At 71.1% G+C, this 57,028-nt stretch carries 49 protein-coding genes, 2 tRNA genes and 1 riboswitch (2 of these 52 running past the window's edge); of the genes, 22 read left to right on the top strand and 29 right to left on the bottom strand.

The annotated features are described in order from the left end of the window. On the top strand, positions 1-1,776 hold the 3' portion of the coding sequence (locus ACWEV3_RS02600) for a CHAT domain-containing protein (protein WP_452612174.1). The gene continues 1,986 nt to the left of window position 1, outside the view; the window shows 1,776 of its 3,762 coding nt (coding positions 1,987-3,762); the start codon falls outside the window, past its left edge; it ends in the stop codon at positions 1,774-1,776. 27 nt (positions 1,777-1,803) lie between these two features. Continuing rightward, positions 1,804-3,408: an Hsp70 family protein gene (locus ACWEV3_RS02605; protein WP_452612175.1), complete on the top strand. Its 1,605-nt coding sequence runs from the start codon at positions 1,804-1,806 to the stop codon at positions 3,406-3,408. On the opposite strand, the gene ACWEV3_RS02610 is transcribed toward ACWEV3_RS02605, so the two are convergent. Next, positions 3,405-4,193 carry a serine hydrolase gene (locus ACWEV3_RS02610; protein WP_452612176.1) on the bottom strand — a complete coding sequence of 263 codons (789 nt, stop codon included), beginning with the start codon at positions 4,191-4,193 and terminating at the stop codon, positions 3,405-3,407. The genes ACWEV3_RS02605 and ACWEV3_RS02610 overlap by 4 nt on opposite strands. Before the next feature lie 68 nt (positions 4,194-4,261). Between ACWEV3_RS02610 and ACWEV3_RS02615 the strand changes: the two genes are divergently transcribed. The 6 genes from ACWEV3_RS02615 (at position 4,262) to ACWEV3_RS02640 (ending at position 8,885) form a co-directional block, all read left to right on the top strand. Beyond that, positions 4,262-4,966 (top strand): response regulator, encoded by a 705-nt coding sequence (locus ACWEV3_RS02615; RefSeq protein WP_452612242.1) that lies wholly within the window; start codon positions 4,262-4,264, stop codon positions 4,964-4,966. 41 nt (positions 4,967-5,007) lie between these two features. Continuing rightward, on the top strand, positions 5,008-6,378 hold the full coding sequence (locus ACWEV3_RS02620; protein WP_452612243.1) for an ATP-binding protein: 1,371 nt from the start codon (positions 5,008-5,010) through the stop codon (positions 6,376-6,378). Continuing rightward, positions 6,375-6,860: a GerMN domain-containing protein gene (locus tag ACWEV3_RS02625; protein ID WP_452612177.1), complete on the top strand. Its 486-nt coding sequence runs from the start codon at positions 6,375-6,377 to the stop codon at positions 6,858-6,860. The genes ACWEV3_RS02620 and ACWEV3_RS02625 overlap by 4 nt, the downstream gene beginning before the upstream one ends. 178 nt (positions 6,861-7,038) lie before the next feature. Beyond that, positions 7,039-7,548, top strand: a complete 510-nt coding sequence (locus tag ACWEV3_RS02630; protein WP_452612178.1) for a GNAT family N-acetyltransferase — start codon at positions 7,039-7,041, stop codon at positions 7,546-7,548. A gap of 39 nt (positions 7,549-7,587) precedes the next feature. Beyond that, positions 7,588-8,223: a hypothetical protein gene (locus tag ACWEV3_RS02635; RefSeq protein ID WP_452612179.1), complete on the top strand. Its 636-nt coding sequence runs from the start codon at positions 7,588-7,590 to the stop codon at positions 8,221-8,223. Between the two features lie 8 nt (positions 8,224-8,231). Beyond that, positions 8,232-8,885 (top strand): RES family NAD+ phosphorylase, encoded by a 654-nt coding sequence (locus ACWEV3_RS02640; RefSeq protein ID WP_452612180.1) that lies wholly within the window; start codon positions 8,232-8,234, stop codon positions 8,883-8,885. A gap of 108 nt (positions 8,886-8,993) precedes the next feature. On the opposite strand, the gene ACWEV3_RS02645 is transcribed toward ACWEV3_RS02640, so the two are convergent. The 13 genes from ACWEV3_RS02645 to ACWEV3_RS02705 all read right to left on the bottom strand — a co-directional run bounded on the left by ACWEV3_RS02645 (position 8,994) and on the right by ACWEV3_RS02705 (position 25,847). Next, on the bottom strand, positions 8,994-10,106 hold the full coding sequence (locus ACWEV3_RS02645; RefSeq protein WP_452612181.1) for an oxygenase MpaB family protein: 1,113 nt from the start codon (positions 10,104-10,106) through the stop codon (positions 8,994-8,996). 144 nt (positions 10,107-10,250) lie between these two features. Further along, positions 10,251-10,862: an Rv1733c family protein gene (locus tag ACWEV3_RS02650; protein WP_452612182.1), complete on the bottom strand. Its 612-nt coding sequence runs from the start codon at positions 10,860-10,862 to the stop codon at positions 10,251-10,253. 290 nt (positions 10,863-11,152) lie between these two features. Continuing rightward, entirely contained in the window at positions 11,153-12,307 is a 1,155-nt protein-coding gene (locus ACWEV3_RS02655; protein ID WP_452612183.1) for an epoxide hydrolase family protein, read from the bottom strand. A 171-nt stretch (positions 12,308-12,478) separates the two neighbouring features. Further along, complete coding sequence (locus ACWEV3_RS02660) at positions 12,479-13,099, bottom strand: vWA domain-containing protein (protein ID WP_452612184.1); 621 nt, start codon at positions 13,097-13,099, stop codon at positions 12,479-12,481. 13 nt (positions 13,100-13,112) lie between these two features. Continuing rightward, complete coding sequence (locus ACWEV3_RS02665; protein ID WP_452612185.1) at positions 13,113-14,615, bottom strand: Hsp70 family protein; 1,503 nt, start codon at positions 14,613-14,615, stop codon at positions 13,113-13,115. Continuing rightward, positions 14,608-14,748 carry a hypothetical protein gene (locus tag ACWEV3_RS02670; RefSeq protein WP_452612186.1) on the bottom strand — a complete coding sequence of 47 codons (141 nt, stop codon included), beginning with the start codon at positions 14,746-14,748 and terminating at the stop codon, positions 14,608-14,610. The genes ACWEV3_RS02665 and ACWEV3_RS02670 overlap by 8 nt, the downstream gene beginning before the upstream one ends. Beyond that, positions 14,745-16,328 (bottom strand): TRAFAC clade GTPase domain-containing protein, encoded by a 1,584-nt coding sequence (locus tag ACWEV3_RS02675; RefSeq protein ID WP_452612187.1) that lies wholly within the window; start codon positions 16,326-16,328, stop codon positions 14,745-14,747. The genes ACWEV3_RS02670 and ACWEV3_RS02675 overlap by 4 nt, the downstream gene beginning before the upstream one ends. Beyond that, positions 16,328-18,730 carry a GTPase-associated protein 1-related protein gene (locus tag ACWEV3_RS02680; protein WP_452612188.1) on the bottom strand — a complete coding sequence of 801 codons (2,403 nt, stop codon included), beginning with the start codon at positions 18,728-18,730 and terminating at the stop codon, positions 16,328-16,330. The genes ACWEV3_RS02675 and ACWEV3_RS02680 overlap by 1 nt, the downstream gene beginning before the upstream one ends. Then, positions 18,727-19,917 carry a zinc ribbon domain-containing protein gene (locus ACWEV3_RS02685; RefSeq protein ID WP_452612189.1) on the bottom strand — a complete coding sequence of 397 codons (1,191 nt, stop codon included), beginning with the start codon at positions 19,915-19,917 and terminating at the stop codon, positions 18,727-18,729. Before ACWEV3_RS02685 ends, ACWEV3_RS02680 begins: the two co-directional genes overlap by 4 nt. Before the next feature lie 202 nt (positions 19,918-20,119). Next, on the bottom strand, positions 20,120-22,480 hold the full coding sequence (locus tag ACWEV3_RS02690) for a hypothetical protein (protein WP_452612190.1): 2,361 nt from the start codon (positions 22,478-22,480) through the stop codon (positions 20,120-20,122). Positions 22,481-22,673: 193 nt separating this feature from the next. After that, the gene (locus ACWEV3_RS02695) at positions 22,674-24,329 is read right to left on the bottom strand and encodes an Hsp70 family protein (protein WP_452612191.1); all 1,656 of its coding nucleotides are present in this window, start codon (positions 24,327-24,329) and stop codon (positions 22,674-22,676) included. Continuing rightward, the gene (grpE, locus tag ACWEV3_RS02700; protein WP_452612192.1) at positions 24,322-25,047 is read right to left on the bottom strand and encodes a nucleotide exchange factor GrpE; all 726 of its coding nucleotides are present in this window, start codon (positions 25,045-25,047) and stop codon (positions 24,322-24,324) included. Before grpE ends, ACWEV3_RS02695 begins: the two co-directional genes overlap by 8 nt. A 248-nt stretch (positions 25,048-25,295) precedes the next feature. Further along, complete coding sequence (locus ACWEV3_RS02705) at positions 25,296-25,847, bottom strand: snapalysin family zinc-dependent metalloprotease (RefSeq protein WP_452612193.1); 552 nt, start codon at positions 25,845-25,847, stop codon at positions 25,296-25,298. Positions 25,848-26,064: 217 nt separating this feature from the next. Here ACWEV3_RS02705 and ACWEV3_RS02710 point away from each other — a divergent pair, with 217 nt between their 5' ends. The 3 genes from ACWEV3_RS02710 (at position 26,065) to ACWEV3_RS02720 (ending at position 27,510) form a co-directional block, all read left to right on the top strand. After that, the gene (locus ACWEV3_RS02710; protein WP_452612244.1) at positions 26,065-26,799 is read left to right on the top strand and encodes a PIG-L deacetylase family protein; all 735 of its coding nucleotides are present in this window, start codon (positions 26,065-26,067) and stop codon (positions 26,797-26,799) included. 146 nt (positions 26,800-26,945) lie between these two features. Next, positions 26,946-27,176 (top strand): antitoxin, encoded by a 231-nt coding sequence (locus ACWEV3_RS02715; protein ID WP_452612194.1) that lies wholly within the window; start codon positions 26,946-26,948, stop codon positions 27,174-27,176. Then, a complete protein-coding gene (locus ACWEV3_RS02720) occupies positions 27,163-27,510 on the top strand; it encodes a type II toxin-antitoxin system PemK/MazF family toxin (RefSeq protein WP_452612195.1) in 348 nt (115 codons plus the stop codon). Before ACWEV3_RS02715 ends, ACWEV3_RS02720 begins: the two co-directional genes overlap by 14 nt. 57 nt (positions 27,511-27,567) lie before the next feature. Here ACWEV3_RS02720 and ACWEV3_RS02725 read toward each other — a convergent pair whose 3' ends face one another. From ACWEV3_RS02725 to ACWEV3_RS02765, 9 genes are all read right to left on the bottom strand, one after another. Next, a complete protein-coding gene (locus ACWEV3_RS02725) occupies positions 27,568-28,503 on the bottom strand; it encodes a heme o synthase (protein WP_452612196.1) in 936 nt (311 codons plus the stop codon). Continuing rightward, complete coding sequence (locus tag ACWEV3_RS02730) at positions 28,500-28,889, bottom strand: DUF3817 domain-containing protein (RefSeq protein WP_452612197.1); 390 nt, start codon at positions 28,887-28,889, stop codon at positions 28,500-28,502. Before ACWEV3_RS02730 ends, ACWEV3_RS02725 begins: the two co-directional genes overlap by 4 nt. A gap of 211 nt (positions 28,890-29,100) precedes the next feature. Beyond that, the gene (locus ACWEV3_RS02735; RefSeq protein WP_452612198.1) at positions 29,101-30,192 is read right to left on the bottom strand and encodes an LLM class flavin-dependent oxidoreductase; all 1,092 of its coding nucleotides are present in this window, start codon (positions 30,190-30,192) and stop codon (positions 29,101-29,103) included. 267 nt (positions 30,193-30,459) lie between these two features. Continuing rightward, on the bottom strand, positions 30,460-31,764 hold the full coding sequence (locus ACWEV3_RS02740; RefSeq protein ID WP_452612199.1) for a lysine N(6)-hydroxylase/L-ornithine N(5)-oxygenase family protein: 1,305 nt from the start codon (positions 31,762-31,764) through the stop codon (positions 30,460-30,462). A 91-nt stretch (positions 31,765-31,855) separates the two neighbouring features. After that, on the bottom strand, positions 31,856-32,683 hold the full coding sequence (locus tag ACWEV3_RS02745) for a siderophore-interacting protein (protein ID WP_452612200.1): 828 nt from the start codon (positions 32,681-32,683) through the stop codon (positions 31,856-31,858). A gap of 96 nt (positions 32,684-32,779) precedes the next feature. Beyond that, positions 32,780-34,162: a DHA2 family efflux MFS transporter permease subunit gene (locus ACWEV3_RS02750; protein WP_452612201.1), complete on the bottom strand. Its 1,383-nt coding sequence runs from the start codon at positions 34,160-34,162 to the stop codon at positions 32,780-32,782. An 8-nt stretch (positions 34,163-34,170) separates the two neighbouring features. Further along, on the bottom strand, positions 34,171-34,359 hold the full coding sequence (locus ACWEV3_RS02755; protein ID WP_452612202.1) for an MbtH family protein: 189 nt from the start codon (positions 34,357-34,359) through the stop codon (positions 34,171-34,173). A gap of 148 nt (positions 34,360-34,507) precedes the next feature. Then, on the bottom strand, positions 34,508-41,641 hold the full coding sequence (locus ACWEV3_RS02760) for an amino acid adenylation domain-containing protein (protein ID WP_452612203.1): 7,134 nt from the start codon (positions 41,639-41,641) through the stop codon (positions 34,508-34,510). Between the two features lie 92 nt (positions 41,642-41,733). After that, a complete protein-coding gene (locus ACWEV3_RS02765) occupies positions 41,734-43,089 on the bottom strand; it encodes a GNAT family N-acetyltransferase (protein ID WP_452612204.1) in 1,356 nt (451 codons plus the stop codon). Positions 43,090-43,404: 315 nt separating this feature from the next. Between ACWEV3_RS02765 and ACWEV3_RS02770 the strand changes: the two genes are divergently transcribed. Together ACWEV3_RS02770 and ACWEV3_RS02775 are read left to right on the top strand one after the other, a co-directional pair. Further along, positions 43,405-44,358 (top strand): hypothetical protein, encoded by a 954-nt coding sequence (locus ACWEV3_RS02770; protein WP_452612205.1) that lies wholly within the window; start codon positions 43,405-43,407, stop codon positions 44,356-44,358. Between the two features lie 12 nt (positions 44,359-44,370). Then, complete coding sequence (locus ACWEV3_RS02775) at positions 44,371-44,775, top strand: hypothetical protein (protein WP_452612206.1); 405 nt, start codon at positions 44,371-44,373, stop codon at positions 44,773-44,775. 19 nt (positions 44,776-44,794) lie between these two features. Here ACWEV3_RS02775 and ACWEV3_RS02780 read toward each other — a convergent pair whose 3' ends face one another. Beyond that, entirely contained in the window at positions 44,795-45,094 is a 300-nt protein-coding gene (locus ACWEV3_RS02780) for a DUF2218 domain-containing protein (RefSeq protein ID WP_452612207.1), read from the bottom strand. Positions 45,095-45,236: 142 nt separating this feature from the next. On the opposite strand from ACWEV3_RS02780, the gene ACWEV3_RS02785 reads away from it, so the two are divergent. Beyond that, entirely contained in the window at positions 45,237-46,352 is a 1,116-nt protein-coding gene (locus ACWEV3_RS02785; protein ID WP_452612208.1) for a polysaccharide pyruvyl transferase family protein, read from the top strand. 346 nt (positions 46,353-46,698) lie between these two features. On the opposite strand, the gene tenA is transcribed toward ACWEV3_RS02785, so the two are convergent. The 3 genes from tenA to ACWEV3_RS02800 form a co-directional block, all read right to left on the bottom strand. After that, on the bottom strand, positions 46,699-47,409 hold the full coding sequence (gene tenA, locus ACWEV3_RS02790) for a thiaminase II (RefSeq protein ID WP_452612209.1): 711 nt from the start codon (positions 47,407-47,409) through the stop codon (positions 46,699-46,701). A gap of 286 nt (positions 47,410-47,695) precedes the next feature. Then, entirely contained in the window at positions 47,696-48,493 is a 798-nt protein-coding gene (gene thiD, locus ACWEV3_RS02795; protein WP_358576195.1) for a bifunctional hydroxymethylpyrimidine kinase/phosphomethylpyrimidine kinase, read from the bottom strand. Beyond that, positions 48,481-48,575, bottom strand: a riboswitch (TPP riboswitch). Its footprint overlaps the gene before it by 13 nt. Positions 48,576-48,691: 116 nt before the next feature. Continuing rightward, on the bottom strand, positions 48,692-48,949 hold the full coding sequence (locus ACWEV3_RS02800; protein ID WP_452612210.1) for a hypothetical protein: 258 nt from the start codon (positions 48,947-48,949) through the stop codon (positions 48,692-48,694). Between the two features lie 211 nt (positions 48,950-49,160). Between ACWEV3_RS02800 and ACWEV3_RS02805 the strand changes: the two genes are divergently transcribed. From ACWEV3_RS02805 to ACWEV3_RS02825, 5 genes are all read left to right on the top strand, one after another. Further along, complete coding sequence (locus ACWEV3_RS02805) at positions 49,161-49,901, top strand: hypothetical protein (protein WP_358576191.1); 741 nt, start codon at positions 49,161-49,163, stop codon at positions 49,899-49,901. Positions 49,902-50,145: 244 nt separating this feature from the next. Beyond that, the gene (locus tag ACWEV3_RS02810; protein WP_093277877.1) at positions 50,146-50,343 is read left to right on the top strand and encodes a hypothetical protein; all 198 of its coding nucleotides are present in this window, start codon (positions 50,146-50,148) and stop codon (positions 50,341-50,343) included. Positions 50,344-50,465: 122 nt separating this feature from the next. Further along, the gene (locus ACWEV3_RS02815; protein ID WP_452612211.1) at positions 50,466-52,103 is read left to right on the top strand and encodes an AMP-binding protein; all 1,638 of its coding nucleotides are present in this window, start codon (positions 50,466-50,468) and stop codon (positions 52,101-52,103) included. Between the two features lie 48 nt (positions 52,104-52,151). Continuing rightward, positions 52,152-52,793, top strand: coding sequence for an oligoribonuclease (gene orn / locus ACWEV3_RS02820; RefSeq protein WP_358576187.1), 642 nt, complete (start codon positions 52,152-52,154; stop codon positions 52,791-52,793). 109 nt (positions 52,794-52,902) lie between these two features. Next, positions 52,903-52,978 (top strand) — tRNA-His (locus ACWEV3_RS02825). 104 nt (positions 52,979-53,082) lie between these two features. Here the strand turns inward: ACWEV3_RS02825 and ACWEV3_RS02830 are convergent. Further along, positions 53,083-54,225, bottom strand: a complete 1,143-nt coding sequence (locus tag ACWEV3_RS02830; RefSeq protein ID WP_452612212.1) for a L,D-transpeptidase — start codon at positions 54,223-54,225, stop codon at positions 53,083-53,085. Between the two features lie 368 nt (positions 54,226-54,593). Here ACWEV3_RS02830 and ACWEV3_RS02835 point away from each other — a divergent pair. Both ACWEV3_RS02835 and ACWEV3_RS02840 read left to right on the top strand, forming a co-directional pair. Continuing rightward, positions 54,594-54,666 (top strand) — tRNA-Lys (locus ACWEV3_RS02835). A 537-nt stretch (positions 54,667-55,203) separates the two neighbouring features. Beyond that, positions 55,204-55,728, top strand: coding sequence for a DUF5134 domain-containing protein (locus tag ACWEV3_RS02840; protein ID WP_452612213.1), 525 nt, complete (start codon positions 55,204-55,206; stop codon positions 55,726-55,728). Between the two features lie 46 nt (positions 55,729-55,774). Here the strand turns inward: ACWEV3_RS02840 and ACWEV3_RS02845 are convergent, their stop codons facing one another. Further along, entirely contained in the window at positions 55,775-56,422 is a 648-nt protein-coding gene (locus tag ACWEV3_RS02845) for an alpha-ketoglutarate-dependent dioxygenase AlkB family protein (RefSeq protein WP_452612214.1), read from the bottom strand. A gap of 136 nt (positions 56,423-56,558) precedes the next feature. On the opposite strand from ACWEV3_RS02845, the gene ACWEV3_RS02850 reads away from it, so the two are divergent. Beyond that, positions 56,559-57,028, top strand: the beginning of a protein-coding gene (locus tag ACWEV3_RS02850; RefSeq protein WP_452612215.1) for an ABC transporter substrate-binding protein. It continues 472 nt past the right edge of the window; only the first 470 of its 942 coding nucleotides appear in the window; it begins with the start codon at positions 56,559-56,561; its stop codon lies beyond the right edge, outside the window.

Raw genomic sequence — 57,028 nt, forward strand, 5'->3', positions numbered from 1 at the left:
CCGCGCGAGCGTCGGCACGCGCTGGACATGCTGGGGACCGCGTTGCGGGTCCGCTACGAGTTCACCCGCGATCCGCGCGATCTCAACAACGCCATCGACCGGTTCGAGCAGGTGCTCCGCGAGTTCGAGCTGGAGCCGGGCGCGTTCGAGACCGCGAACCTGTTGAACTCGCTGGCCGACTGCTACGCGACCCGCGGCGATGCGGTGCGCCGCGATCCGCAGCGCGCGGTGCAGAACGGGCTTGAGGCGTTGCGCGAGCGGGCGCGCAACGTGCTGCTGCAATCCAGCGCCCGCCGCGCGTTGGATACCGCGAACACCGCCTCCGGCGAGGCGGTGCAGGTGAGCCGGTGGTGCCTGGCGTCGGGCCGGCCGGAGGCCGCGGTGCAGGCGCTGGAGCTGGGGCGCGGCATGGTGCTGCACGCCGCGACGGTCGACGCGAACATGCCGGCCCTGTTGCGGGAGAACGGCCACGCGGACCTGGCCGAGCGGTGGGAATCCGAGGTGGGGCAACAACAACCGTGGGATGTCGGTGGTGCCGGCACGGCCAGCGTCGCCGATGCCGCGCTGCCCAGCGACCTGCGGTACCGGGTGCTGCGGGCCTTCGACGGCACCGCCGCCGAAGCGCACCTGCTCGCTCCGCCGCCGGTCGCGGAGATCGCCGCCGGGCTGCGCGCCGCGCGCACCCAGGCCCTCGTCTACCTGCTGCCCGGGGCCGCGGTGCTGGTCACCGCCGACGGGCGGGTCGAGCGGGTGGAGTCGCCGCAGCTCACCGAGGACGGCCCGGTCGCCCGGTTCGACCGGCTGCAGCGGGAGCGCGCCCGGGGCGACGACGTCGAGGAGCAGTGGCGCGCGGCGTTGGCGAGCGTGTGCGACTGGGCATGGACCGCGGTGCTGAACCCGGTGCTGGACCTGGTCGCCGCCGGTCCTCGCGAGCGACCGCTGCGAATCGTGCTGGTGCCGACCGGAAAGCTCGGCACCGTGCCGTGGCACGCGGCGCGGCGGTGGGTGCCCGGCGGCAAGGTCCGGCACGTCTGCCAGGACGCCGTCATCTGCTACGCCGCGTCGGCGCGGCAGTTCGTCGAGGCAGGTCGGCGCGAAACCCGTTCCTGGGCAAGCGAACCGGCGCTGGTGCGGACGCCGGACCTGCACTTCAGCCGGCACGAGCTCGGCCACATCCACGAGGCGCACTACGGGCACGGCACCTACCTGGGCAAGCCGCCAGACCCAAGACGCCGTCGGCAACGCCGCGAGGCGCCGAAGCCCGCCGAGGTGCTCGCGCTGCTGCCCACCGCCTCGCTGCTGCACCTGGCCTGCCACGCCACGCCCGCCGAGCTGCCGATCGAGTCCGCGCTGCTGCTCGGTTCCGGAGAAGTGCTGCCGGTGCAGGACATCCTGCGCCAGGCGCGGGACCGGCCGCGGGATGCCGCCGGGGCGCTCGTCGTGCTCGCGGCCTGCGCCAGCGACCTCACCGACCGGCAGCACGACGAGGTGCTGACGCTGTCCACCGCGTTCCTCGCCGCCGGTGCCGCCGGCGTCGTGGGCACGCGCTGGGAGGTCGAGGACCTGCCCACGGCCATGTTCATGATCGTGTTCCACCACTACCTCAACGCCGGCTACGCCGATCCGGCGAGCGCGCTGCGGGCCGCGCAGCTGTGGATGCTCGACCCGCGCCGCCGCCCACTGCCCGGCCTGCCCGAAGAACTCTCGCTCTTCTTCGCCGACATCGACCCCGCCGAGCTCGCGCACTGGGCAGGATTCACCTACCAAGGCCGGTAAAAACCGGCCCTGATCGAGAGGAGTCCCATGGCGTCGGCGACGTTCGGCATCGACCTCGGCACCACGCACTCGTGCATCGCGCACATCGACGAGGCCGCTCGCCCGGTGATCGCCAAGAGCGCGGTCGGCGAGGACACCACGCCCTCGGTGGTGTACTTCGAACGGCCCGGCACGGCGCTGGTGGGCACGGCGGCGAAGAACTCCGCGCTGCTCGCCCCGCACCTGGTGGCGCAGCTGGTCAAGCGCGACATGGGGCGCAAGAACACCGAGTTCATCTACCACGGGAACCGCTACACGCCGGAGAAGATCTCCGCGCTGATCCTGCGCGAACTCGCCCGCGCGGCCGAGGAGAACACCGGGCACACCGTGCGCGACGTGGTCATCACGGTGCCCGCCTACTTCGGCATCGCCGAACGCGACGCGACCCGCAAGGCCGGTGAGATCGCCGGGCTGAACGTGCTCGACGTGCTGGACGAGCCGGTCGCCGCCGCGCTGCACCACCACGCGCTGGACAACGCACCGCAGACCCGGCACGTGCTGGTCTACGACCTCGGCGGCGGCACCTTCGACACCACCGTCATCCGCGTTTCCGGCGACGACATCAAGGTGGTGTGCACCGACGGCGACGGCCGGCTCGGCGGCGCGGACTGGGACGAGCGGATCACCGACCACCTGCTGGCCGCGTTCCGGGACGCGCACCCGAACCTGGACCCGAGCGCGGACGAGCTGGCCATGCAGGAGTTCGCCGACCGCGCCGAAGAGGCCAAGAAGGCGTTGAGCGCCACCATGTCCCGCAACGTCGCGCTGCGGGCCGCGGGTGCCGCGGTGACGGTGCCCGTCACCCGGGAGCAGCTGGAGGAGCTCACCGCCGACCTGCTCGACCGGACGATGACGATCACCGAGCGGATCATCGAAACCGCGCGCGGCAAGGGCGTCGAGCGGTTCGACGAGGTCCTGCTGGCGGGCGGCATGACCCGGATGCCCGCCGTGGCGGCGGAGCTCAAGCGGCGGTTCGGGCTCGACGCGCGGCTCTCCGAACCGGACCTCGCCGTAGCCAAGGGCGCGGCGCTGTTCGCGCTGATCAGGCAGGCCAAGAAGGTCCGGGGCGCGCCGGCCGAACGGCAGCTGGGGATCAGCGCGGCCGACGTCGATGCGATGGCCAGGAAGCGGGTCGCGACGGTGGTGCCGCGGGCGTTCGGCGTCAAGGCGCTGGATCCGCGGGACCCGCTGGCGCTGACGGACCCGATGCGGGCGCGGCAGATGGTGGCGCACCTGCTGCACGCCAACACCGAGCTGCCCGCCGACACCGGCCCGTACCCGTTCCAGACGGCCATCGACAACCAGCGGATGGCCGAGATCGAGGTGTGGGAGCAGGCCGGGCCGACGCCGTCGGACGAGCTGGCCGACAACACCGAGGTGGGGCACGGCATGCTCACCGGCATTCCGGCCCGGCCGGCCGGGTGCCGGATCGAGATCACCTTCCACATGTCCGAAACCGGCGCGTTGACGGTGCACGCGAAGGAGTTGGAGAGCGGCAACGACGTGCGCTTCGAGCTCGAGATCGGCGGCATGGACCAGAAGGCGGTGGCCAAGGCCCGCACCGACATCGCAAGCCACCAGGTGAGCGGTTAGCCCAGCAGCGCGGACAGCTCCTCGACCTCGGCCGTCACGCGGCTTTCCGCCTTCTCCAGCGAATAGCCCTCCGGATGGTGCGTGAGCACCACGACGATGTACCGGTCGCCGCCGCCGACCAGCCCGCTGGTGTGCACGTCCACGCCGCCGCGCCCGGCCGCCCACGCCTGCTTGACCCCCCACTCCTCGCCGGGCAGCGCGCTGGGGATGCCGAAGTGCTGGTCGGTGCCGTCGGCCGCGATGCGCGCGGCATCGCGCAGCGGATCGAGCAGCAGCGCGCGCTTCTCCTCCGGCAGCTCCAGGACGTGCTGGTACACCTTGACCACGTCGTTCGCGGTGATCAGCGTGTCGCCCCAACGGCCCGGTGTGTCCGGGGGTTCGGTGTCCGACAGGCCGAGGTCGGCCGCGACGCGGGTGACGATCTGCGGCCCGCCACCGGAGGACCACAGTTCGCTGGCGATGCCGTCGTCGCTGTGCGAGAGCATCCGGGTCACCCGCGGGCTCGGCCGCTTCGGCGTGACGATCTCGCGCTCGACCAGGTCGAGCCCGATGAGCAGCTTCACCAGCGACGCCGACCGGAACTGCCGGTCCGCGTGGTCGGTGTGCAGCGTTTCCTGCTCGACGCGGTCGAAGACCACCGTGCTGGAGTCGGTATCCCCGGATGCCTGGCCGACGCCGAACGCGATGGCCAGGACCGCCACCGCGACCAGCGCTGCGACGACCGGCCAGTTGTTCCGCCGCCGGGGGCGCTGTGCCCGCAGCGGCCTGGTCTTCGCTTCCAACATGGTTCCAGCGTCGCGACGCGATGTCGGCGTCAGGCCTTGGTCATGTCATGGTTTCGCTACAGAACCACATGGGTGCCGCGGTGGAGATCCATAATCGGCCGGTGCCGAATGTGCTGCTGATAGAGGACGACCCGGCCGTCCGGGAGGGGCTGTGCCTGGGCCTTCGCCGGCACGGACACGTGGTGGAGCCGGCGCCGGACGGGGAAGGTGGCCTGCGGCTGCTGGGCGCCGCGGACATCGTGGTGCTGGACGTGATGCTGCCCGGGATCGACGGTTTCGAGGTGTGCCGCCGGATCCGGGCCGCCGGCAACCTGCCGATCATCATGCTCACCGCCCGCGGCGACGACATCGACGTGGTCAGCGGCCTGGAGGCGGGCGCCGACGACTACGTGGTGAAACCGGTGCAGGCGCGGGTGCTGGACGCGCGGATCAAGGCGGTGCTGCGCCGCAACGGCGGTGGCCCGGGCCAGGATCGGGAACGGCACGGCGATCTCGTGATCGACCGCGCCGCGCTGGTGGTGTCGAAGGCGGGCGAGCCGGTCCCGTTGACGCCGACCGAGCTGCGACTGCTGCTGGAGCTGTCGAAGGTGCCCGGCCACGTGCTCAGCCGCCAGCAGCTGCTGAACCTGGTGTGGGAGCACGAATTCCTGGGCGATTCGCGGCTGGTCGACGCCTGCGTGCAGCGGGTGCGCATGAAGATCGAGGACGTGCCGGGCTCCCCCGTCTACATCCGGACCGTGCGCGGTTTCGGCTACCGGTTCGGCCCCCTGTGATCGGGCGCTTGCTCGGCAGGACGCGGGGAATCCGGCCGCGGATGGTCCTGATCGTCACGTTCGTCGCGCTGCTGGCGACGGTCGCGGCGACCGGGGCGAACTACGTCTCGGCCCGCCGCACCGTGCTCGCCACGACGCAGGACCACTTCATGCAGCAGCTGCGCGACGACGTCGACCGGCTGGCCCCGGGCCTCCGGCTGCCCCTCGACCAGGCCGCCCTCGACGAGCTCCACGGCCGGCTCGGTAGGCACACCGTCGTCGTCTTCGGCGGCCTGACCGCGAAGGACGCCACCTATCCCGCAGCGGAGATCTCGGAAGGCCTGCGCGCGACGGTGCGCACCGGCACGCAGGTCGTGTTCCAGCGGGTCGAGAACCAGAGCACCGTCATGCTCGTCGTCGGCATGCCCGTGTTGACCACCGATGAGCACTTCCAGCGCCACCCGTCCGGGCTGGAGGTGTACGCCTCGTTCCCGCTCTACGACCAGGAGCGGCAGATCCAGGAGTTCGCGACGAACGGCTGGCTGACCGGCGCCGTCGCGGTGCCGCTCGCGGTGATCGTCGCCTGGCTCGCCGCCAGCGCGGTGCTCCGGCCGGTGCGCCGCCTGCGCGATGGCGCCCGCAGCCTCGCCCGCGGCGACCTGACGACGCGGCTGCCCACCCGCGGCTCCGACGAACTCGCCGAGCTGGCGCGGACTTTCAACGACAGCGCGGCCAGCCTGGAGGCTTCAGTCGGCGAGCTCCGGCGGATGGAGGCCGACTCCCGGAGGTTCGTCGCCGACGTGTCGCACGAGCTGCGCACCCCGCTGGCCGCGATGACGGCGGTCAACGAAGTGCTCGACGAGGAAGGCGCGGGGCTTCCCGGCGACGCCGGCACCGCCGCCCGGTTGATCAGCTCGGAGACGAAGAAGCTCGCGCGGCTGGTGGACGACCTGATCGAGATCTCCCGGTTCGATTCCGGCACCGCGCGGCTCGACCGGCAGGGAACCGACCTCGGGGAGCTGATCACCGGGACGCTGCGCACCCGCCAGTGGGGCGACCGGGTGGAGGCGGACCTGCCGCCGGGGATCGTCGCCGAGGTCGATGGCAGGCGGGTGGACGTGATCGTGGCGAACCTGGTGGGCAACGCGCTCCGACACGGCGAGCCGCCTGTGCGGGTGCGCCTGCGCAGCGCCGGCGGGCAGGCCGTCGTCGAGGTCACCGACAACGGCCCGGGGCTGCCGGAAGCCGTGCTGCCGCACGTTTTCGCGCGGTTCTACAAGGCCGACGCGGCGCGCACCCGGTCGGAGGGCAGCGGGCTCGGGCTGTCGATCGCGATGAAGAACGCGGCGTTGCACGGCGGCACCATCGAGGCGGGCAACCAGCCCGGCAGTGGTGCGAAGTTCACGCTGCGGTTGCCGCTGGAGGTCTCGTGAAACGCATCGCCTTGGCGGCCGTGCTGCTGGTGCTCGCCGGTTGCGGCGTGCAGCCGACGGACGTGGTGCTCGCCGGGAAAGGGCCGGACGGCATCGCACGGGGGCCGGTGCTGTACTTCGTGACCGGCGAGCCCGGCCAGGTCAGGCCCACGATCCGGGAGACCGGCCGGCTCGGCACCGTGACGGAGGCGCTCCGCCTGCTCGCCGCCGGGCCCAGCCCTGCCGAAGGCGCGGCCGGATTCCGCACGGAACTGCCGTTCCTAGCGACCGAGCAGGTGTGGGCCGGCGCCCCGGACGGCGGGATCGTGACCGTGCAGATCCCGGTGCCGCCGAGCACGTTGTCCGCTCTCGCATCGACGCAGCTGGTCTGCACGGCCGTCGGGGTCAGCGCGATGGCCGGGGCGAACGCCCAGAAGCTCATGGTGCAGCTCAGAGGTTCGGGCGAGGTCGGGAAACCGGTGCTCTGCCCGGCCAACGGCTAGGCCGCGCCCAAAAACCCGGCGGCAGGGCCCGGTCCGGAACTCGTTCCCCACACCGTTTTCGCGCGAAACCGCCGTTCCCCGTGCGGCCAGATGGCGATTTCGCGCGAAAGCGACGCCCCACTTCGGCGGCGCGGGCCTGCCCCGCCGCATCCGGAACAGCCTCTATAGCCTCGCGGTCATGGCGGATTGGGAGCTTCGGGACTCTTCGGCGACGGACGTCGGGGCGGTGGCCGAGCTGCGGGGCGTCGTGCTCCGAGCGGATCTCCAGCGGCTCGGCCGGTACGACGAGCAGCGCGTACGGCAGCGGCTGCGGGACGGGTTCGAGCCTGCGCACACCTGGGTGATCGAGGTGGGTGGTGCCTTCGCCGGCTGCGTGGCGCTGCGCCCGGCCGAAAACGCCTACTGGCTGGAGCACTTCTACCTGGCCCCGGACCTGCAGGGCAGGGGCATCGGATCTGCCGTGCTGGGCAGCCTGCTGGAGCGGTGCGACCGGGAGGACGCCTTGGTCCGGCTGAACGTGCTGCAGGGCAGCCCGGCCCGGAAACTGTACGAGCGGCACGGGTTTTCGGTCGAGACCGAGGACGCCGTGGACGTCTTCATGGTGCGCGCCCCGGCTTCGCGAGCGCCCGGCGATCGATCGGGCTTGCGCGATCCCGGCCCCGTCTCGTCGGATCTTGGTGTTGACTGAACCGCGGACACCGGACGCGCACCGGAGAGGAGGTCGACGTTGAGTCAGCAGCGGATGTTGGACGTGCTGGCGACCGAGTGGGACGACGTCGCCGACCGGCTCGACCCCGAGACGTTCACCAGGCTGGTGGCACTGGTCGCCGAGCTGCAGGACGCGGCGGATTCGGAGACTTCCGCGCTGATCGCCGAGGACATCGCCTCGCTGCTCGGGGACGTGCTGCCGGTGACGCACCCGGTGCGCCGGGCGCTCGCCGAACCCGTGTCGCGGTTCCGCCGACCGGAGGTGGACTGGCAGCGGCTGAGCACGGACCTGAGCGACCGGCTGGCGGATTCCGCGCCGCGCGCCGACCTGGACCGGCTGCGCGCGGCGGATTCGCTGGACGCGCACCAGGTTTCGGCGGGTGGCGGCGACCCGGCCGACCCGGACCTGATCCGGCTGCCGGGCGCCGACGGCCCCGCCCGGTGGCCCGCGTTCCAGTTCGACGCCGCGGGGGCGCCGCGCGAGCTGGTGCGCACCGTGAACCGGTACCTGCGCGCCGCCGACGACCCGTGGGGAGCGGCGGACTGGTGGCTCGGGATCAACGACTGGTTGGGCGGGGTGCCTGCCGAGCTGATCGGCCGGATCACCGACCAGGCGTTGATCGACGCCGCCCGCGAAGACTCGGCGGAGGTGTGACCATGCCGATGGCCACCCCACCCCTGGAGTTCGAGGCCGCCCCGACCCGGTACGTGCTGCCCGCCGACACCACGCTGTTCCGGCTGCACGACCGCAGGCGGCACGCGGCCGAGTTCAAGCCCGCCCAGGCCGGCAACGCGCCGGGCGGCCGGTTCGACGGCACACCGTCGGACCCGTTCCCCAGCTACTACGCCGGATTGCAGGTGACGACGGCGCTGGCGGAGGTGCTGCTGCGCAACCTGGGCTTCGGCGGCAACGGGCAGCGGCTGATCCGCCGGACGCAGATCGCCGAGCGGCGGCTCAGCGCCGTCCGCACCGCCCGCGAGCTGACCCTGGTCAGCCTGCTGACCGGACCCGATCTGGCCGCGGTCGCGCAGGATTCCTGGCTGGTCGACACCGAGGGCAAGGACGCCTACGAGCGGACCCGCGACTGGGCGGCGTGGATCCGGGCGCAGGCGGAGTGGGCGGACGGGCTGATCTGGCCGTCCAAACGGGACACCGGGAATCCGGCCCTGGTGCTGTTCGGCGACCGCTGCGGAGCGGACGGCCTGGACGGCGACGAGCCGGAACTGCAGATCGACCTGGACACCCCGATCGGCGAGGCCTGGCTGGCCAAGATGCTCGCCCCCTACCGCGCAGTGGTAGCCCCCAAGCCGAACTGACACCCGGCAACCACACCTGCGGGGCGCCGCCGAGGGGAACGAGCGAACGGCCTGTTCACCTCGTCCATCGAGGCGAACAGGCCGTTCGCGAAGTGGGTCTTCGGCAGGTCAGGAAGGTTCCGTCAGGCCTGTGGGGACCTGCCATTCGTAGCGGCGGCCCTTGTTCGTCATGCGCAGCCCTTCCTTGAGCGCCACCCGACCGAACTCGCTGGCGAGCTTTCCGGCCAATGGCACCTTGTCGCCGGTCTTGCCGTAGCCGAAGCTCAGGCCGGACTGCAGCTGGATCCCCAGGGACGTCCAGTCCGCGGGCGGCACCGCGAGGATGTCGGCGGTCCGGTCACCGGCCAGGTGGCGCATCAGGCTCGGCCCCACACCGGCGAAGGCCGGGCCCGGGAGCACTTCGCGGATGAAGTCCAGCAGGGCCTTGGTCATCTCCCTCCCGGCTTCGGAAGGGGCCTGCTGCCGTTCGAGGATCCGGTCCTTGAGCGCCACGGCCGAGTCGAAGTCGGACGGGTTGAGCCGCTCGTCGACGCCCAGGACGTGGCCGATGACGCGCCAGATGTGGAAGAAGTCGTCCCGGTCCCGGGCGGGCAGTTCCACGCCCAGCCGCTGCAGGCCGAGCGGGATCACGACGGCGAAGCTCAGCAACGTCCCGGCGAGGTCTTCCTGGTTGATCGGGATGCCGCCGTTGTCGTCCCAATCGCCGAGGCTGGAGACGTGGTAGCGCATGGTCGCGTGCAGCAGGCGGATCTTCTGCGCGGATCGCACGCCCCGGCCGTCGGCGCCGAGCCCGCCTTCGTCGAGCACGTCGACCACGAACTGCGAGGTCTCCACCAGTCGCCGGTAGACCTGCCCGGTGAGCCGCTGGGACCGGTGCAGGACCTGCACGCCGTTGGCGCAGGCGTAGCAGAGCGGGAGCGATCCGCACAGCAGGGTCGAGAGCACGTGCGGCTCGTAGCGGCCCAGCAGATCGTTGCCGCGCTCCATCCGGGCCGGATCCGCCCAGTCCGGCAGCACCGAGGACCGGTCGAGGTAGTCGCGCAGCTTCGGCGGCAGGCCGTCGGGCATCGCCTGCCCGTTCCGGCCGAACCCGAGCAGCGCCTGCCTGACCGGTTCCTCCTGCCCCGCCGCGTAAACCTCGGCGATGGCCTCGTCGGCTCCCGGGTCACCGGCACCGCGCATCCGGTCCAGCAGGTCATCGGTCCAACGGACATCCGGCATCTCGAACTCCCGTCACGTGCCGCCCGGCCCGACCCGCTGCCGGGCCGTTGCTCACACGCGGGTCCTACCGGCAACCCGAGGAGGGCGCGCCCCACAACACCTGATCCAGCGACCGGAAGCCACCGGAGGTGGGGACGCGGGAGTTCAGCGCTGGGACCAGGTTCCGCCGTGTTGGAGGAACGCCCATTCGCGTTCCCAGGCCCGCATGCACATGCGGCGGGCCAGGTGCTGGGTTCCCGTGATCAGGGCGATGCAGGCCAGCTCGACCACCAGCAGCATCAGCAGTGCCGCGAAGATCGCCGACGCCGTGATCGCTCCTCCGCTGGCCGGGGCCGGTACCCGGTTGCCCTCCTGGTCGACCCACACGGTCACGGTGTCGCCCGGCGTGCTGTCGGCCGGGACCTGCACCGTCGCGCTCTGCGTCCGGGCCAGCCCGGCGCGCCACTCGACGACCGCGGTCGAGTTCAGGGCGTCCTGGCTGTAGGCCTCGGAAACCGGGACGCTGAGCGCGGGGCGGGTGGTCAGCACCGCGTCCACCGGCCGCGTGGTCTCCGCCGCCGTCGCCGCACGCTGCGTGAGGTCGGCGTGCAGGGACGCGCCGAACAGGCCCGATGCGGGGATCGCGATCAGGGCGACCATGAGCAGCAGCACCGAGATGCCCGCCGCGAGCCGATCGATGGGCCTTCGCAACGGGTTCCGGTTCACCCCCAGTGCGTTGACCAACCACGCTGCGTGCGCTTTCAGCGCCGCGACCATCGCCGACCTCCAGACATCCGGTGCACCAAAGAGCCGCGAACGACCGTCGTCTTGTTTCGCCTCGATGGTTGTGCGCAGCATCCGCCAATACGAGTATCCTCCCCACCTGCCCCATCGTTATCACAACGTGACCAGACATACACCAACGGTGTAGCAGATCACGTTATTCACAATCTGCTGTCCCACCGACCGGAACGAGCGAGTCGGACCTTTGGTGCGCGGGAATTCAATTCCGGCAATTCGAACGATGGCCGGCAGGTCCCGCGACCGGCGACCGCGGGACCACCGGCTCAGCCCTGCGTCCTCAGTGGACGGAAGAAGGCGCGCAACTCCTCCGCCACCTGCGCCGGTTCCTCGTGCGGCATGAAGTGCCCGCCGCGCCCCGGCCTGCTCCAGTGGCGCAGGTCGCGGTAGATGCGCTCCGCGAGGCTCTTCGGGAAGTCCGCGAAGACCGGCTCCTGGCTCAGCGTCACCGCCCCGGGCACCTCGATCGGCGGGACCGGCGCGTTGCGGTGGTAGTCGTAGTACTGCCGGAACGACGTGCCGATGGTGCCGGTTGCCCAGTACAGGGTCGCGACGGTCAGCAGCGCGTCCTTGTCCCAGCGCCGCTCCAGGTCACCGCCGCAGTCGCTCCAGTCGCGGTACTTGTCGGCGATCCACGCGACGAGACCGGCCGGCGAGTCCACCAGCGCCGCCGCGACCGTGTCCGGCCGGGTCAGCATGATCTCGCTGTACCCGCCGTCCGACTCGTCGTAGGCGGCCACCGCGTCGAGGTAGGCCTGCTCCTCGGGCGTCGGCGGCCGTTCGCCGAAGTCGGTGGCGATCACCGCGGTGGTCACGTGGACCCCCGCCACCTCGCCCGGGTAGAGCGCGCCGAGCCACTGGGTGACTCCGCCGCCGATGTCGCCGCCGAAGGCGCCGAACCGCCGGTAACCCAGGGTGCCGGTCATCAGCTCGTGCCAGATCTCGGCGACGCCGCGGCGGGTGAACGGCCCCGCCGGCAGCTCGGAGAACAGGAAACCCGGCAGCGAGGGGATGATCACGTCGAAGGCGTCGGCCGGATCGCCGCCGTGCGCGGCGGGATCGGTCAGCGGCCCGGCGACCCGCAGCATCTCCACGAAGCTGCTGGGCCAGCCGTGGGTCAGGACCAGCGGCAGCGGCGCGGGCGCGCCTTCGGCCCGCTTGCCGCGCAGGCGCACGAAGTGCACCTGCCAGCCCGCGACCTCGGCGAGGTAGTGCGGGTAGGCGTTGAGCGCCGATTCGGCGGCGCGCCAGTCGAACCCGTCCGCCCAGTAGGCGACGAGCTCGCGGAGGTAGTCGGGATCCGTCCCGCCGGCCCACCTGGCGCTGTCGGACGCGGTCGTGAAGCGGGTGCGCGACAAGCGGATGCGCAGATCGTCGAGGACGTCGTCGGGAACGGAGATGCGAAAGGGCTGAACAGTCATTTCTTCCTTCATCCAGTGCACGTTTCGTGGAACGAGCTCTCCTGGATGCCGGTCAGACCGCCGCCGCAGCCAGGAGCGCCCGGATGGAACGGGTCGTCGTCATCGGGCTCACCTCCTCGCTTCGTCGCGGCTGACATGACCTTACCGCAACGATCGCCTCGCACGAGCGGCTCACCGGCCGCGACGAGCCGACAGGCCGGTGGCCATCGAGGCGATGCCCGCCGCGACGCCCGCGGCGTCGTCGATCTGCTGGTCGGCATCCGGAACCCCGGGGCAGGCCAGGTCCGCGAGCGAATCCGCGGCGTCCGATCCGAGGCCGCGGACGACGATGCGGATGCCCATCGCGCAGGCCTTCCGCGCCAGCTCGCGGGCCTTCGCGTGGTCCCCGAGCGCCCCGTCGCTGAAGATGCAGAGCACGCGGTCGCCCGGATACTTCGGCAGCACCTCGATGCCGAGCCGCAGCGCGGACGAAAGCACGGTACCGCCCCACGCCTTCGCCTTCCGGAGCGCGGAAATCACGTCGTCCAGCCGGGCTTCCGGCGGCACGTACTGCTGCACGACATCGGACCAGAGCACCAGCCCGCTCTTGTAGTGCGCGCCGTCGGCTTCGGCGAGGAACCGCTCGCCGCCGGCGATGGCCTGCTCCAGCCGTTGCCCCCGCATCGACGCGCTCACGTCGATGCACAGCAGGACGTGCCCGCCGTACCGCTCCTGCAGCCTGGGCAGGTACTCGCCCGGCGGTGCCTGCGTCAACCCGATCCCGCCGAATTCCCGGCGAATCCACGAACTCATCGCTCCCCCGAACTCAGCACCGCACGGTCAGCCCGGCGATGGTCTCGGCCAGCCGCTCGGTCGCCGCGCCGTCCACGACACCGTCCACATAGGCCTCCAGCTCCAGCGCCGCGCCGCTGAGCGGCTCCCGAGCGGTCACCGCGAGCAGGCCGTCCGCGCTGACGCGCAACGTCAGCTCGATCACCGATCCGGCGGGCAGCGGCGGCAGCCCGGCGAACTCGCCGTCCAGCACCCGGCGGTTGTGCTCGACCTCCGCCGAAGGCACGTCGCCTGCCTGCTCGAACACCTGGATGCGGACTGAACGCTGCCGGTTCACGATGGTGGCGAACCGGGCCGTCGCGGTGGCGGGCAGCGGATCGTTGCGCTGCACGAGGTGTTCGACGAAGCTCCGCAGGCCTTCGTCGTGGCTGTCCTCGACCAGCACGCCGAAGCTGCGCGGCACCACCGCCGCCGACGTGCCGTCCTGCGCCGTGGCGAGCCGGTGCGCGCGCACCGCGGCCCCCGACACGACGGCCAGGTCGGGATCGACGATCTTCGGCGCCCGGCCGAGATGTGCTTGCAGCGCGGCACGAATCATCGGTGCCTTCGTGGCGCCGCCGACCAGCAGCACCTCGTCGATCCTCGACACGCCCTTCGCCGCCGCATCGGCGAGCACCCGGTCGACGATCCGCAGGGTGCGCTCCACCAGGTCCGCGCCGAGGTCCTCCAGCGTCGCCCGGTCGATCTCGAAGCTCCCCGAGTCGTCGCCGCAGCGCAGCTTCACCCGGCGGCTGGTAACCGTGCTGAGCTGGCGTTTGAGGTGCTCGGTGACGCCCTGGAGCTGTTGCCGGAACTCCTCGTCGTCCGGATCCGAGTCCGGGAACTCGCGGGCGAACGCCGCCGCCAGGTGCTCGGCGATGCGCTCGTTCCAGTCGGCACCGCCGAGCCTGCTGTCGCCGTCGGTGGCCACCACGTGCACTCCGTCGTCGGCAACCCGCAGCACGGTCGTGTCGAACGTGCCGCCGCCGAGGTCGTAGACGAGCGCGGCGCCGGGCTCCGCCTGGGCGGAGTAGTGCAGCGCGGCCGCGACCGGTTCGCCCAGCACCTCCAGCACCTCGATACCGGCCAGCCGCGCCGCCTGCAAGGTGGCTTCGCGTTCCCGGATCCCGAAGTACGCCGGAACCGTGATCACCGCGCGTACCGTCCCATGTGGACCGAAGCGGGCGACGGCGTCGTCGACGAGGCTGCGCAGGATCAGCGCCGACACCGATTCCGGCGTGTGCCGCGCGCCGTGGAACAGCAGCTCGAACTCGGTGCCCATCCGGCGCTTGATCAGCTCGACGGTGTTCTCCGGGTCGAGGCTCTCCCGCGCCGCCGCCCCGACCACGGCCGTGTCGGCGGACGCGAAGTGCACCACCGACGGCGTGGTGAGCTCGCCGAGCCGGTTGCGCACCACCTCGACCTCGCCGTCCACGATGGACGCGACGGCGGAGTAGGTGGTGCCCAGGTCGATGCCGAGCACCAACTCGTCAGGCACCGCCGAACACCACTGTCGTGATGTCGGCGCAGCTGACCGCCGAGCCGAGGATCGTGAGCAGCATCGCGATCGCGAAGACCGCGATCAGCAGCCAGCGGTACACCCGGTAATTCGCCGGGGGTCGGATGGTCATACCGCCTCCGTGGTCGGCTTCTCGTCGCGGCCGAGGGCGAAGCCGCCACGGCCCATCAGCCAGCGGAACGGCGCCGCCGGGGTGAGCCGGTGTCCCGGCCGGATCCCGGTCACCGAGGACACCACGAAGTAGCGCACCTCGGCGAAGTCCCGCTCCGCGGCCAGCACCAGGTTGTCCAGGCCCGCGGTGTTCAGCCACTCCCGCACCGCCCCGGCGCACAGGTCCGCGGCCCACGGCAGGTCGGCCAGCAGGTCCGCCTTGACCACCGTGACCGCCAGGGCCCGGCGCTCGGTCTGCACCCCGTAGTCGCGCAGCCGCCGGGCCGTCACCTGGTAGACCTGCTCGGGGTCGCCGCTGGCCGGATGTGCTTGCGCCAGGCGGGATTCCAGCGCGCCGCCGAGCTGGTCGCGCACCCAGCCGATGGCGAACGGGTCGACCACCAGCACCAGTCCCCCGGCGTGGTCGAGGAACTCCAGCTCGCTGTTGTCGTCCCGGTCGACGTAGAACTCGCCGGCCGCGTCGAAGAGGTGCACCAGCGCCTGGTCTCGGGCCTTCGCCGAACCGCTGCGGGTGAACCGCACCGTGATCGCCGCGGGCAGCTGCCCGGCCGGCGTCTTCGCGGTGTCGCCGCCGGTGGTGATCAGCTGCTCGCCGTGCTCGAAGGCCTGCTTGCTGGCGCCGTCGACGAAGTCGAGCACGACGCCTTCGGCGGCGGCCCGGTCCCGCAGGGTGACCAGGCCCGCGTGCACGAGCCGCGTCTTGCCCGCCGACACCGGGCCGAAGACCGGCATACGGATGTCGGTGATCGCGCCCGAACCGCCCCGCAGCGGCCGGTCGCAGCGCTGGCACAGCGCCTCCAGCCGCTTGGACGCCCGCAGCACGGTCGTCGGCAGCTTCACACCGCACCCGCAGGTGCGCGACGCCGCGCCCAGCGCGCCGGGCCGGATGTCGTGGTGCACCACCTGGCAGCCGTCGCAGCGGTAGGCGGGCACGGCCATCACGTGGTAGCAGACCGGGCAGCTGCCGCTGGCCTTCCGCAGCCGCCGCACGACGAGGTCGTAGCCGCGCAGCAGCCCGACGAGCGCACCCCGGCCGAGCCATCCGATGCCGAGCACGACAGCCCCGACCACCAGCACTTCCGCCGCGCCGAGCAGCGCGCCCAGCGTGACGCCCGACCAGATCAGGGCGGTCAGGCCGATGCTCACGTATCGGAGCTTGCTGCCGGTGCCGTAGTTGAGGCCCCACTGCCAGCCGCGCACGATGAAGGCGAGACCATTGTGCCAGGCCGCGACCAGGTCGCGGCGCCACTGCGCGGCGAGATAGCCCGGCCAGGCCCAATCGTGCGGGAACGGCCCCTTGGGCTTGCGCAGCCCGGCGGTGCCGTTGACCACGTCGTTCGGCGTCACCAGCTGCGGCTGCACGGCGCCGCGACCCGCCAGCACCAGGCACGCCGAGACGAACGCCCACGAGCTGCCGAACAGCACGAAGAACGGGAACAGCCAGGCCACGATCCCGATGACCACCGTGGCCAGCCACAAGCCCAGGCACAGCACCAGGAGGGCCCCGATCACGTAGGGCATTACTTCTCCCGTCTGCCGAACAACCGGCGCGCGAACTCGCGGGGGCGGGCCGGTTTGGGCTTCTGCTGCGAGAACTCCTTCAGCCACGCGTGCCAGCCCGCGGCGTACTCGGCCGCCACGCCGCGCAGCACCTTGCTGATCCGCCGGTAGTCGGTCGGCTTGTGCTGGCCCGCCCAGCGCTCCAGGGCCTTGTCGAACGCCGTCCGCACCTGCTCCGAGGCGGCGTCCTCCCAGCCGGTCAAGAACGCGAGCACGACCGCGTGGTCGCGCCGCGACTGCGCGGCCTGCTCGTCGTTCCACACCGCGGGCAGCGCGTGCACCAGCATCTGCTGGAGCTGGTCGCCGCCCCGCACGGTCAGGTCGAGCGCGGCCGGCAGGTCCATGTCGAGCAGCACCGCGATGATCTGGTCCGCGCGGGCGGTGAACACCGACTCCGAGATGTCCTTCAGCGTCGCGGCATCGGCTTCGGCGCCCTTGCGGGCGAAATTGCTCAGCCAGGACCGCAGCCGGCCGTCGTCCTCCCACAGCTTGCGCAGGTCGTCCCGGTCGCCGAGGTGATGTCCCAGCATCCGCAGGACGTCCAGGTAGCGACCGGACACCTTGGACTTCTCCAGCACCGTGAACGCCCGCTGCGCCAGGGAATCCGAGACGGCCGTCGACGGCAGCGCGGTGAGGAAGTCCTTGAGCTCGGCCATGGTGGGCGCGGAGTTCCGGTACAGCGCCTCCCACACCGCTTCGCCGGTGCCCGGCCGGTCCGGCGCGCGCAGCTGCTCGCGGAACCGGGCGGTGGTCTCCTGCCGCACCGAGCCACCGGAGGCCACCGCGGCGGCGGCGACCGCCGCGTCCAGCGGCATGAACGGATCGCTGATCGTCGGCGCCAGCAGCCGCCACCAGCGGGCGTCGATCGCCTCGGCGACCTCGGCCGCGCCGGGGCCCGCCAGGCGGCGGGCCAGCACGTCGCGCAGCAGGTCGGTCATCTCCGGACCGCACGTCCAGCGCGCCGGGTCGACGCCGGCGTGCGGGTGCTCCGCCCACCACTCGACGAACCGCCCGGCCGCCTCGGCGAACCGGCCCACCCTGGGCCGCACGCCGAACCTGGTCGCGGTCCGCAGCAGCAGGTCCATCCGCTCCGGGGCGACGGCGCCGGCGGCCGCCTCGACCAGGATGCAGGCCTCCTCCACCTCGTCCGGGCTCCACGGCCGCGGCGACAGCGGAGCCCGGGAATCGGCCGGGGTGCCGCGCACGATCTCGTCGATCTCGCCGCGCAGCAACGCGATCCGCACCCGACCGGCCTGCGCCGCGTTCGCCTCGGCCAGCTTCGCCAGCACCGGCAGCGCGGGCGACGAGGCCAGCACCGCGTCCAGCACCGGTTCGACGACGTCCGATGTGGACACCGGCGGCGGGGACACCAGCCAGTCAGCCAGCGCCATCGCGGAATCCTGCCCGGACACGGCCTCTTCGAGCATCAGCACGCCGGCGGCCAGCCGGTCCGCCGCGCCCGGCCGCCGGTCGTCGCGGTTGCGGGCGAACTGGTGCGACAGCTCGATGGCGTCGACCACGTCGTAGGGGTCGGCGCCGAGGAAGCGCGGCACCCAGTGGCGGGCGGCGGCGGTCGGCTCGTCCTTCCGGCGTTCCCCGGTGACCAGGTTGAACACCACGTAGTCGGAGTTGCGGTCCGGATCGGCCAGCGACCCGGCCCAGTCCGGGTGCACCGCCAGCACCTCGTGGCGGCTGTACTGCGGGTTGGTGGCGAACACCCGGAAACCCACCCGCAGCGCCCGTTCCTGGGGCAGCAGGAGCGTTCCGGCCGCGATCCAGCGCACCGCGGTCTCGGCGTCCTCGCTGACGAACACCACCCGCGACGCGTTCTCGCCGTGCAGCCGGTCCATCGCGGAATGCACTGCGAGCAGCCAGGATTCGCCGTCCTGCCGGCTCAGCACCCAGTCCCGCAACGCCTCGACACCCAGCGGCCCCGCCTCGGGTTCGGCCGACACCGCCACGCATTCGGTGCTCTCCGCGGGCTGCTCGACCCACCACGGCGCGGCCCACAGCTGCGCGGGCCGGATCGGCCCGTACAGCTGCGGATCGGTGGTGGCCAGCGCGTGGGTGAACTGGTTGCCCTCCCGGACCCCGCCGGTCTCGGCGCCCAGGTAGATCCCGCGGGCCGTCGCGTAGACGCCGTCGTGCACGTGCACCAGCGACGGCGGGTACTGCGAGACCTCGCGCTTCTCGCGCATCCAGCCCACCGGGGCCTCGTAGAGCGCTGAGCGCTGCACCGCGGTCATCATCTCGTCCGTGGTGCCCGGCGAGACGGCCTGGAACTGGAATCCCGCGCCACCTCGCAGGCCCTGGCCCGGCCGGCAGTCGGTGTAGTACAGCGACTGGAACTCGCGCCCGCTCATCCTCGGCTCCGTTCGATGATCCGGAAGTGGCTGAGCAGCCACAGCAGTGGTTCGTCCACGCGGAACGGCCGCACCCCGGCCGGGTCGATCTGCTTGCGGCCATAGTCCGGTTCCGCGCCGAGCGAGGAAACCGCGAAATAGCGGAACGTCTGGTAATGCGCGCGCAGGTGCCCGTCGATGTCGTCGGCACCGAGGTCGGCCAGCAGTGCCCGCAGGTGCTCGTCGGTGTCCTGGCCGCCCGCCTCGTCGTACTGCGGGCCGGTGGCCGGCGGGCGGAGCAGCGGGTGGTTCGCGCCGAGCATCCCGAAGAACGCATCGATCTTGGAGAACACCACGGCGATGGGGGTCTCGACCTTCTTGCGGTCGCTGAGCCCGACGCTGGTGCGCAGCATCTCGGTGACCCGGGTGAGCACGTTGATCGGCGGCTCGGTCCCCTGGCGGCTGGCGTCCGGCACCGCGATCCGGTCCGCCGCGCCCGGCAGCTGGAACGGGTCGAGCAGCACGATCAGCCCGTCCGCGGCGGTCAGGTACGCCTGGCTGTTGACGAACTCCTGGGTCGTCATGTCCTCGCCGGCGGCGTCGTAGAACGACAGCGTCGTGGTGTTGTGCACCTCGCGGCCGAACTGGACGCGCGGCTGCCGCCACTGCATGACCAGCGGGACGCGGATGCCGTCCGCCGAGCCGGCGGTCGACTCGAACAGCGACCGGTCGTCGAACAGCGCGTGCTCGTAGTCCGCCAGCCACTGCGCGGTGCCGACCCCGGCCTGCTCGCCGGCGAAGGAGATGTCGGCGCCGAAGCGGCGGCGGATGTTGTTCCGCAGCTCGTGCACCAGCACCGTGGTGTAGACGGTCTTCCCGGCGTCCTTGCCGCCCACCACCCCGATCAGCGGGCTGCGGCCCTCGGCGAAGTTGGCGGGCAGCGGCGTGTGGCACACCGGGCAGGCGCGGATGCCGCTGACCGTGCCGCAGTCCGGGCACGGCGCCTTGCGCGGCGTGCGCCCGAACCGCGACGTCGGGGGCGCGAAGGTCGGCCAGGACGCGGGTGCGTAGCCGGTGAGCCGCTGCCGCTCGGCGTCGACGGCCTTGCGGCACTTCTCGCGGCCGGGCGCGGGCCGGCCGGTGCACTGGAACCGCAGGTTGCCCGCGGGGAACCGGTGGTAGCAGTAGGGACAAGCGACCTTGGCCATCAGCAGCCTTCCGCGTTCCGCCGCAATTTCAATGGAAATCGAAGATCCGATTTCCATTGAAATTGCGGTCCTCCGGCGTGTCGGCCGGCCGACATGCCGGAGGTTGTGGACAACTTCCGCAATTTCCATTGAAATTGCGGAACTCCTCGCCCGGGGGCGACGGCGGGGCCTGGGGGCGGTTGCGCCGCGTCGGGGATGGGCATCAGGGCACCTTCAGCTGGGAGATCGGCGGGTCGATCAGCTGGACGCCGGGGGCGTTGACGAAGCACCGCAGCCAGTAGGGCTTCCGGCGCGGCAGCTCGACGGTCAGCTCCACCGGGTCGCCGAGGTCGTGGACGTCGCGGTGCACGACCTGGCCGTCGTCGGGTTTGAGCGGCATGACGCGGCCGGGCGCGAGGACCACCAGCACCGTGCAGTCCGGGACGGGCTGGTCGGCGGTCACCACGATGCGCGCGGTGCTCGCGCCGAAGAGCCGGTTCTGCCGTTCGATCCGGTAGCTGACCTGCGGCGGCGCCCCGGGCAGCACCAGCGCGACGGGATCGGACCGGCTTTCGCCGTTGTCGGCGGACGCGATCGCGGACACCTGCACGCGCACGTCGCCGGGCCCGGCGTCGATCCGGCAGCCGCCGCCGGCCTGGTACTGCTGCCGGGTCAGCCGCACCCGCCCGGCCTCCGCGTCGGCCGCCGGGTTCGCCCAGGTCACCTCGGCCATCCGGACGCCGCCCGGCCACACCCAGGACAGCACCAGCTCGCGGCCGAAGCGCCGCGCGTCGAGCGAGGTGACCGGCGGTAGCGTCGCGGCGACCCGGGCAGTGTGCCGCACGGGCACGGTCCCGGCGGCGACCTCGGTGCCGTCCGGGCGGCGGTAGCGAGCGGTCAGCAGGTAGGTGTAGTCGCCGTCGACGTCCACAGTGGAGTCGCGAAAAGCGGTGCTGCCGTTGGTGGGGACGACGACGTCGTCGGACTCCCCGTCCCGGCGCCGCCGCACGTCGACGCCGACGACGTCCCGGTGGACGACCCAACTCCCCTCGACCGCCCCGGTGCGAACGGCCAGCCGGACCCCGTGCACGGGAGGCAGCACGTCGACCACCGCCCCGGCGGGCCGCGACCACGCGCCGCCTTCCCCGGCGGCGAAAACCGCGTACCCGACGCTCCCGCCCGCCGCCACGGCGGCGTCCACCACCACCGTCTCCGCGCCTTCGGCGACCACGTCGCCGTCGTCGGCGTCGCCGGGCGTCCGCCCGGCTCGCCGCACCACCCGGTACCGGGTGGCGTCGTCGTGGTCGGGCTTCGCCCGCCACGACACCCGCACCCCGACGCCTTCCGGCTGCGCCGTCACGGCGTCGACCGGGCTCAGCGGGATGCGCCGCAGCTCCGCCGCTATCGCGTCGTCGTCGGCGGCGAGCCGCGCGGCTTCGCCGAGCTGGCGCCTGGCTTCGGCTTCGGCTCCGCCGCGCAGCGCGCGGTCCGCCGCTTCGCGGAGTTCCCGCACCTGCTGCGCGTGCCGGTCGACGGCCGCTTTCGCGGCCGCGGCCTCGTCGGTGTCGATGATCGCGGCCAGGGTTTGCTGTGCGGCGATGAGGTTTCCGGCGGCGAGGAGTTCGGTGACCTTCTGCAGCCCGGTCACCGGCGGTGCGGCAGAACCGGTTTCGCTGAGCACGCTGACCACCGCCAGCCGCGCTTCGTCCGCGTCCAGGCTGCTGCGGCCGAGCACTCGCAGCAGCGCGCTGGCCGGTGCGCCGTTCTCGCGGAGCCGTCGCACGTCGTCGAGCAGGTGGTAGAGCGCGAGCAGCCGGAGGTCTGCGCCTTCCTTGCCCGCGGCGGTGTTGAGCAGGCCGAGCGCTTCGCGGGCGGGCTGGTTGCCGGAGCGCCGGTTCTCCCGGTCGATCGCCTGCTGGACGGCTTTGGCGCTGAGTCCGGCGGGTTTGGGCGGGCTGCTCTCGAAGTCCGCCAGGAGCTTGTAGCTGTCGAGCTTTCCGTGCAGGAGCTCGGGAATCCCGGTGATCTCGGCGTCGCCCAGCAGCGCCTTGAGGCGGCGGAAGAGGGTGTCGGGCAGGCCGCTGGTCTTCGGCAGTTCCGTCGGCGGCGCGGTCCGCACCCCGGCCTTGGTCAGGGCCCGGTCGACCTCGGCGGGCGCCAGCTGGCCGAAGGTCTCGCGCATCGCCTCCAGCTGGCCCGGCGTGATCAGGCCGAGTTCGCCGAAGTTCGCCTTCAGCATCGCGACGAGTTCGTCGACCTGCGCCTGGCTGGCCCCGGCCCGGGCGTCGTTGCGGTTGCGCCACCAGGCCATGCTGGACATCTCGTTGCCGGGCGCGCGCCGCAGCTCCTCGTCCTCGCGCAGGAAGGCCTTGTAGACGCTGGTGGTGAAGCTGGACTTCGCGGTGGACTGGGCGCTCTTGTTCCAGTGCGAGCGGACCTCGGCGAGTCGCTGCGACAGCTCCGCGTCCGAGAAGCCCGGCTCGACCGCGTACCTGGTCAGCAGGTCGTCGGGTAATCGGCCGCTGCGCCCCCGCAGCGGCCGGACCACCTCGCGCTCGTAGACCTTGGGATCGAAGGGTTGCATCGGAGCCCGTCTCTGACCTCGTGATTCCGGTGGAAACCAACGCGCTTGTCGTGAGTGGCCATGGCCGCTCGGACAGCCACTGCCACTCACGGCCGTCCACCTCGCTTCGTGAATGGCCACGGTCGCTCCAGCGACCACTGCCGCTCACGACCCCACCTGCGCCGAGACGCTGGCGGGTTCGGGTGGAGCCGCTTCAGCCGGAGACCGTGATCCCGGCGACCACCCTCTTTGCCTCGGCGACCTCCTCGTCGCTGCGGACGCTCACCCGGACCTTGATGTCCAGCGACTTCCCGGTGGACGGTTCGGTGGCGGTCAGTTCCAGCAGGCCCTCGTCGTCGACGGTCATCCGGATGTTCACCGGCGATCCGACCGGCAGCGGCGGCAGCCCGTCGATGAGGCCCTTGCCCTCGTTGATCGGTTTGTTCTCGGCGAGTTCCGGCCCGGCGACCACGCCGGACTGCTCGAACAGCTCGATCATCACCCCGGTCTGGCCCGCTTCGACGGTGGCCGCCTCCAGGACGCGCTCCTCGGTGGGCAGCGAGTCGTTGGCGTGCACGAGGTGCTTGACGAAGTGCTGCGTCGGCTTCTGCTGCCAGTCCGGGTCGCTGGTGTCCACCAGCTTCACGCCGAAGGCCTTGGGCAGCACGTTGCGGGTCTTCTTGGCGGCGAGGTCCTCCAGCGCCTTGACCGAAATCCCGGTCTGCTGCGCCACGTTCTGCACGGCCTCGGCGACGCCGGTGGCGCCCTGCTCGGCGGCGTCGGTCATCTCGCGGTGCACCACGCGGCCCAGCGCGTACAGCGCGGCGCCCTTGGCCACCGCCAGGTCCGGGTCGTGCAGCTTCGGCTCCCAGCCGAAGTCGGCGCGCAGCCGCTCGGCGACCGCCGGCATCTTCGTCGACCCGCCGACCAGCAGCACGTCGTCGATCTGCGCGCCGGGCTGCTTCTCCTGCAGCGTCGCCAGGGTGCGCTTGAGGATGTCGATGGTCTTGTCCAGCAGGTCCTGGGTTTCGGCCTCGAACTGCGCGCGGGTCACCTCGACGCGCGCGCTGACCCCGGCGCCGCGCAGCGCCACCGCCCGGGACTCCGCCTTGGAGAGCTGCTTCTTGGTGTCCTCGGCGGTGGTCGCCAGCGACTGCAGGAACTCCTCGTCGTCCTCGACCTCGGTGCCGTCCGGCGCCTGCTCCAGGAACTTCGCCAGCAGGTGGTTGCGCAGCCGCAGGTCCCAGTCCGCGCCGCCGAGGTGGTCGTCGCCGTCGGTGCAGACCACCACGATCTCGTCCTTAGACACCCGGATCACCGTGGTGTCGAAGGTGCCGCCGCCGAGGTCGTAGACGAGGATCGTCTTGTCCTCGGCGTCGGTGGTCGCCTCGTAGTGCAGCGCCGCGGCCACCGGCTCGGGCACGATGCCGATCACGTCCAGCCCGGCGATCTGGCCGGCGTTCTTGGTCGCGCTGCGCTCCAGCATGCCGAAGTAGGCGGGCACGGTGATCACGGCGCGGCTCGCCTCGCCGCCGGTGTGCGCGGCCGCGTCCTGGGCGAGCTGCTTGAGGATCAGCGCCGAGATCGATTCCGGCGTGTAGGTGGTGCCGTGGAACGCGAACTCGGCGTCGCTGCCCATCTGCCGCTTGATCAGCGACACCACCCGGTCCGGGTCGATGATCGCGGAGTTCTTGGCCACCGACCCGACGACCACGTTGGACTCGTTCTCGAAGAACACCACCGAGGGCGTGGTCTCGCTGCTGTCGGTGTTGCGGCAGACGGTCGGGCGGCCGGTCTCGTCGACGTACGAGATGGCCGAGTAGGTGGTGCCCAGGTCGATGCCGAACACCTTCAGGTCGCTGTCAGACATCTGCGCTCATCCCCTCTGCTCGCGGGTCGTTCTCGGTGGCGGGCGCGGTTTCGGCGCTCCAGCGGTACACGTGCACCCGCGCGGGGACGGTCACGCGATCGGTCGTGGTGTCCAGGTATCCGTCGGAGACGACGAGGGCGATCTGCTCGTGCCGGCCGGGGTCGTCGGCCGGGAGGACCTTGATGGCGCGGTGCTCGCGCGCCGAGAACGCGGCGCCGACCTCGGGCCGGATCGGCGCGCTGCCGCAGCGCTCCAGGGCCTGTTCCGCGCTCAGCGCGAAGGATTCGAGGAGGTCCGCGATCTGCTGCCGGCCGAGCTCCGCGGGCAGCGTGCGGGCCTGGTGCAGCAGGTCCTTGCGGAGGTTCTGCAGGTCCGTGGTGATCGGGCGCAGCACGAGGTTCTGCTCCCCGGCGCGCAGCCGCTCCACTTCGGCGTGCAGCTTGTCGATGACGCGCTCGCGGGCGGCGGCGCGCTCGTGGTGCTCGCGAACCTGCTCGGTGAGCGCCGCGACCGCGTCGGTCAGCCGCGCGAGCGGGTCCGGCTCAGGTAACGGCTCGGCGGATTCCGCAAGCGGCTCAACCGGTTCCGGCTCCTGGTCCGCCTCCGGTACCGCCGGTTCGGGTACGCCGGCGACCGCGTCGACCGGCTCCCCGGTGTCCGCCCGCCGTTCGCCGTGCCCTGGCTCGTCGCGCATGAACTCGCCCGCCTCGCTGCTCACCGCTGCCGCGGAGTGACCAGTAGATGATCACCAAGCCTAGTATTCTCCCGCACCGTTCAAGCGGGATTCGCGGACTTTGACGGCAGCACGGCGGAAGCGGTTCCCGGCGGCGGTTGCTCCGAACCGGTGAGTCACGACCCGTGAGTACTTTGTGCCGCTATAGCAGCACAACGTACTCACGGCTGGTGACCAGCGGAGTTGAAGAGGGTGGCGGCGCATCGGGGCGCGGACCGCCGCCACCCGCGCACTCACCGGGTGGCGAGCACGTCCTCGCGGAACACCTGCGGCGCGATCAGCGCGCCACCGGCGAAGTTCCGCTCGACCTCGGCGATCTCGTCCGGGTTCGGCTTGGGGTTGTCGCAGTCCGGCCCGGCGCTGGCGCCCGACATCAGGTCCTCGCACAGCCCGGTCCGGTTGTCCGGCAGACCGAGGATGTGCCCGAGCTCGTGCGCCGCGATGCGGATGGTGTCGTGGCCCTCGTTCACGGCCTGGCGCCCCATCCAGACCCGGCCCTTCCCGAGCCCGATCACCTCGGCGCGCGGCCAGCCGTCGTCGGCGAGCACCACGACGTCGGCGGCGCCGCCGGAGGCCGGCTCCAGCCGGACGTTCTGCACGTTCTCGTTCCAGACCTTCGCGCCGGCGTCCACCGCATCGCGGAATTCGGCCGCCTGGCTGGCGTCGTAGGTGACGACCCGGACGTTCTCCGGGACCGCCGCGCCGGCCGAGGCCGGGACGACGAGCGCGACCAGGAATGCGATGAGCAAACCGACGACGGGTCTTATCGTTCGGGGCAGGTTCATCTGCGGACCTCCTAAACGAACCGGATCACGGTGCCCTCGAACGTATTGCCCCCACCAGCGCCGCACGGTCTCCTGGCGTAGATGTGCCACGACGCGAATTTCCCGGAATTGCGGCGGCCGGTCGCTTTTCCCGCGAAATACCGGAAATTGCGTGGCCGCCGGATCGGCGCAACAGCAGAATGAACTAGTGCCACCGGAACTTTGGGAGGACATCGAGATGACCGGCGAACTCAAGCCCATGCCCCGGGACTGGCAGCGCGCGCTGGCCATCGTCGCGCACCCCGATGACCTCGAGTACGGCTGCTCGGGCGCGGTGGCCGCCTGGACCGCGAGCGGCCGGGAGGTCTCCTACCTGCTGGTGACGCGCGGCGAGGCGGGCATCGACGGGGTCCCCCCTGGGCAGGCGGCGCCGCTGCGCGAAGCCGAGCAGCTCGCCGGCGCCGCCGAGGTGGGCGTGCATTCGGTGGAGTTCCTCGACCACCGCGACGGCGTGATCGAGTACGGCCTGGCGCTGCGCCGGGACCTGGCGCGCGCCATCCGCGAGCACCGGCCGGGGCTGGTGATCACGCTCAACCACCACGACAGCTGGGGGCCGGGCAGCTGGAACAGCGCCGACCACCGGGCGGTGGGCCTGGCGGCGCTGGACGCGGTGGCGGACGCCGGGAACCGCTGGATCTTCCCGGAGCTCGTCGACCACGGCTACGAACCGTGGTCGGGGGTGCGCTGGGTCGCGGTGGCCGGATCGCCGTACCCGACGCACGCCGTGGACATCACCGACACCCTGGACCGGGCGGTGGCGTCGCTGGCGGCGCACCGCACCTACCTGGAGGCGCTCAGCGACGAGCCCGCCGAGCAGCACGCCCGGAGCTTCCTGGAGGGGGCGGCCCGCGAGCACGCCGACCGCTTCGGCGGCCGCACGTGCGCCGCGTTCGAGCTGATCGGCGAGGCATGACGCCCGCGCCGGAGGTTTCCGCTGGTCACGCCGGCCGTGCGCGTTTCGGGGTGCTATCGCGCCCCAAAGCACTCACGGCCCGGGACCTGCCGGAGCAGCGCCTCGATCGGTATGACGAGGAGTGGGAACGCGGGTAGCATCGCGGTATGAAGGTGAGTGTGAGCCTGACCGACGAAGACGTCAGCTTCGTCGACGAGTACGCCCAGCAGATCGGCGCGCCCTCCCGCTCGGCGGTGATCCACCAAGCGATCAACCTGCTGCGCAGCGCCGATCTGGAAGACGCCTACGCCAGTGCCTGGGAGGAGTGGGACGCCGGCGACGACGCGCAGCTGTGGGACGCGACGGCCGCCGACGGGATCGCCGATGCGGCGCGGTGACCTCTACTGGGTCGACTTCGAGCCGATCCGCGGCTCGGAGGCCAACAAGACCCGGCCCGCGGTCGTGATCAGCAACGACGCCGCGAACCGCAGCGCCCAGCGCGCGGGCCGAGGGGTGATCACCGTGGTGCCGGTGACGTCCAACGTCGACCGGGTCCACCCGTTCCAGGTGCTCCTGCGGGCCGACGAATGCGGCCTGCCCAAGGACTCGAAAGCCCAGGCCGAGCAGATCCGGGCGGTGGCGGTGCACCGCCTCGGCAACCGGATCGGAACGCTACCGCGCAAGACCCTGGAGAAGCTCGACAACGCCCTCCGCCTGCACCTGCGGCTCTGACCCGTCCGGCGCGGGTAGCGGACCGTCTCGACTCCGGGATGCCCCGGTGACGGCGGCTCAGACCAGAGCGGGCAGGCCGACCGCGGCGTCCACGGCGATCGCCACGAACAGCAGCGCCAGGTACGAGTTCGACAGGTGGAACAGCTTCATCGGGTTGTAGGCCCGGCCGTCGCGCACCGCCGCGTGCATGCGCTGCGCGACGATCAGGAACGCCGCCCCGGCGAGCACCGCGAACGCCACGTACACCCAGCTCGTCACCGGCACCAGCAGCAGCGTGCAGCCCACCGTCGCCCAGCTGTAGGCCAGGATCCGCGCGGACACCTGCCGCGTGGTGGCGACCACCGGCAGCATCGGCACCCCGGCTCGCGCGTAGTCGTCCTTGTACTTCATCGCCAGCGACCAGAAGTGCGGCGGCGTCCACAGGAACACCACGCCGAACATCACCAGCGCCGGCCACTCCACCGTGCCGGTGACGGCGGCCCAGCCGACCACCACGGGCATGCAGCCGGCCGCGCCGCCCCACACGATGTTCTGCGAGGTCCGGCGCTTGAGCACCAGCGTGTAGACGAAGACGTAGAACAGCAGCGCGGCGGTGGCCAGGATCGCCGACAGCAGGTTCGCGCCCAGCCACAGCACGGCGAAGGACACCAGGCCCAGCACGATGCCGAAGATCAGGGCGTTGCGGCGCGGCACCTCGTAGCGCACCAGCGGGCGCTTCTTGGTCCGGTTCATCACCGCGTCGATGTCGGAGTCCGCCACGCAGTTGAGGGCGTTCGCGGCCCCGGCCGACATGGCGCCGCCGAGCAGTGTCACGGCCACCAGCCACAGCGACGGGATGCCGCGCTGCGCGAGGAACATCGCGGGGATCGTGGTGACCAGCAGCAGCTCGATGACGCGCGGCTTGGTCAACGCCACGTAGGCCGCCAGCACGCCGCGCCGGCGACCGGCGGGCGGGGCGGACTCGGGGGCGGCAGAAGAGGGGATGGCTGTCATGAGGCGCGCGATTCCTCCGACTTCGCGAGCTCGACGATCGGCTTGCCCGCCATCCGCAGCTCGTGCCAGTGCGTCACCTTGCGCTCGGCGACGAACGCGCCGAACGGGATCGTGCCGGCCAGCAGCACCAGCAGCATCCGGCCGATCGGCACGCGGAGCTGGGTGGTGGCCACCACGGCGACGAGCAGGTAGACCATGTACAGCCAGCCGTGCGCCACGCCGATCCGGAAGGTCCACGTCTCGCCGAGCTGCTGGGTAGCGGAACCCTCCGCCCACAGACCGGCGAAATGGCCGTACTTCAGCACCATCGACGCGCAAAGCAGGATCAACAGCACCGCGGTGACGTACGCCATGATCCGGTAGAACGCCAGCACACCAGGCTTCACGCCAATCCCTCAATCCCGCCTCGTGCTTGGAAAGACCGGTGTCAATAGACCGTACGCCACACGCTCGGAGGACCTGCGCCGGACCTCGTGCAGAGTGGCGGCGCCCACCTTTGAACCTGTTCTCGTGGTCGTTTTGCGTACGTGGTCCCGTAGCGGAACCTCGGACGCCGCCTCAGTCCGGGATCCCCGGCTCATGCATGCCCACGAGGCGTCAGATCATCCGGTAGGCCTTGGCGATCAGCTCGAAGGAGTGCAGCTTGGTGTCCCGGTCCGGGACGTTGGCGGTCAGCATCAGCTCGTCGGCACCGGTGCGTTCGCGCAGCTCGTCGAGCCCAGACCGGACGGTGTCCGGCGCGCCGTGCACGGCGTCGGCCAGCCAGCCGTCGAGGAAGCTCCGCTCCAGCTCGGAGTACGGGTACTCGCGGGCTTCCCGGCGGGACGGCTGCTTGCCGGGCATGCCGCGCCGCAGCCGCAGCATGCTCAGCGCGACCGGGCGGATGATGTCCAGCGCCTCCTCGTCGGTGTCGGCGGCGACGGCCTGCACGCCGATCAGCGCGTACGGCGCGTCCAGCACCTCCGAGGGTCTGAACGACCGCCGGTAGAGATCCAGCGCCGGCACCGTGTTCTGCGCGCTGAAGTGGTGCGCGAAGGCGAACGGGAGGCCGAGCTCGCCGGCCAGCTGCGCGCTGAACCCGCTGGAACCGAGCAGCCAGATCGGCGGCGTGGGGCCGTGCGGCACGGACTGGATCGCGGCGTAGGGGTGATCGACCGGGAAGTCGTCGCCGAGGAAGGCGATCAGCTCGCCGAGCTGCTGCGGGAAGTCGTCGACGGACAGCGGCCCGGCGGTGCGCCGCAGGGCGCGGGCGGTGGCCTGGTCGGTGCCGGGCGCGCGACCGATGCCGAGGTCGATGCGGCCGGGGTGCAGCGCCTGCAGGGTGCCGAACTGCTCGGCGACGACCAGCGGCGCGTGGTTGGGCAGCATCACGCCGCCGGAGCCCAGGCGCAGGCTGGTGGTGTGCGCGGCGAGGTGCGCGATCACCACGGCGGGCGCGGAGCTGGCGATGCCGGGCATGCCGTGGTGCTCGGCGACCCACAGCCGGTGGAATCCCCACTGCTCGACGCCGCGGGCCAGCTCGGTGGTGGTGTTCAAGGCATCGGCCGGGCTGTGCGCGACGCCGACCGTGGACAGGTCGAGCACGGACAAGGGCACGGGCGAATCGCCGCGGGCGACGCCCCTGATCGGATCGGCCTGCGGGGAGGTCGCGCTGCCCTCGGCGCGCTCCGGCGTCACATCGGTCTCCATCGTCGAACCCAACCACCGGGACGTCGCCCTTGTTCCCCAGCCACGTGTGCCCGCGATTACAACGCACCCAGGCGGCCAATGCCCGGGCCCGAGCCGGTCCAATTTCGGGCAGAATCGGGAAACCACTCCGCGGAAATCCGCACGCCGGCGATCTGAAACGCCCAATTTCAGGCAAAATCGGGAAACCACGGGTCTCGCGCTTCGCGTCGGTGCGGCGAACGGGTGCCCAATTTCAGGCAGAATCGGGAACCCGCCGCGGCCGCGCTTTCAGCCCGGGGTCAGGGCGTAGTCCCGCGTGGTTTCCGGCGCCGGGCGGCGGGTGATGATCGAATCGCGGATCTCGCCCGCCCGGACCGCGCCGTTCGACAGCAACGACGACGTGAGGCCGTGCGTGTGCTCGGTGCCGCCCTGGAGGTAGATGCCGCCCCCGAGATCTGTGGTGCGGATCCGGTAGTCCCGTTCCACCTGCAGCCGCCCCTGGTCGTCGCGGGCGCAGTACCGGGCGGCCTCGCCGAGGATCCCGAACGGATCGCGCGGGCGGCACCCGGTCGCGTACACGAGCAGGTCGGACTCCAGCACCGTCCGCTCGCCCGAGGGCAGGAACTCGACGGTGACCGCCACGCCGTCCGAACGCGTCGATACGTCGGTGACGCGGGAGGCGTTGAGGATCCGCAGCCGCTGCTCGCCGCGCACCTTCTCCTGGTACGCCCGCGAGTACAGCTCCTCGATGAGATCGAGGTCGACCACCGAGTAGTTGGTGTTGCGGTGGTAGTTCATTAGGTCGCCGCGGACCTCCGGGGACGCCGCGTAGAAGTCGTCCACCGCCTGCGGGTCGAAGATCCGGTTGGCGAACGGGCTGTCGTCGGCGGGACTGAACCCGTACCGGCTGAACACCGAGCACACCTCGGCTGCGGGGAACGTCCGGTGCAGGTATTCGGTGGCCTCGGCGGCGCTCTGCCCGGCACCGACGACGACGCAGCGCTGCGGCGCGTCGGCGAGCTTGCCGACGCGGTGCAGCAGATCCAGGTTGTGCCACACCCGGTCGCTGAGTTCCGCGCCCGCAGGCAGGTTCGCTTCGAGCCCCATCGCGAGCACAACGTTGCGCGCCCGGTGCACCGTCGTCCGGCCGTCGTGGCGGACGACCACCTCGAAGTGCTCTTCCCGGGGCCGGATCTCGACGACCTCGGAGTCGTAGCGCACGACGTCGTCGAGCCGGGCCGCGGCCCACTCCAGGTAGTCGTGGTATTCGACGCGGGTCGGGAACATCGTCTTGTGGTTGATGAAGTCGACCAGCCGCTGCTTGTCGTGCAGGTAGGAGAGGAACGAGAAGTCGCTGGCCGGATTGCGCATCGTGACCAGGTCCTTGAGGAACGACACCTGCATGGTGGTGCCCTCGATCAGCATTCCCCGGTGCCACCCGAACGCGGCCTTCCGTTCGAAGAACACGCCGTCGAGCCGGTCCGGCCCAGGCGCGGTGCGGTTGTGCTCCTCGATGGCGATGGCCAGCGCCAGGTTGGACGGTCCGAACCCGATTCCCAGCACGTCGTGGATTTTGTCGTCGACCGCAGACACGTCTTCCCCTCAGCTTCGCCGGCACCGTTTCGCGGGCACCCGGATCTACCGGCGAAATCCGCTGGATCGCGCCGGGGCCCGGACCGGGTCGTCAGTCCCGGTCGTGGTTGTGCTTGTCGTGGTATTCCGTTTCGGCCATGCCGTACTTCCAGTACCCGATGGCGAGGACGGAGTGCGCGTCCATGCCGCGGTCCGCGCGCAGGTGTTGCCGGATGCCGCGGACGATTCCGGATTCTCCCGCGACCCACGCCGAAACGTCCACGTCCGACGGCATTTCCAGCTCTTGCACGGCGTCGATCAGCCGCCGCGAACGGCCGGCCACCGCGCCTTCCCTGGGCAGCCAGGTCCACCGCACGTCCAGCGGCGTCTCGACGTGCTGCTGGTCGGCGGAGTCGCCGACTTCGACGAACACCTGGCCGCGCGCGGTGGGCGGCAGGTTCTCGACGATCGCGGAGATCGCGGGCAGCGCGGTCTCGTCGCCGGCCAGCAGGTACCACTCGGCGGCCCGGCAGGTCTTGCCGCCCGGCCCCATCACGCCGATCCGGTCGCCCGGTCGGGCCCGCCGAGCCCAGTTGGAGGCCACGCCGTGCTCGCCGTGCAGCACGAAGTCGACGTCGAGCTCGCCGCTGGCCTCGTCGTAGCGGCGCACGGTGTAGGTGCGCATGGTCGGCCGCTCGTGCTGCTCCGGCCACCGGTAGCGGCCGGTGTCCTCGTCGATCACGGGCAGCACCGGGCGCTGCTGCCCCTGCTGCGGAACGAAGACCTTGATGTTCGGGCCGGTGTGCTCGTCCAGGAATCCGGAGAGCTCGGCCCCGCCCAGGGTGATCCGCCGCATCGATGGGCTGAGTTCAGCCGTGCGCAGCACTTGCAGGTCGCGTGCCGGTGGCCGCTTGCGCCGGAGTCGATCCGCGGTACCCATCGGTCATGCATTCCTTCCTGCCACGGTGATCATGTCAGTTAAGGCTAACCTAACCACAGACGTCGGTCGTTGTCTTCCCCGCGGTGGCTCAGATCTCTACCGCCGCGCGGCGACGAGTTTCCGGCCCTGCGGCGCGGAATCCCCGATGCGCGCCGCGAGGATCGCGCCCACCAGCGCGAATCCGGCCGACACCAGCATCGCCAGGTGATAGCCGCCGAGCCCGTCGGTGCCGACGGCGGCCAGCACGGAAGCGGTGATCGCCACGCCCAGCGCTGACCCGATCTGGCGCTGGACGTTGAACAAGGTCGAGGCTCCGCCGGTCGCGGACTTGTCGATCGTCGCGAAGGCGACGACCTGCAGCTCGGCGGAGGCCGCGCCGACGAAGAAGCCCGAGGCCAGCTGGACGGCCGCGGCGAGCCACGCGTCGCCGGGGCCGATCGCGTTCATCAGCGCGAACGACGCCGCGGCGCCGAGCATCGAGGCCGCGATCAGCCGCCGCGGCCCGAACCTGCGGTGCGCCCAGCCGATCAGCTGCGAGGCGATCATCAGCCCGATCGCCTTCGGCAGCGTCACCAGCCCGGTCTCCCACGCCGACGCGCCCAGCCCCGACTGGTACATCAGCGTGAACCCGTAGAGCGTGCCGAGGAATCCGGCGACGCAGGCGAACAGGATCAGGCTGCCGCGCCGGAACGACGCGTCGGCGAACAGCTTCAGGTCGAGCATCGGTTGCGCCGCCCGCAACTGCGTCCGGACCAGCACCGCCAGGCAGCCGATCCCGGCCAGCCCGCAGGCCCAGAAGTGGGGCGAGGCGGGACCGGTCTGCGACACCGCCTCCAGCGCGAACATGACCAGCCCCAGTCCCGGCGCGGCCAGGGCGAATCCGAGCCCGTCGAAGCGCTTCTCCGGCGCCTCCACGTGCTCGGCCAGGAACCACGCGCCGAACAGCAGGGCCAGCAGCCCGACCGGCAGATTCACGTAGAAGCCCCAGCGCCAGGTGAGGTTCTCGACGAAGAAGCCGCCCAGCACCGGGCCGAGCGCGGGGGCCACCGCCGTCGGCAGCAGCAGCACGCGGGACAGCCGGATCCGCTCGTGCGGCGGGTAGGCCCGGAACAGCATGGTCAGCGCCACCGGGCTCATCACGCCGCCGCCGGCGCCCTGCAGCACCCGCGCGAGGGTCAGCTGCGTCAGGTCGGTGGCCAGCCCGCAGAGCGCCGACGCGACGACGAACGCCGCGAAAGCGCCGAGGAACACCCGTTTCGTGCCGAAGCGGTCGCCGAGCCAGCCGGAGACCGGGATGCACGCCGCCAGGCTGACCAGGTAGCCGACGTTGATCGCCGAGGTCGCGGAGGGCGGGACGGCGAACTCGGCGCCGATCGCGGGCAGCGCCACGTTGACGATCGTGGCGTCCATGCCGTTCATGAACATCGCCGCCACGTAGCAGATGCACACCGCGACCTGCGGCCGAACGCCGCGCAGCACCGTCGCCATCAGCGTGCGGGCCGCATGTCGGTCCAGTTCACCTCGATGTGGTCGACGCAGGACTCCCGGTCGTCGGGGCCGTGCGCGACGCTCCATCCGGCGGGCACGTCTATCGCGGCGGGCCACAGCGAGTACTGGTCCTGATCGTTGATCAGCGCGTAGTACTCCGCCTCGGGGTCGTCGAACGGGTTCCTCATGGTCGTGCTCCTTGCGATGTTGAACTCCCACCGGTCGCGGGTGGTCTCGTGCGCGCTTCGGATCGCTATGGCGCTCCAAAACGCGCACGAAGGGTGACCAGCGAGAACAGCGGGCCCGCAACGCTCCGGCGAACAGGGCTGGCGGCCGTCACGCGGTGACCTCGGTCAGGGTTCGGTCGACGATCGCCGCGATCTCCGCGAGCGGTTCGCATTGCGTCATGTCCTTGTGCTCGCAGGCGATGTCGTGGTTGTGCACCACCCCATCGACGTACGGCTGCCACATCTGCGCGGTCAGCTCGGCCTTGGCCGGGTTGACCGTGGCGGTGAAGAACAGCACGTCGCCGTGGAACTTGTCGTGGTCGGCCTGGTTCTCCAGCACTGCGCAGTTGGCGAAGTTGTCGATGATCGCCGTGATGCTGTGCTCTTCGAGGTTGGCCAGCGCGCTGCCCTCCGCCGACAGGATCTCCATCACGTCTGCCCTGGTCAGCGGCCCGTCACCTAGTTCGGAGAGGTCGTAACCGGCCATGTAGAGCAGCGCCATCAGCGCTTCTTCCTCGGTGGGCAGCTCGTCCCACACGTCCTTCGGGTACGAGTCGAGCATGCACAGGAACCGCACCTCTTCGCCCTGTTCCTGCAGCTGGGTGCTCATCTCGTGCGCGACGACGCCACCGAAGGACCAGCCGAGGAAGTGGTACGGCCCGTGCGGCTGCACCTCCCGGATGTGCTCCAGGTATTCGGCGGCCATCTCCCGCAGGCTCGCCGCGACGGGCTTCGGTTCGGCGAGCCCGCGCGACTGGACGCCGTAGATCGGCCGCTCGGCGTCGATGTGCTTGAGCAGCCCGGAGAACGGCCAGGCCAGCCCGGCCGCCGGGTGCACGCAGAACAGCGGTTCCTTGCCGCCCTCGGTGCGCAGCGGCAGCAGGATCTCCAGCGCGTCGCGCGATCCCCCGCTGTGCAGCCGCTCCGCGAGACCGGCCACGGTCGGCGCGGCGAAGAGGCTGCCGACGTTGACGCGCAGGCCCATCGCGTCGCGGATGCGGCCGATCAGCTTGGCGGCCAGCAGCGAATGCCCGCCGAGGTCGAAGAAGCTGTCCTCGACGCCGACCCGCGGCAGCCCGAGCACCTCCGCGAACAACCCGCAGAGGATTTCCTCGGTCGGGTTGCGCGGCATCTCGTTGCCGACGGATTCGCCGAGGTCCGGCGCGGGCAGCGCGCGGCGGTCGAGCTTCCCGTTGGGCAGCAACGGCAACGCGTCGACGAACACCACCGCCGCGGGCACCATGTAGTCCGGCAGCGACTCCGCCACGTGCCGCCGCAGCTCGGCCGGGTCGCCACCGCCGACGACGTAGGCGACGAGCCGCTTGTCGCCCGGGACGTCCTGGCGGACCACGGCCGCGACCTGCGTGACACCGGGATGCCTGGCCAGCACCGCCTCGACCTCGCCGAGCTCGATGCGGAACCCGCGGATCTTCACCTGGTCGTCCGCGCGGCCGGCGAAGTCCAGCACCCCGTCCGCCCGCCAGCGCACCAGGTCACCGGTGCGGTACATGCGGGAACCGGGCGGCCCGAACGGGTCGGCGACGAACCGCCCGGCGGTCAGGCCCGGCCGGTCGAGGTAACCGCGCGCCAGCCCGTGCCCGGCGACGTAGAGCTCGCCGACCACGCCGGGCGGCGTGGGCTGGAGCGCCTCGTCCAGCACGTAGAGCCGGGCTCCCGGGTCGGGCACGCCGATCGGCACCGTGCTGCCGACGGCATCCGGATCGCAGTCCCACAGCGTCGAGTTGACGGTGGCCTCGGTCGGCCCGTAGCAGTTGAGCATCCGCCGGTCCCGCGCCCACCTCAGCACCAGCTCGGACGGCACGTTCTCGGCCCCGCACAACAAGGTCGCGTTCGGCGGCAGCTCGGTGTCGGCCGGGAACATGCCCATCATCGACGGCCCGATGGCCAGGTGCGTGACGCGGTGCCGCCGCGCGTACTCCGCGAGCGGTTCGCCCGGCACCCGCAGGTCGGAGGGCACGACGACGAGGGTGCCGCCGCCGAGCAATCCCATGCAGATCTCCCAGAACGCCACGTCGAAGCTCGGCGAGGCGAACTGCAGCACCCGGCTGCCGGCGGTGATGCCGACCCGGTGGCGCTGGGTGGCGAGCAGCTTGGCGATGCCGCGGTGCGGCACGACCACGCCCTTCGGAGTGCCGGTGGAGCCGGAGGTGTAGATGACGTACGCCGCGTCGTCCAGCCCCGGCCTCGTCGGTTCGACGCCGCCGGTAGGACTGTCTTCGCAGCTCAGCAAGGCCGTTGGGAGATCGGCGCGGAGATCGTCGGTGAGCACCAGGCGCGGCTTCGCGTCCTCGGCCATGTGCCGCAGCCGTTCCGCCGGGTACTCCGGGTCGAGCGCCAGGTACGCCGCGCCGGCGGTCATCACCGCGAGCAGGCCGATGATCAGCTCGGGCGAGCGGGGCAGCAGCACGCCGACGATGTCGCCAGGGCCGACGCCCTGCTCGGCCAGCAGCCGCGCCTGCTCGGTCACCCGCCGGTCGAGCTCGCGATAGCTGAGCTCCACGTCGTCGAAGATCAGCGCTGGCTTGTCCGGCTGCCGCGCGACCTGCTCGGCGAACAGCTCCGGGAAGGTCCCGGCCGCGGCCACGTCGGCGGCGGCGTCACCCCAGGCCAGCACCTCCTGCCGGGCCGCATCGCCCAGGACGTCCAGGCGTCCGATCGGCGCCGCCGGGTCTTCGACGGCGGCCGCGAGCAGCCGGACGAACCGCGCGGCCAGGTCTTCGACGGTGCGCTCGGTGAAAAGGTCGGTGCTGTACTGCACCAGTCCGTCGGACCCGCCGTCGGCGCGCTCGCTGAGGCTGAACGCCAGGTCGAACTTGGCCGCCCCGGCGGGCACGGTGTCCACTGTGGTCTCAAGCCCGGGCAGGTCCGCCGCGACGGCCTCGGCCGCGCCCCAGTACGCGAGCATCACCTGGAACAGCGGGTGCCGGGACAGCGAACGAGCCGGGTTGAGCACCTCGGCGAGCCGCTCGAACGGCAGCTCCGCGTTGTCGAACGCGGCCAGGTCGACCTGCCGCACCCGGTCGACCAGCTCGGCGAAGCCCGGCTCCCCGGAGGTGTCGGTGCGCAGCACGAGGCTGTTGACGAAGAAGCCGACCAGGTCGTCGAGCGAGTCGTCGCCGCGACCGGCCACCGGCGACCCGATCGGGATGTCGGTGCCGGCACCGTGCCTGGTCAGCAGCGCCACCAGCCCGGCCTGCAGCACCATGAACACGCTGGCCCGGTGCTCGCCCGCCAGCCGCCGGAGCCGCTGGTGCAGGGCGGGATCGAGCTCGAACCGCACCGTCCCGCCCCGGTGGCTGGACACCGCCGGGCGCGGGAAGTCGGTGGGCAGCTCCAGCTGGTCGGGCAGGTCGGCGAGGGCCTGCCGCCAGAACGCCAGCTGCCGCCCCGCGAGCCCGTCCGGGTCGGCCTCGTCCCCGAGCAGTTCCCGCTGCCAGAGCGTGTAATCCACGTATTGCACGGGAAGATCCGGCCATTCCGGGGCCGTGCCCGCCGCCCGCGCGGCATAGGCGGTCGACAGGTCGCGCACGAGCGGTCGAGTGGACCACTCGTCACCGGCCACGTGGTGCAACAGCACGAGCAACAGGTGCTCGCCGTGCTCCCGGGCCGGTTCGGATGCCGTGAACAGCATTGTCCGGATCGGCGGCTCCTCGGCCAGGTCGAACCCCTGCCGAACCGCGGCTTCGAGCACGTCATCAACACCGACAACCCGCTCCACCCCCGAGGAGTCCCGCAATTTCAATGGAAATCGAGGGTTCGATTTCAATGGAAATTGCGGATCACCAGACGCCGGGACCCGGACCACCGTCAGCTCGGGCACGGCGTCGAGCACCTGCTGGCGCGGCTCGCCGAGCTCGTCCGGGAAGATCGTGCGCAGGCTCTCGTGCCTGCGCACGACGTCGCCGATGGCCGCGCTCAGCGCCGCGACGTCCAGCTCGCCGGACATCTTCAGCACCAGCGGCATGTTGTAGGTGGCGCTGCTGCCTTCCAGCCGGTTCAGGAACCACAAGCGCTGCTGCGCGAACGAAAGCGGGACCCGCTCCGGCCGTTGCACCGGCCGTAGCGCGGGCCGTCGCGCGCCCGTTCCGAGCTGCGCGGCGAGGCCCGCGACGGTCGGATGGTCGAAGAGGCTGCGGATGGTCAGCTCCGCGCCGAGCTCGGTGCGCACCCGCGCCAGCAGCCGCGCGGCCAGCAGGGAATGCCCGCCCAGCTCGAAGAACCCGTCGTCGATGCCGACCCCGCGGACGCCGAGCACCTCGGCGAACAGCCGGCACAGCGCCTCCTCGACGGCGTCGCGCGGTCCCCGGCCACCGGCATCCCCGCCGAAGTCCGGCGCGGGCAACGCCCGGACGTCCAGCTTCCCGTTGGCCGTCAACGGGATCTCGTCCACCGGCACGAAGGCCGACGGCACCATGTAGCCCGGCAGCCGCTCCGCCAGGTGCCCGCGCAGTTCGCCCGCCGCGGCCGCGCCGACCACGTAGCCGACCAGCCGCTGATCGCCCGGCTGGTCCTCGCGCACCACGACGGCGGCCTGCCGCACCGCCGGGTGCGCGAGCAGCTGCGCCTCGATCTCGCCGAGCTCGATGCGGAACCCGCGCACCTTGACCTGCTGGTCGGCGCGGCCGACGAACTCGATGCCGCCCTCCGGCCGCCACCTGCCCAGGTCGCCGGAGCGGTACATGCGGGTGCCCGGCGCGCCGTGCGGGTCCGCGACGAACCGCTGCGCGGTCAGCCCGCGCCGCCCGAGGTAGCCGCGGGCCAGGCCTTCGCCGGCCACGTACAGCTCCCCGACCACGCCCGGCGGCACCGGCTGCAGCAGCCCGTCGAGCAGGTAGACCCGCAGGTCCGGGATGCCGCGGCCGATCAGGCTGCCGTCGCGGCGGGCCACCGCCTCGCGGTCGAGCTCCACGTAGGACACGTGCACGGTGGTCTCGGTGATCCCGTACATGTTGATCAGCTTCGGCGATTCCGGCCGCCGGGCGTACCAGTCGTCCAACCTGGACAGTTCCAGCGCCTCGCCGCCGAAGATCACGTACCGCAGCGCCAGCTCGGTGCCCGGGTTCTCCCGGTCGGCCTGGCTGAGCTGGTAGAACGCCGAAGGCGTCTGGTTGAGCACGGTCACGCGCTCGCGGGCCAGCAGCCGCAGGAATTCCTGCGGCGACCGGGAGACCTCGTGCGGGACCACCACGAGCCGGCCGCCGTGCAGCAGCGCGCCCCACAGCTCCCAGACGGAGAAGTCGAAGGCGTAGGAGTGGAACAGCGTCCAGACGTCGTCGGCGCCGAAGGAGAACCACGGGTCGGTGGCGCCGAAGAGCCGGACAACGTTGTGGTGCGGGATCGCCACGCCCTTGGGCCGCCCGGTCGAGCCGGAGGTGTAGATCACGTAGGCGGCGTGCTCGGCGGTCAGCGGCCCGCGCTCGCCCGACTTCGGGTCGCGCTGCGAATGCCGGGCGATCTCCGCGATCTCGCCCGGATCGTCCAGCAGGATGCGGGTGGTGCCCTCCGGCAGCCGCGCCGCGTGGTCGGCATCGCTGATCAGCACGGTCGGCTGCGCGTCACCGACGATGTAGCGGATCCGATCGGCGGGGTGTCCCGGGTCCAGCGGCAGGTACGCGGCACCGGCCTTCAGCACCGCCAGCAGCGCCACGACCAGCTCGGCGGAGCGCGGCAGCGCCAGCGCGACCAGCTGCTCCGGCCCGACGCCGTGGTCGATGAGGTGGTGCGCGAGCTGGTTGGCCTGCGCGTCGAGCTCGGCGTAGGTGAGGCGCTGCTCGCCGAACGTGACCGCGACCGCGTCCGGTGTGCGCATCGCCTGCTCCTCGAACAGCTGCGGCAGGGTCGCCGCGGGCTGTTCCCGGGTGCCCGGGATCGGCGCGTTCCACTCGTCGAGGATCCGGTCGCGCTCCTGCGGCGAGAGCAGGTCGATCCGGCCGACCGGGGTGTCGCCGGGGCAGTCCGCGAACGCCTGGAGGAAGCGCAGGAACCGCTCGCGGTGCGCGGTGAGCTCCGGCTCGCCGTAGCGATCCGGGTTGGCGTCGAACTCGAACCGCAGCTCGTCGTCGCCGGTCGGGTACGCCGCGACGGTCAGGTCGTCGACCGGCCCGGCCGCGAGGTTGTGCACGGTCGCCGGGCTGCCGCCGAAGGCCAGCTCGTAGTCGAAGGACTTGATGTTGATCAGCGGCCCGAACAGCGGCCGGTCCGAACCCAGCAGCCCGAGGTCCCGGCGCAGGTCTTCGCCGCGGTAGCGCTGGTGCTTGTGCACCTCGCGCATGGCCTTGCCGACCTGCGAGATCAGCTCGGCGCGCGTGGTGTCCGGGGCGATCCGCAGCCGCAGCGGCAGCACGTTGACGACCATGCCGGGCACCCGCAGCAACCCCGCCGACCCGAGCCGCCCCATCACCGGCAGCCCGAGCACCACGTCCGCGGCTCCGGTCATCCGGTGCAGGTAGGCGCCGAAGGCGGCGATGAGCGCGTGCGTCCCGGTCGCGCGGCTCTCGCTCCCGGCGAGCGCCAGCGCGGGCCCCGCCGCGGAGGTGCCGGTCTGCCGGCGGAACGAGTGCGCGGCAGGGCTCGAATCCCCGGCCAGCGACACGACGTCCGGGTGGTCGGCGAACTGCTCCCGCCAGAACTCCGCGTCCGCGGCGAACTTCGGCGACTCCCGGTAGTCCAGTTCCGCGGCCGGCAGGGAGCTCAGCGGGCCGAACGGCGACGGCCCGCCGTCCGGTTCGTCGTACAGCTCGGCGACCCGCCGGAGCAGCAGGGAGAAGCCGTACCCGTCGATGGCCACGTGGTGGATCCGCTGGTACCACCACCAGCGCTCGTCGCCGAGCTTGAGCAGCGCCGCGGTCCACAGCCGGCCGCCATCGGCCCGCGACCGCGTCAGGTCGACGGGTTCCCGCAGGTCGGCGCGCATCCAGGCGAGCGCGTGCGCCTCGGGATCGGCGGCGGTCGAGCAGTCGATCACCGGGAGCTCGGGGTCGTCGGGCTCGTCGATGACCTGCCGCGGCTCACCTGCGGAGTCGACCACCCGCAGCCGCAGCGTCTCCGCCTCGGCGACCACCCGGCGCAGCGCCGACGCGAACCGGGCCGGGTCCACGGGCCCGTGGACCTCGACGTACTCGGCGGTGTTGAAGATCGGGTTGGCTCGGTCCAGCTGCTGCGCGAACCAGATCCCCGCCTGCGCGGTGGACAATGGCAGTTGCTCGTCGGCACGGCCCGGCATCGCTCTCCCCACGATCAACAAAACAGGTAAGGCTTACCTTAATTCTCAACCGTTTCGCGGTACAGCCGCCAGGCGCATAGACCGACGTGGGGCTACTCACCCGACGCGGGCCGCGCGAACACCATCAGGGCCGAGTTCTTGTTCGGCAGACCCACCTCCGCGGCCCGGTCGAAGCCGGCCTTGCCGAACGCGCCCACCGAGGCTCCGTTGTGGACGTTGGGCTCGGCGACGACCCGCCGGCATTCCCGGTCGGCGGCCAGCAATCCCTCGGCCACCGCGCGCAGCAGCGCCGACCCCACGCCGCGCCCGATCGCGTCCGGCTCGCCGATCGCGATGTGCACGCCGAGGTCGTGCGGCTCGTGCGAGTAGCAGCGCGCCAGCTTGTCGCGCTGCACCCGGTAAAGCTCGACGTATCCGACATCCCGCCCGTCGAACCCGACGATGCACGGCACCGAATGCTGCCCGGCGAGCTGACCGGCCAGCTCGTCCCGCCACTGCGCCACCGGCCACGCCTGGCCCCAGTTGACCGCGACGTGCTCGTTGTTCATCCAGCGGTGCACCAGCTCGACGTCCGGTCCGCCGTCCGCGCCGTCGACCCGGACCGGCCGCAGCGACCAGCCCGCGCCCAGCTCCGGGATCGGCACGCCGCGAACGTCCGGGACGTCCGACCGCAGCGGGTTCCGCGCCTCGAACGGCACGGCCTGCACCCGGATCTCCCCCGACTCCGTGCGATACCGCAGCCCGGAGCCGTTGAGCGCGGCGAGATCGGTCAGCGTCGGGCTGGTCAACCAGTGCCCGACCAGCCATTCCACGTCCGGATACGCCTCGGCGACGGCCCGCAGCCGATCCGCGAGCCCGGCGAGCAGATCCGCCTCGTGCACGACACCGCGCCGCCCCAGCAACCCGATGACCGCCAGCGCGCCACGCGTCAACAGCGCCGCGGTCGCACCCGTGACGTCGCCGGGCTGCCAGCCGCGAACCGCGGGCAGCAACCGGCCCTCGACGTGCGAGGACAACCAGCGCTGCGCCTCCTCGGCATCGGAGACCGAGCGGGCCACCGCGACCAGGTCCTCGGGCAGCGCCAGCGGATCGACCGCGCGGCGCGGCAAGGCGTCCACCAGCCAGTCCAGCAGCGAGCCCGAGCCGGCGGCGTTGATCGGCGCGTCGGGCAACGCCCGGGCTCGCGCGTCGGCGGAGCACGCGGCCGCGAGCAACGCCGGCTCGGCCACCTCGACCGGACCGCCCGTCGCGTCCAGCACGTGGATCGGACCGAAGCCGTGCGCGCCGGTCGGCGAGTCGTAGACGACGTCCGTGCGCAGGCGCAGCGATCCGATGGTCAACCGCAGCGGCCCCTCCGCGACCGGGGTGTGCGTCTCGGCCAGCCACCGCCGCAACAGCACCGAGGTCCGCTGGTGCGGCTGCCCGGCAAGGTCGACTCCAGTCGTCACGCAACGCTCCCTAAGCACAGCAATCCGTTCCGTTCTGTGAGCGAAGCCTAACCTGACTACCCGATCTCGTGACCGCGCCTCACCCGACTGACGCATCCCGGCGCGCGGCCGACCTGGACTCGTCACCGAACGTGCGAAACGAGCACAGTGGACGAAGCCGCGTCACGATCACTGAGAGTGCGATGGGGTTTTGATCGCCTGATCATCAGTACCTGATCCGGTGATGATCGTTGTTTTCCGCTGGGCGAGCACCCACCATCGCCCCTACTCTCCGAGCTATCGAATCGGCCGCACCGTCCGGAGAGGAGTTCACCAATGGAAGACGCCGACTCTGTCGTGCCCCTCCGGCCGGGATTCGACATCCAGGTCCGAGGCTTCAACCGCCACCAGGTCATCGAGCACCTGGAACTGCTGGAGGACCAGCTGCGACTGGTCACCATCGACCGCAACGAAGCGGCACAGCTCAACTCCGACCTCCGGAAGCTCTGCGACGACACCCGCCGCAGCCTCGACGCCGCCGAGGAGCGCCTCAAGCGCATCGAATCCTCCGACACCGGACTGCCCGCCGCCTCCCAGCGCGTGCAGAACATGCTCTCGATCGCCGAAGAAGAGGTGCAGACCCTGCGCGATCGGGCGCGGCGGCAGGCCGAGATCATCCGCGGCACCGCCGAGACCGAGGCGCGCGAGCTGATCGGCGAAGCCGAGCGGGCCGCGAGCGAGCTGCGCAACGAGTGCAGCGAGCTGGTCGCGGACGTCGAATCGAGGCGCGCGCGGCTGCACCGCGAGCACGACCAGAAGGCCAGCGATCTGCGCTCCCGGGAACACCGGCTGCGGCAGAACATCCGCAACGAGTACAAGCGGACCATGTCGGAGGCCCAGGAAGAGGCCGACACCCTGATCGCCGACACCCGGCGGCGGTGCGGCGAGTGGGACGCCGAAACCGAGCAGCGGCGGCTGGCCGCGCTGGAGGAGATCCGCACCAAGCAGCTCCGGCTGGAAGAGATGCGCATCTCGGTGCTGGCGTCGATGGACAACGCCCGCCGGCTGCTGGACGACTCCGCGGCCGACCTGCGCGGCCAGAACACGGCGCTGAGCATCGCGGACGACGAGACCAGGCAAATCACCCAGGAAGTGCCGGTCGAGCAGGTCGAGCAGCAGCCGGTCCGACTGCCGGAACAGCGCGAGGACGTGCAGACCTACACCATCCCCATCGAGCGGGCGCGCACCAACGGCGCCGCCCCGCACCCCGGACCCGCCCGGCAGAGCTGATCGGAGCACCTCGTGGACCTGCTCGTGCTGATGTTCGTCACCGGTTTCGCCTTGGCCACGCTGATCTTCTGGCCGCTGCTGCAACGGGCGAACCGGCGTCTCGCCGAGAGCGGTGTCTCCGAAGCGGCGATCGCACCGAAGGGCAAACACGCGCTGCGCACGCCGGACGCCCCGGCCAGGTCGGCCTCGCCGACGGTCATCGCCCGGCGGCCGAGCACCGATCAGGCCGCACCGGCGGAGTCCGAGCCGAAGCCCGAGCAGCCCCAGCCGGTGCCGGTCGCGCCGCAGCAGCGCACGGCGGAGCCGGTGGAGATCCCGGAGCTGCCGACCGACCTGTTCGGGAAGCACTTTGAGGCCAAGTTCAACCGGTCCCGCCAGCGGCTGGCCCGGCTCCGCGACGAGATCAGCAAGGAATGATCCTCGCCGCTGTTAATGCTCAGTCGTTCGTCCAGTCGACTTTCAGTTCGTCGCGCTGACCGAACCGTTCGAGGTGGCGGCCGATCACGTGCTGCACCCGGTCGAGCACCTCGGCGTTCTCCGCCTCGGCGCGCAGGGCGAGCGCGTCCGGCTCGCTCACCAGCAGGCAGCTGCCCGCACCGCGATCGGCGGGCAGGGTGATGCGGATGCCTTCCGGTTCCTCGGAAACCTCGCACTTCCGGCCGAGGTGCGAGGACAACTGCTTGGCGTAGCGGGTCGGCTTGTCGGTGCCCACCTTCGCCTGCGATCGAATCGTCAAGATGCCTCCCAAGTTAAGTTAGCCCAACCTAATTGGTACCAGCGGTTGCCGGCGGGTGCGAGATCTCACTCGCCCCGGCCTTCGGGGTCGCCTCGTTGCTACGTTCGAAAGGGACTCGGCACCCGAAGGCTGGAGCCCACTGTTGACCAACCCGCCGACCATCTACCTCGTCGCCACCACCGGACATCCGAACTACGGGGACGAACTGATCGCCGCGGCCTGGCTGAAGCACCTGGCGCGCGTCGCCCCGGACAGCGAGATCTGGGTCGACTGCCCCAATCCCGGACCGAGCGAGGTGCTGCTCGGCCACCTGCACCCGCGGGCCCGGTTCACCGACACGTTCTGGCGGCTGTGCTGGGAAGCCCCGTCCGACGGCCCGTGGGAGGTCGCGTCGTTCGTGCAGCACGCGATCGACAACCCGGGGCTGGCGCCGCGCTGGGTGGCGGGCATCGAACTGGCCGCCCGGGTCGACCTGGTGCACATCATCGGCGGCGGGTTCGTCAACGGCATCTGGCCGCGCCACCTCGGCCTGCTCGCGGCCGCGGTGGCGGCGACCCGGCGGTCCGGCGGCCGGGCCGTGATGACCGGTCAGGGCTTCTGGCCGGTCGCGCCCGAAGCGGAGCCGCTGCTGCGCAACCTCACCGCGCAGTTCGACGTCGTCGACGTGCGCGACGAGCCGTCGGTGGCGCTGGCCGGTGCCGCCTCGCACACCGGCGACGACATGTTCTTCGGCGTCGAACCCGGCCTGTACCGGGACGACGACCTGCGCGAGGTCATGGTGTGCCTGCAGTCGGACCTGCTCGACGTGACGGTGCCCGCGCTGGCCGGATTCCTGCTGGACACCCTCAGTGAATGGGGCGTGCGACCCGAGCAGGTCGGCATCGTGGAGGGCATCCCGCGGGTGGACCGCGAGGTCTTCGCGCTGGTCGAGCACGACCTGCCGGGCGCCCGGTTCTACCCGTTCGCCGAGATCATGGATGCCGGGCTGCCCGCGGCGGCCGGGCAGCGCTGGCTGTCCAGCCGGTTCCACCTGCACCTGATGGCCGCGGCGGCCGGGGCGCACGGGGTCGCGGTGTCGATCAACTCGGGCTACTACACCAACAAGCACCGGTCGCTGATCGACCGCGGTTCCGGCTGGACGCTCAGCGAGGGACTGCGGGTCCCGGCCATGCCGACCAGCGGCGGATTCGCCACCGACGTGCTGCGAGAACTGAAGCAGGCCAAGGAAGAACTCGCGAAGGCGATCTACGGGCGCTGATCTACTCCTCGCCGCCGGCTGCGTCTTCGCGCTGCCGACGGCGGTCGGCGATGTAGAACGGCGCAGCCGCCAGCACGGGCACCAGCATGCCCGCGAAGACGATCAGAAGAGAAGTGCCCACGGCCGACGAAACTCCGTCCACGGGTGGAAGAATCCACGCTTTGCTCCTCGCCCGGACGGGCGTCTCGCAGAGAGCATCGCTGCACCGCACGATACGTTAGCGGTGCAACATGTGCGCCCGGTCACATCGAGTCGGCGCGGATTCTTCCTACCTCGCAACGGGTTTCGCCCGCCGCCGGGCCCGCCCGCGCAACTTGCGCCGCTGCGCGGACGAGCCGGGAAATCCTCATCCGAGGAAGCGCGCGGTGGGCCATTCCTCCCTGATCCAGGCGCTGTTCCAGAACAGCCACTCGTACTCGGTGGCCCGGGTGAACGCTTCGAGCATCCGCTGCCGGGTCTCGTCGTCAGCGGCCTCGGCGACCCGGTCGGTGAGGTCGCGGGCCGTCAGCACGGCCGCGGCGAACTCGTCGTCGGCGTAGGTCTGGATCCACGCCCGGTACGGGTGGCCCTCGGCGCCTCCGGTGGCCTCCAGGATCGTGGTGCCGACGTGCTGGTACACCCAGAAGCACGGCAGGATCGCCGCCAACAGCACCGGATACGGCTCGGTCAGCGCGTTCGCGCGCAGGAACGAGGTGTAGGCAAGGCAGGACGGGGACGTGCCGATCCCGGCGATCTCGGCGTCGGACAGGCCGAACTCGGCGACGTACCCGGCGTGCAACCGGCGCTCCTCGACCAGCGCGCCCTGCGAGGCGCCGGCGAGGAACGCGGCGTCCTCGGCGTTGTCGGCGCGCGTCGCAGCGGCGGCCAGCGCCTGCGCGAAACCGACCAGGTAGCGCGCGTCCTGCACGATGTAGAACGCGAAGCGGTCGCGGTCCAGGGTGCCGTCGGTCAGCGCGGCGTTGAACGGGTGCTCGACGATCGCCTGCTGAAGATCGGCGGTGTGCGCCCAAGCCTTGGCGCAGAAACCGTCGGCGGGCGGAGCGGGCAACGTGCTCATCAGAACCTCTCGTAGCGTGTGGAAGCCCTTGCGCACAGGGCTCTACAGGTGTTTGGGAAATCGGTTTTGGCTCTTGTTCTTGAAGCGGCGAAGCCGCTTAGCCCACGCTCGCAACTTGCACCGCCGCGGGTTCTCAGACTGTGCCCACCCCGAAGGGGTTCTTGGCGAGGACAGCCCCGATGCCGCGTATTGGACATACGTAAGTCGGGGATCCCACAGTCCAGACGGCGTCTGAGGTTCCGCTACCCGCACCGCCACGCAGAACGAGCTTGGAAACCCCGAAAGGTCACCACCAGTGGTGGAAGTGGTGGACTGGGCCGTGGCCGTGGCCCACGTCGAGCCGGTCGGAGGCTCGCAGGGCCTCCGTCAGGTACTCCTTGGCCTCGCGCACCGCTTCGAGCCAGTCGCCGCGCTGCGGTCGCAGCGCGGCGATCGCGGCCGACAGCGTGCAGCCGGTGCCGTGGTCGTTAGTGGTCGCGACCCGCTCGCTGGAGAGGAACTCGGCGATCCCGTCGCCGTACAGCAGGTCCACGCTGGTCCCGCCGTCGAGGTGGCCGCCCTTGAGCAGCACCTGCTTCGCCCCCAGCCCGGCCAGCCGCTCGGCCTGCGCGGGCATGTCGGCGGGGTCGGTGAGCTCCGGCTCGCCCAGCAGGTCCGCGGCCTCCGGCAGGTTCGGGGTGATCAGGTCCACCCGCGGCAGCAGCTCCTCGCGCAGCGCGCCGACCGCTTCCGGGGCGAGCAGCCGGTCCCCGCTCTTGGCGACCATCACCGGGTCCAGCACGACGTGCGGCGGCGCGTAGCGGTCGAGCACCTCGACCACCGCGCGGATCACCTCGGCATTGGCCAGCATGCCGATCTTGACCGCGTCCACCCGCACGTCGTCGAGCAGCGTGACCAGCTGCGCGGTGATGAACTCCGGCGGCACCTCGTGGACCTCGGAAACCCCGGTGGTCGTCTGCGCGACCAGCGCGGTGATCACGGACATGCCGTAGGCGCCGTGCGCCGAGAAGGTCTTCAGGTCGGCCTGCACGCCTGCTCCGCCACTGGGGTCGGTGCCGGCGATGGTCAGCACATTGGGAACCATGACGTCCCTCCGCTAGTACGAGCTAGGTCAGGTTCAACGGGTCTGTTCTCAGCCCGGCAGCCGGGCACCCCGCGTCACTGCCACCAACCTAACAACCGGGCCCGGCCCGCGACCACGCCCGCCTCGCTGTTTCCGAACCAGTTCCGCGAAGCGGTGCCAAGCGCAAGAGCCGCCCTGCCGCAGCCTCCCGGACGGCTCTCAGTCGATCAGGCCCACCACCACGCCGGCGGTGAGCACCTCGCCGGGCCGCACCTGGTGCCACAGCGTGCCGGTGGCCAGCGCGGAAACCCAGCCGACCGTCCGGCCGCAGCGATCGCCGCCCACCCTGATCTCCGCCAACCGGTCGCCCACCCGCACCCGGCTGCCGTCCGCGACCAGCCAGCACACCAGCACGCCGCGCGCCGGATCGCGACCGGCCTGCCTGCGCCCGAGTTCGGGGAAGTGCACCTCGGTCATCCCGCCCCCCCTAGATGATCGCCCCAGCATTGCCCCAGGTGCGCCGCGCGACAAGACCGTTCGGCGGCCGGACCACTCCGATCGCAGCCGCCCGCCTGCTCCGATCGGCCCACGCGACCCGAGCGGAATCGGCACAGCGATCGAATTCACACCGTGAAGGCACCCACCGGTAGGCAAGGGGACCCTTCATCGCGGACTAAAGTGGTTGATGATGGAAACCACGACCGATGCCCCGAGCTTCGCCCGTTCCCGCCGGCAACCCCGGCCGGAGGATCCCGCCCGGATCTGGGCCCCGCTGGCGGACCTGACCGAAGCCGCCGTGGCGGCCGCCGGCTCGGGGACGGTGGCGATCACCCGCGGATTCGACCGCAACAGCAGGCAGCGCGCGAAGGCGCTGCGCGAGCTGCTGAACCGGCGCGACGTCGACGCCGTCGAGGTGACGCCGGCTCCGGGCAGCGCCCGGCTGCTGGCCGACGTCGACGTCACCGCCGTGGTCAATCTGATCGGCGCCGGCTCGTGGCAGCCCTACCGGGTGGCCGCCGAGCTGCGCGCCCCGGTGCTCACGCCGAAGCCGGGCGACGGCCCGGCCGAGGAGGTCACGCGGGACGTGATCGCCCTGGCCGGCGACTCGGGCCACCGCGACGTCGCGATCTCGCACGTCGCCGTCCGCTCCGAGGACCCCGCCGCCAGCCGGCTCACCCTGACCTACGACGGCGAGCAGCTGACGGTGCCCGGCGGTTGGTTGACCATCGCGGTGCAGGGCAGCGAGCTGGAGGTCAAGGTCGGCGGCGTGGACTTCCCGGAGCGCACGCTGAGCACCGGCGAGATCCGGGTGGAGGCCTTCGACGCGCCGCACCGGCTGGTCCGCGACGAGCTGCCGATCGCCGACTTCGAAGAAGCGGCGGTCACCTTCACCGCCGAGGCGAACGGCCTGGTGGTCCGCCCGGTCTGAGCCCCAGCCCACCGACTCACGTCCGCAGCTTCGAACGGAGCTGCGGACTTCTGCCTTTCCGGGAACCGCCGTCCGAGTGAATGATCACTCGGAGTTTCCAGGCCACCCGATGGAGATGTGTTCTGAGCCACTCCCGCGAATGATGCTGGCATATGCCGTCACGGTTCATACCCAACCGCGTCCCTCGATCAATACCGCGCGCTGGAGGCAGAGCGCGCGAACTGCAACAGGGAGGCTGGGGATCGTGGAGCCCACCAAGCAGTGGCATGTGAGCTGCCGCGATGTCGCCGGCAGACGTCGGGACATGGCGGTGTTCGTCAACCAGGAGAACGTCGTGCTGATCGCCCCACCGGGCGAGACCGCAGTGCTGTCACCGCTGGAGGTCGGCAGGCTGCGGGCGGCCTTGCGCGACGCGATCGTGCAGGCCGCCACGCTCGAGTGAACACCCATCGAGGGCGGGGGCGGACGACGGTCCGCTCCCGCTCTCGTGATCTCGGCCTTCCCCGCGCAGTCCGCTCACGGCATTATCTACTCCCGGTAACCTGGCGACCGAGAGGTGACTGCGTGAGCACGTTCTGGCAACGATCAGCCGCGCTCCTCGGGCGCGGAACGTCCGGCCTGCACACGGCGTTCGTCCTGGCCAAGCAGGGGGTGATCAGCCCACTCCGGCCGGACAAGCTGCTGCGGGTCGTCCTCGCCTGGCGGCGCTGGGGCATCACGCCGCCGCTGGGCTTCGCCGTCGGCTCGGTGCGCCACGCCGACCGCCCGGCCGTGATCGACGAGCGCGGCGCGCTCAGCTACGCCGAGCTCTCGCAGCGCACCACCCGGTTGGCCAACGGCCTGCGCGACCGCGTCCCCGGCGGCACCCGGATCGGCGTGCTGTGCCGCAACCACCACGGTCCGGTCGAAACGATCGTCGCCGCCGCCAAGCTCGGCGTCGACGTGGTGCTGCTCAACACCGGCCTGAGCAGCCGCCAGCTCGTCGACGTGATCGCCGAGCAGCGGGTCGGCCTGCTCGTCCTGGACGCCGAGTTCCGCAGCCACCTGCCGAACCTGCCCGAGGACCTCGATGCCGTGCTGGCGTGGACCGAGGGCACCACCCGCCACGACACCCTTGAGCACCTGATCACCACCGCGCCGGCCAAGCAGCTGCCCCGGCCGGGCCGGCACTCCCGGATGATCGTGCTGACCTCCGGCACCACCGGAACCCCGAAGGGCGCCCGCCGCCCCGATCCGGCGGCGCTGGCCCCCGCGGCGTCGATCCTGTCCCGGGTGCCGCTGCACAGCGGCGAACGAGTGCTCGTCAGCGCGCCGCTGTTCCACACCTGGGGAATCGCCGCGTTCCAGCTCGGCTCGGTACTCGGCGCGACACTGGTGCTGCACCGCAAGTTCGATCCCGAGCACGCGCTCAGCGCCGTAGAGCGCCACCAGTGCACGTCGATGTTCGCGGTGCCGGTGATGCTGCAGCGCATCCTCGAACTCCCCGAACGGATCCGCACCAAGTACGGCCACGATGCGCTGCGCATCGTGGCGAGCAGCGGTTCGGCGCTGCCCGCCGACCTGGCCACCAGGTTCCAGCGCGCCTTCGGGCCGGTGCTCTACAACCTCTACGGCTCCACTGAGGTGTCGTGGGTGAGCATCGCGACACCGCACGACCTGCGCGCCGCGCCTGGCACCGCGGGCCGACCGCCGCGAGGCACGATCGTGCGCATCCTCGGCGAGGACGGGACACCGGTGCGCCGCGGCGCGACCGGGCGGATCTTCGCGGGCAACGACATGCTCTTCGAGGGCTACACCAACGGCAGCAGCCGGGAGATCCGAGACGGACTGATGTCCACCGGCGACCTCGGGCGCATCGACGCCGCCGGGCGGTTGTTCGTCGTCGGCCGCGAAGACGACATGATCATCTCCGGCGGCGAGAACGTCTACCCCAAGGAGACCGAGGACGCCATCGCCGGGATGCCGGAGGTGTCCGAGGCCGCCGTCATCGGCGTCGACGACGCCGAGTTCGGGCAGCGGCTCGCGGCGTTCGTGGCGCTCCGCGCCGACGGCGACCTGGACGCCGAGCAGCTGCGCGACCGGCTTCGCGGCAGGCTGTCGAAGTTCGCCATGCCCCGCGATGTGGTGTTCCTCGACGAGCTGCCGCGCAACGCCACCGGCAAGGTCGTGCCGCGCGAGCTGCTCGCCCGCCTGGAGGCATGACCGGCACGGCTGCACGATCACGTCCCGTGGCGGGTTAGGCTGCCTCGGGTGAATGACCGTCTAGTGTGGATCGACTGCGAAATGACCGGTCTCGATCTCGGCAAGGACGCGCTGATCGAGATCGCCGCCCTGGTCACCGATGCCGACCTCAACATCCTCGGCGAAGGCGTGGACATCGTCATCCACGCCGACGACGAGGCGCTCGCCGGGATGCCCGACGTGGTGCGCGACATGCACGACCGCTCCGGGCTCACCGAAGAGGTGCGCCGCTCCGAGGTGACCCTCGAAGAAGCCGAACAGCGGGTGCTGGAGTACATCCGCCAGTACGTGCCGGTCGACCGTTCCGCGCCGCTGGCCGGCAACTCGATCGCCACCGACCGCGGCTTCATCTCGCGCGACATGCCGCGGCTGGACGCCCACCTGCACTACCGGATGGTGGACGTGTCGTCCATCAAGGAGCTGTGCCGCCGCTGGTACCCGCGGATCTACTACGCGCAGCCGGAGAAGGGCCTCGCGCACCGCGCGCTGGCCGACATCCGGGAGTCCATCCGCGAGCTCGCCTACTACCGGCGGACGGCGTTCGTCCCGCAGCCGGGGCCGACCAGCGAACAGGCCCAGGCGGTGGCCGCCGAACTGCTCAACGGCGATGGCGCCGGCAAGGCCCGCGAGACCCCGGAGAACGGCCGCTGACCAGCGCGCACCGGGATAACCGGAGCCGGTGGAAAACCCGGTGACAGCGCACGCTACTATGTGAGCGTTGCTCCGGAAGGGTCCGAAAGGGCCGGTCCGAGCGGCCGAGGTGGGTGTAGCTCAGTCGGTAGAGCACTGGGTTGTGGTCCCAGGTGTCGCGGGTTCGATTCCCGTCACTCACCCCAAAGAAAGGCCCCGTTCCGCTGGAACGGGGCCTTTCTTCATTGCCCGGTCGCTCGGGGTGAGCGGTTGTTCCCGGTGCCGCCGGGAACAACCGCTCACGCCCAACTCACCTGTTGCCCTGCACCCACTGGTCCCACGGGATCTGCCAGTCCCCGAAACCGTCCCAGGAACGCAGGTTCGGCCCGCCGGAATTGGTGATCTGCACGACGTCGCCCTTCTTCAGCAGGTCGAAGACCCACTTGGCGTTCTCCATGCTCATGTTGATGCAGCCGTGGCTGACGTTGCGCCGACCCTGGTCGCCCACCGACCACGGCGCGGCGTGCAGGAACTCGCCGCCGTTGGAGATCCGGACCGCCCACTTCACCTCGGTGCGGTAGCCGCCGGCCTCGATCGGCAGACCGTAGGTCGAGGAGTCCATCACCTTGGTGGCGTGGTGCTCCGTGACCACGTGCACGCCGTTGTTGGACGGGAAGGACGGCTTGCCCAGCGACACCGGCATGGTCCGGATCACCTCGCCGTTCTTCTCGATGCTCATCTGGTGCGAGGCACCGTCGGCCTTCAGGACGACCGCATCGCCGATCGTGATGGTGGCCTTGCGGTCCTCCTCGCCCCAGACCCCGTTGCCGAGGTCCTTGCCGTACACGTCGACGTCGATCGACACCTTGGTGCCCGGCTTCCAGTAGTCCTTCGGCCGCCAGTGCACCTCGCGGCTGTTGAACCAGTAGAACGCGCCCTCCACGGCCGGCTCGGTGCTGATCTTGATCGCTTCCTCGGCCTTGGCCTTGTCCGGCGCCGGGGCGTTCTGGCTGAAGTAGAAAGCCAGCGGCTGCCCCACGCCGACGGTCTGCCCGTCGAGCGGGTTCATCGACACGAAGCTCTTCTTGCCCGGCGAGACCGTGCTGAAGGTGGATTGCTGGGTGATGGCCGGCCCGCTCGCCCCCTGCGCGGTCACGGACAGCGTGTAGGTCTTGCCGTAGCCGAGCTTCTCGCCCGCCGTCCAGCTCGCCCCGTCCGGCGCGATGGCACCGGACAGCTTCGCGCCTTCCGAGTTGGTCAGCACCGCCTCGACGATCTTGCCGTTGACCGCCGTCGCCTTGATCGGCCCGGCCGGTGAGATGTCCTTGGCGCCGTTCTGCGGTGCCAGTTCCAGTGTCGGTGCGGGCGGCACCTCATCGGACGCCGGAGTGGTCCCCGAACCCGATTCGCTGCAGCCGGCGACGAGCAACGCCACCAAGCCGAAGATCAACATTGTCAACAGTCGTGAAACCCGTACGGGAACCCCGACCGAATTACGCCACTCCCTCATGGGCAACAGTCCGTCCGATCCGATGCGCCACTACGCCTGTGAACAGTGTGCAGCAATGCCCCGACAGTGTGTGAAGGGACCACAAGATGCACACCGGGTGACCGCCCCTGGCCGATCGCCCTCCATAGAGACGCAACGCCCCACCCCGAGGTTGCGTTCCCACCCCGGCAACCTCGTCGAACCCAAAACCGACCCCCCTGTTCGGCACCCCCACACGACCGTGCTAATGTTTTCCACGTCGCCAGGGAGACCGGCCGGAACGGAAACCGAAAGGGAACCGAACCGAACGGATCAGAACTGACCGGCAGCCAGCGCCAATAGCTCAACTGGCAGAGCAGCTGACTCTTAATCAGCGGGTTCGGGGTTCGAGTCCCTGTTGGCGCACTCGATATGCGGAACGCCCTGCTTACGCGGGGCGTTTCGCTTTTTCCATATCTCGTCATTGTTTTGGGGGGCCGAGCCCCCCAGGCCCCCCACGGTGCGGTGTTCGGCTTCCGTTCTCGGGTCGCCTTGGGTTGGCTTCCGGGCCTGGGTAGCTCCTGGGCCATAAAGCATCCTTCGGACTGGGTGGTTCCCCTAATCGGCTTGGTGAGGGGACGTCACCTTCCTTCTGGGTGGTTCCCCTTCTCGGCTCGGTGGGGGGACGTCACCTTCCTTGCACGCTGGCCCTGCTCGGCTTCGCCTCGCTGGGGGACCTGACTCTCGGATCGGATGGCCGCTCTCCTTGTCTTCTTGGCTTGGGTTGGTGGTCGTTGCGGCGTGGTTGCCGGTGGGGATCGGGGTTGTACCCGGTCGGACCTGGTTTTGCTGGGGGTTCTTGGCCAAGGATCTGGGGGTTGGCTACCGATCGGGGGTTGCTGCGGCTTGGCCTTCTTCGGGTCCTTGATCAGCTTCTTCGTCTTCGCGGTGACCCTGGCTTGCTTGGTTCGGCTGGTTCTTGCCCTTCGCCGGGGTTCCGGCTCCGATCGCAGCTCGGAGTTCTCCCGCGCGCTGATGGGCGTCGGGATGAGCGCCATGCTGTTGCCACCCCTGCTCCCCGCCGGCTTGTGGGCCGCGGTGTTCGTCGCCGGCTCCGCCTGGCTGGGCTTGCTGGCGCTGCGCCGGCGTCCCGCTCTCGCCTACCTGCACCACTTCGTGGGCTCGTTGGCGATGGCTTACATGTTCGCCGCTTCGCGGCCTCACTCCGCCGCTTCGCAGGCGTTCTCGTTGCCCTCCGGGCACTCGCACGGGCACTCGCACGGCGGCGCTCCGGGCGTCTTCGACGCCCATCCCGCCGGCTTCGCGTTTCCGCTCGTCGCTTGGGTGCTGATGATCTACAGCCTGCTCAGCGCCGGCTTCGCCGGCACCGATCTGCTGCGGCCCCCTCCGGCCTGCCGCCGGTTCGGCGCCGCGACCGAACTGGTCCTGTCGTTGGGCATGGCCCACATGTTCCTGACCACGCTCTGACCCCTGGGCCCCACCCGCACGAAGTGCACACGGGTCGCGGGCCTCCTCAGTCCATTCCGGACACTCGGAGGGTGATGTTCAGGCGGCCCGCCGCCATGCCGATCTCCGGTCCCGTGCCCGGGAACGTCTTCGGCACCCCGTGGTAGGCCAGCCGGGACGGGCCGCCGAAGACGAACAGGTCGCCCGAGCACAGCTCCACGTCCGTCCACGGCTTGTTGCGGTTCTCCGCGTTCCCGAAGCGGAAGACGCAACTGTCGCCGAGGCTCAGCGACACCACCGGTTCCCGGCTCCGCTCGTCGCGGTCCTGGTGCATGCCCATCCGCGCGTCGGCGTCGTAGAAGTTGACCAGCGCCACGTCCGGCCGGTAGTCCTCGGCGGCGCGGCCGTAGGCGTCGGCCAACGCTCTGCGCCCCAGCTCGCCGAGCCAGTCCGGGAACGGCGTGACCGGGGAACCGTCGCCGTCGTCGACCGTTCGCGAGTAGCGGTAGGGATACCAGTGCCAGCCGAGGCACACGGTCCGCACCGACATCACGCCGCCGCTGGGCAGCCGCGCCGACCGCAGGCCCGCCGGCGAACGCGCCCATTCCCGGCACGCGACGACCAGTTCGCGCTGCCGCTCGACGTCCAGCCAGTCGGGCACGTGCACCGCGCCCGGGGCGATCTCGGCCCGCTCGCGCGGGATCAACGAATCCACATCCGCCCCTCTACCACGCCAAGATCATCGCAGCTCGGCGATCTCCGCGTGAGAACGCTCTCAATGCTGGTTTCACTACTCCGTTCAGGTTAGGCTTGCCAAACTTTTGGAGCCAACCGGACAGGCAGGGAGCACCATGTTCCGTCCTCGTCGACTGCTCGCGGTCATCACCGCCGTGCTCGCGCTCGGCACCGCCGCGGCGTGCGGCACGTCGACCCCCGAGCAGTCCCCCGCGCCCCAAGGCACCGAGCGGATCGTCACTCACGCCAAGGGCCAGACCAAGATCACCGGCACCCCGAAGCGGGTGGTCGTGCTGGACACCGGAGAACTCGACGCGGTGCTGGCGCTGGGGGTCAAGCCGATCGGAACCGTGCTGCCGGACGCCAACAAGACGCTGCAGCCGTACCTCGCCGAGAAGGCCGGTGACATCGAGATCGTCGGCACCATCGGCTCCCCCAACCTGGAGAAGATCACGGCGCTCCAGCCGGACCTGATCCTCTCCAGCAAGGTCCGCGACGACCAGAACTACGAGGCGCTGAGCAGGATCGCGCCGACCGTGTTCGCCGAGACCGTCGGCAAGACCTGGAAGCAGAACTTCCTGCTCGA

The sequence above is a fragment of the Saccharopolyspora sp. NPDC003752 genome (assembly GCF_053605825.1).

What these genes read in the sequence shown, in the direction of transcription:
- ACWEV3_RS02650 (WP_452612182.1), bottom strand. Translation starts at nt 10,862, where the DNA reads ATGGTCGCGGCGCTGAAAGCGCACGCAGCGTGGTTGGTCAACGCACTG.
- ACWEV3_RS02620 (WP_452612243.1), top strand. Translation starts at nt 5,008, where the DNA reads ATGGTCCTGATCGTCACGTTCGTCGCGCTGCTGGCGACGGTCGCGGCG.
- ACWEV3_RS02710 (WP_452612244.1), top strand. Translation starts at nt 26,065, where the DNA reads ATGACCGGCGAACTCAAGCCCATGCCCCGGGACTGGCAGCGCGCGCTG.
- ACWEV3_RS02680 (WP_452612188.1), bottom strand. Translation starts at nt 18,730, where the DNA reads ATGAGCGGGCGCGAGTTCCAGTCGCTGTACTACACCGACTGCCGGCCG.
- ACWEV3_RS02660 (WP_452612184.1), bottom strand. Translation starts at nt 13,099, where the DNA reads ATGAGTTCGTGGATTCGCCGGGAATTCGGCGGGATCGGGTTGACGCAG.
- ACWEV3_RS02705 (WP_452612193.1), bottom strand. Translation starts at nt 25,847, where the DNA reads ATGAACCTGCCCCGAACGATAAGACCCGTCGTCGGTTTGCTCATCGCA.
- ACWEV3_RS02655 (WP_452612183.1), bottom strand. Translation starts at nt 12,307, where the DNA reads ATGACTGTTCAGCCCTTTCGCATCTCCGTTCCCGACGACGTCCTCGAC.
- ACWEV3_RS02805 (WP_358576191.1), top strand. Translation starts at nt 49,161, where the DNA reads ATGGAAACCACGACCGATGCCCCGAGCTTCGCCCGTTCCCGCCGGCAA.
- tenA (WP_452612209.1), bottom strand. Translation starts at nt 47,409, where the DNA reads ATGAGCACGTTGCCCGCTCCGCCCGCCGACGGTTTCTGCGCCAAGGCT.
- ACWEV3_RS02715 (WP_452612194.1), top strand. Translation starts at nt 26,946, where the DNA reads ATGAAGGTGAGTGTGAGCCTGACCGACGAAGACGTCAGCTTCGTCGAC.
- ACWEV3_RS02760 (WP_452612203.1), bottom strand. Translation starts at nt 41,641, where the DNA reads ATGCCGGGCCGTGCCGACGAGCAACTGCCATTGTCCACCGCGCAGGCG.
- ACWEV3_RS02720 (WP_452612195.1), top strand. Translation starts at nt 27,163, where the DNA reads ATGCGGCGCGGTGACCTCTACTGGGTCGACTTCGAGCCGATCCGCGGC.
- ACWEV3_RS02670 (WP_452612186.1), bottom strand. Translation starts at nt 14,748, where the DNA reads ATGACCATCCGACCCCCGGCGAATTACCGGGTGTACCGCTGGCTGCTG.
- thiD (WP_358576195.1), bottom strand. Translation starts at nt 48,493, where the DNA reads ATGGTTCCCAATGTGCTGACCATCGCCGGCACCGACCCCAGTGGCGGA.
- ACWEV3_RS02770 (WP_452612205.1), top strand. Translation starts at nt 43,405, where the DNA reads ATGGAAGACGCCGACTCTGTCGTGCCCCTCCGGCCGGGATTCGACATC.
- ACWEV3_RS02755 (WP_452612202.1), bottom strand. Translation starts at nt 34,359, where the DNA reads ATGAGGAACCCGTTCGACGACCCCGAGGCGGAGTACTACGCGCTGATC.
- ACWEV3_RS02685 (WP_452612189.1), bottom strand. Translation starts at nt 19,917, where the DNA reads ATGGCCAAGGTCGCTTGTCCCTACTGCTACCACCGGTTCCCCGCGGGC.
- ACWEV3_RS02735 (WP_452612198.1), bottom strand. Translation starts at nt 30,192, where the DNA reads ATGGAGACCGATGTGACGCCGGAGCGCGCCGAGGGCAGCGCGACCTCC.
- ACWEV3_RS02605 (WP_452612175.1), top strand. Translation starts at nt 1,804, where the DNA reads ATGGCGTCGGCGACGTTCGGCATCGACCTCGGCACCACGCACTCGTGC.
- ACWEV3_RS02630 (WP_452612178.1), top strand. Translation starts at nt 7,039, where the DNA reads ATGGCGGATTGGGAGCTTCGGGACTCTTCGGCGACGGACGTCGGGGCG.
- ACWEV3_RS02800 (WP_452612210.1), bottom strand. Translation starts at nt 48,949, where the DNA reads ATGACCGAGGTGCACTTCCCCGAACTCGGGCGCAGGCAGGCCGGTCGC.
- ACWEV3_RS02675 (WP_452612187.1), bottom strand. Translation starts at nt 16,328, where the DNA reads ATGCCCTACGTGATCGGGGCCCTCCTGGTGCTGTGCCTGGGCTTGTGG.
- ACWEV3_RS02615 (WP_452612242.1), top strand. Translation starts at nt 4,262, where the DNA reads ATGGGTGCCGCGGTGGAGATCCATAATCGGCCGGTGCCGAATGTGCTG.
- ACWEV3_RS02725 (WP_452612196.1), bottom strand. Translation starts at nt 28,503, where the DNA reads ATGACAGCCATCCCCTCTTCTGCCGCCCCCGAGTCCGCCCCGCCCGCC.
- ACWEV3_RS02640 (WP_452612180.1), top strand. Translation starts at nt 8,232, where the DNA reads ATGGCCACCCCACCCCTGGAGTTCGAGGCCGCCCCGACCCGGTACGTG.
- ACWEV3_RS02745 (WP_452612200.1), bottom strand. Translation starts at nt 32,683, where the DNA reads ATGGGTACCGCGGATCGACTCCGGCGCAAGCGGCCACCGGCACGCGAC.
- ACWEV3_RS02610 (WP_452612176.1), bottom strand. Translation starts at nt 4,193, where the DNA reads ATGTTGGAAGCGAAGACCAGGCCGCTGCGGGCACAGCGCCCCCGGCGG.
- ACWEV3_RS02690 (WP_452612190.1), bottom strand. Translation starts at nt 22,480, where the DNA reads ATGCAACCCTTCGATCCCAAGGTCTACGAGCGCGAGGTGGTCCGGCCG.
- ACWEV3_RS02695 (WP_452612191.1), bottom strand. Translation starts at nt 24,329, where the DNA reads ATGTCTGACAGCGACCTGAAGGTGTTCGGCATCGACCTGGGCACCACC.
- ACWEV3_RS02645 (WP_452612181.1), bottom strand. Translation starts at nt 10,106, where the DNA reads ATGCCGGATGTCCGTTGGACCGATGACCTGCTGGACCGGATGCGCGGT.
- ACWEV3_RS02830 (WP_452612212.1), bottom strand. Translation starts at nt 54,225, where the DNA reads ATGTTGATCTTCGGCTTGGTGGCGTTGCTCGTCGCCGGCTGCAGCGAA.